The organism is Acinetobacter ursingii DSM 16037 = CIP 107286, from assembly GCF_000368825.1.
Classification (GTDB): Bacteria; Pseudomonadota; Gammaproteobacteria; order Pseudomonadales; family Moraxellaceae; genus Acinetobacter; species Acinetobacter ursingii.
Genome location: NZ_KB849719.1, coordinates 1 through 57671 on the forward strand (window position 1 = coordinate 1; position 57671 = coordinate 57671).

General features: G+C 41.3%; 50 protein-coding genes, 2 rRNA genes and 2 pseudogenes (1 of these 54 running past the window's edge). 23 read left to right on the top strand and 31 right to left on the bottom strand.

What is annotated here, in order from left to right:
* Positions 1–370 precede the first annotated feature (370 nt).
* A 23S ribosomal RNA gene (locus tag F944_RS15035) occupies positions 371–3264 on the top strand.
* A gap of 174 nt (positions 3265–3438) precedes the next feature.
* Positions 3439–3553: ribosomal RNA gene (gene rrf / locus F944_RS15040) — 5S ribosomal RNA — on the top strand.
* 135 nt (positions 3554–3688) lie between these two features.
* Here the strand turns inward: rrf and F944_RS15045 are convergent.
* From F944_RS15045 to rplM, 11 genes and pseudogenes are all read right to left on the bottom strand, one after another.
* Positions 3689–4105, bottom strand: a complete 417-nt coding sequence (locus F944_RS15045; RefSeq protein WP_004992382.1) for a roadblock/LC7 domain-containing protein — start codon at positions 4103–4105, stop codon at positions 3689–3691.
* 22 nt (positions 4106–4127) lie between these two features.
* Positions 4128–4334: pseudogene (locus F944_RS17340) on the bottom strand (GTP-binding protein); the annotation flags it as partial.
* A 35-nt stretch (positions 4335–4369) separates the two neighbouring features.
* Positions 4370–5578 carry an IS256-like element ISAba26 family transposase gene (locus F944_RS15050; RefSeq protein WP_004987597.1) on the bottom strand — a complete coding sequence of 403 codons (1209 nt, stop codon included), beginning with the start codon at positions 5576–5578 and terminating at the stop codon, positions 4370–4372.
* A gap of 76 nt (positions 5579–5654) precedes the next feature.
* Positions 5655–5996: pseudogene (locus F944_RS15055) on the bottom strand (GTP-binding protein); the annotation flags it as partial.
* A 9-nt stretch (positions 5997–6005) separates the two neighbouring features.
* On the bottom strand, positions 6006–6968 hold the full coding sequence (locus F944_RS15060) for a hypothetical protein (RefSeq protein ID WP_004992385.1): 963 nt from the start codon (positions 6966–6968) through the stop codon (positions 6006–6008).
* Between the two features lie 82 nt (positions 6969–7050).
* Positions 7051–7410, bottom strand: a complete 360-nt coding sequence (locus tag F944_RS15065; protein WP_004992387.1) for a roadblock/LC7 domain-containing protein — start codon at positions 7408–7410, stop codon at positions 7051–7053.
* 390 nt (positions 7411–7800) lie between these two features.
* Positions 7801–8463, bottom strand: coding sequence for a hypothetical protein (locus F944_RS15070; RefSeq protein WP_004992389.1), 663 nt, complete (start codon positions 8461–8463; stop codon positions 7801–7803).
* A 16-nt stretch (positions 8464–8479) separates the two neighbouring features.
* Positions 8480–8914 (bottom strand): ClpXP protease specificity-enhancing factor, encoded by a 435-nt coding sequence (locus tag F944_RS15075; RefSeq protein WP_004992391.1) that lies wholly within the window; start codon positions 8912–8914, stop codon positions 8480–8482.
* Between the two features lie 11 nt (positions 8915–8925).
* Positions 8926–9576 (bottom strand): glutathione S-transferase N-terminal domain-containing protein, encoded by a 651-nt coding sequence (locus F944_RS15080; protein WP_004992392.1) that lies wholly within the window; start codon positions 9574–9576, stop codon positions 8926–8928.
* Between the two features lie 187 nt (positions 9577–9763).
* The gene (gene rpsI, locus F944_RS15085; RefSeq protein ID WP_004992397.1) at positions 9764–10150 is read right to left on the bottom strand and encodes a 30S ribosomal protein S9; all 387 of its coding nucleotides are present in this window, start codon (positions 10148–10150) and stop codon (positions 9764–9766) included.
* Positions 10151–10162: 12 nt separating this feature from the next.
* Entirely contained in the window at positions 10163–10591 is a 429-nt protein-coding gene (rplM, locus tag F944_RS15090) for a 50S ribosomal protein L13 (protein ID WP_004992400.1), read from the bottom strand.
* Positions 10592–10773: 182 nt separating this feature from the next.
* Here rplM and pdxA point away from each other — a divergent pair, with 182 nt between their 5' ends.
* From pdxA to F944_RS15105, 3 genes are read left to right on the top strand one after another with little or no spacing between them, the layout of a single operon-like run.
* Entirely contained in the window at positions 10774–11745 is a 972-nt protein-coding gene (gene pdxA, locus F944_RS15095) for a 4-hydroxythreonine-4-phosphate dehydrogenase PdxA (protein WP_004992404.1), read from the top strand.
* A 23-nt stretch (positions 11746–11768) separates the two neighbouring features.
* Positions 11769–12581 (top strand): 16S rRNA (adenine(1518)-N(6)/adenine(1519)-N(6))-dimethyltransferase RsmA, encoded by an 813-nt coding sequence (gene rsmA / locus F944_RS15100; protein WP_004992406.1) that lies wholly within the window; start codon positions 11769–11771, stop codon positions 12579–12581.
* Between the two features lie 5 nt (positions 12582–12586).
* Positions 12587–13429 carry a symmetrical bis(5'-nucleosyl)-tetraphosphatase gene (locus F944_RS15105; RefSeq protein WP_004992407.1) on the top strand — a complete coding sequence of 281 codons (843 nt, stop codon included), beginning with the start codon at positions 12587–12589 and terminating at the stop codon, positions 13427–13429.
* A gap of 53 nt (positions 13430–13482) precedes the next feature.
* On the opposite strand, the gene F944_RS15110 is transcribed toward F944_RS15105, so the two are convergent.
* From F944_RS15110 to F944_RS17345, 5 genes are all read right to left on the bottom strand, one after another.
* Positions 13483–13929: a DUF2147 domain-containing protein gene (locus F944_RS15110; RefSeq protein ID WP_004992409.1), complete on the bottom strand. Its 447-nt coding sequence runs from the start codon at positions 13927–13929 to the stop codon at positions 13483–13485.
* A 112-nt stretch (positions 13930–14041) separates the two neighbouring features.
* Complete coding sequence (locus tag F944_RS15115; protein WP_004992412.1) at positions 14042–14716, bottom strand: LrgB family protein; 675 nt, start codon at positions 14714–14716, stop codon at positions 14042–14044.
* A gap of 11 nt (positions 14717–14727) precedes the next feature.
* A complete protein-coding gene (locus F944_RS15120) occupies positions 14728–15099 on the bottom strand; it encodes a hypothetical protein (RefSeq protein WP_004992414.1) in 372 nt (123 codons plus the stop codon).
* 44 nt (positions 15100–15143) lie between these two features.
* On the bottom strand, positions 15144–16469 hold the full coding sequence (gene hflX, locus F944_RS15125; RefSeq protein ID WP_004992416.1) for a ribosome rescue GTPase HflX: 1326 nt from the start codon (positions 16467–16469) through the stop codon (positions 15144–15146).
* Positions 16470–16563: 94 nt separating this feature from the next.
* Positions 16564–16701 carry a hypothetical protein gene (locus tag F944_RS17345; protein WP_227546612.1) on the bottom strand — a complete coding sequence of 46 codons (138 nt, stop codon included), beginning with the start codon at positions 16699–16701 and terminating at the stop codon, positions 16564–16566.
* A 170-nt stretch (positions 16702–16871) separates the two neighbouring features.
* Between F944_RS17345 and F944_RS15135 the strand changes: the two genes are divergently transcribed.
* Complete coding sequence (locus tag F944_RS15135; RefSeq protein WP_004992421.1) at positions 16872–17675, top strand: lysophospholipid acyltransferase family protein; 804 nt, start codon at positions 16872–16874, stop codon at positions 17673–17675.
* Positions 17676–17716: 41 nt separating this feature from the next.
* Here F944_RS15135 and F944_RS15140 read toward each other — a convergent pair whose 3' ends face one another.
* The gene (locus F944_RS15140) at positions 17717–19258 is read right to left on the bottom strand and encodes a phospholipase D family protein (protein WP_010588604.1); all 1542 of its coding nucleotides are present in this window, start codon (positions 19256–19258) and stop codon (positions 17717–17719) included.
* 222 nt (positions 19259–19480) lie between these two features.
* Between F944_RS15140 and F944_RS15145 the strand changes: the two genes are divergently transcribed.
* Positions 19481–20491: a metallophosphoesterase gene (locus F944_RS15145; protein WP_004992431.1), complete on the top strand. Its 1011-nt coding sequence runs from the start codon at positions 19481–19483 to the stop codon at positions 20489–20491.
* Positions 20492–20557: 66 nt separating this feature from the next.
* Here F944_RS15145 and F944_RS15150 read toward each other — a convergent pair whose 3' ends face one another.
* Both F944_RS15150 and trhA read right to left on the bottom strand, forming a co-directional pair.
* Positions 20558–21874: an MFS transporter gene (locus F944_RS15150; RefSeq protein WP_004992432.1), complete on the bottom strand. Its 1317-nt coding sequence runs from the start codon at positions 21872–21874 to the stop codon at positions 20558–20560.
* Positions 21875–22114: 240 nt separating this feature from the next.
* Positions 22115–22756, bottom strand: coding sequence for a PAQR family membrane homeostasis protein TrhA (gene trhA / locus F944_RS15155; RefSeq protein ID WP_004992433.1), 642 nt, complete (start codon positions 22754–22756; stop codon positions 22115–22117).
* 101 nt (positions 22757–22857) lie between these two features.
* Between trhA and F944_RS15160 the strand changes: the two genes are divergently transcribed.
* From F944_RS15160 to F944_RS15170, 3 genes are all read left to right on the top strand, one after another.
* Positions 22858–24084, top strand: coding sequence for a class I SAM-dependent methyltransferase (locus F944_RS15160; protein ID WP_004992436.1), 1227 nt, complete (start codon positions 22858–22860; stop codon positions 24082–24084).
* A complete protein-coding gene (locus F944_RS15165) occupies positions 24085–24534 on the top strand; it encodes a GNAT family N-acetyltransferase (protein WP_004992437.1) in 450 nt (149 codons plus the stop codon).
* Positions 24535–24840: 306 nt separating this feature from the next.
* Positions 24841–25215 carry a glyoxalase superfamily protein gene (locus F944_RS15170; protein ID WP_004992439.1) on the top strand — a complete coding sequence of 125 codons (375 nt, stop codon included), beginning with the start codon at positions 24841–24843 and terminating at the stop codon, positions 25213–25215.
* A 12-nt stretch (positions 25216–25227) separates the two neighbouring features.
* Here F944_RS15170 and F944_RS15175 read toward each other — a convergent pair whose 3' ends face one another.
* The 4 genes from F944_RS15175 to F944_RS15190 all read right to left on the bottom strand — a co-directional run bounded on the left by F944_RS15175 (position 25228) and on the right by F944_RS15190 (position 29889).
* Positions 25228–26097 carry a patatin-like phospholipase family protein gene (locus F944_RS15175; protein WP_004992440.1) on the bottom strand — a complete coding sequence of 290 codons (870 nt, stop codon included), beginning with the start codon at positions 26095–26097 and terminating at the stop codon, positions 25228–25230.
* Between the two features lie 14 nt (positions 26098–26111).
* Complete coding sequence (locus F944_RS15180) at positions 26112–26375, bottom strand: hypothetical protein (RefSeq protein WP_004992442.1); 264 nt, start codon at positions 26373–26375, stop codon at positions 26112–26114.
* Between the two features lie 162 nt (positions 26376–26537).
* Complete coding sequence (locus F944_RS15185; protein WP_004992444.1) at positions 26538–28673, bottom strand: 3-hydroxyacyl-CoA dehydrogenase NAD-binding domain-containing protein; 2136 nt, start codon at positions 28671–28673, stop codon at positions 26538–26540.
* Positions 28674–28683: 10 nt separating this feature from the next.
* Positions 28684–29889, bottom strand: a complete 1206-nt coding sequence (locus F944_RS15190; protein ID WP_004992447.1) for an acetyl-CoA C-acetyltransferase — start codon at positions 29887–29889, stop codon at positions 28684–28686.
* A 146-nt stretch (positions 29890–30035) separates the two neighbouring features.
* Here F944_RS15190 and F944_RS15195 point away from each other — a divergent pair, with 146 nt between their 5' ends.
* Entirely contained in the window at positions 30036–30614 is a 579-nt protein-coding gene (locus F944_RS15195; protein WP_004992450.1) for an AAA family ATPase, read from the top strand.
* Positions 30614–31060 carry an NUDIX hydrolase gene (locus F944_RS15200; protein WP_004992454.1) on the top strand — a complete coding sequence of 149 codons (447 nt, stop codon included), beginning with the start codon at positions 30614–30616 and terminating at the stop codon, positions 31058–31060. Before F944_RS15195 ends, F944_RS15200 begins: the two co-directional genes overlap by 1 nt.
* 31 nt (positions 31061–31091) lie before the next feature.
* Here F944_RS15200 and F944_RS15205 read toward each other — a convergent pair whose 3' ends face one another.
* Complete coding sequence (locus F944_RS15205; protein WP_004992456.1) at positions 31092–32102, bottom strand: AraC family transcriptional regulator; 1011 nt, start codon at positions 32100–32102, stop codon at positions 31092–31094.
* Between the two features lie 211 nt (positions 32103–32313).
* Here F944_RS15205 and F944_RS15210 point away from each other — a divergent pair, with 211 nt between their 5' ends.
* From F944_RS15210 to F944_RS15230, 5 genes are all read left to right on the top strand, one after another.
* Complete coding sequence (locus F944_RS15210; RefSeq protein WP_004992458.1) at positions 32314–33432, top strand: CaiB/BaiF CoA transferase family protein; 1119 nt, start codon at positions 32314–32316, stop codon at positions 33430–33432.
* Positions 33433–33555: 123 nt separating this feature from the next.
* Complete coding sequence (locus tag F944_RS15215; protein WP_004992459.1) at positions 33556–34794, top strand: carbohydrate porin; 1239 nt, start codon at positions 33556–33558, stop codon at positions 34792–34794.
* Between the two features lie 37 nt (positions 34795–34831).
* Complete coding sequence (locus tag F944_RS15220; RefSeq protein WP_004992460.1) at positions 34832–37237, top strand: glucose/quinate/shikimate family membrane-bound PQQ-dependent dehydrogenase; 2406 nt, start codon at positions 34832–34834, stop codon at positions 37235–37237.
* Positions 37238–37417: 180 nt separating this feature from the next.
* A complete protein-coding gene (locus tag F944_RS15225) occupies positions 37418–39061 on the top strand; it encodes a nitrite/sulfite reductase (protein WP_004992461.1) in 1644 nt (547 codons plus the stop codon).
* Complete coding sequence (locus F944_RS15230) at positions 39054–39539, top strand: DUF934 domain-containing protein (RefSeq protein WP_004992463.1); 486 nt, start codon at positions 39054–39056, stop codon at positions 39537–39539. The genes F944_RS15225 and F944_RS15230 overlap by 8 nt, the downstream gene beginning before the upstream one ends.
* A gap of 124 nt (positions 39540–39663) precedes the next feature.
* Here the strand turns inward: F944_RS15230 and F944_RS15235 are convergent, their stop codons facing one another.
* The 4 genes from F944_RS15235 to F944_RS15250 form a co-directional block, all read right to left on the bottom strand.
* Positions 39664–41379, bottom strand: coding sequence for a proline--tRNA ligase (locus F944_RS15235; protein WP_004992465.1), 1716 nt, complete (start codon positions 41377–41379; stop codon positions 39664–39666).
* Between the two features lie 104 nt (positions 41380–41483).
* A complete protein-coding gene (locus F944_RS15240; protein WP_004992467.1) occupies positions 41484–44585 on the bottom strand; it encodes an efflux RND transporter permease subunit in 3102 nt (1033 codons plus the stop codon).
* 28 nt (positions 44586–44613) lie between these two features.
* Complete coding sequence (locus tag F944_RS15245; RefSeq protein ID WP_004992470.1) at positions 44614–45744, bottom strand: efflux RND transporter periplasmic adaptor subunit; 1131 nt, start codon at positions 45742–45744, stop codon at positions 44614–44616.
* 60 nt (positions 45745–45804) lie between these two features.
* A complete protein-coding gene (locus F944_RS15250; RefSeq protein ID WP_004992472.1) occupies positions 45805–46452 on the bottom strand; it encodes a hypothetical protein in 648 nt (215 codons plus the stop codon).
* Positions 46453–46757: 305 nt separating this feature from the next.
* Here F944_RS15250 and pilG point away from each other — a divergent pair, with 305 nt between their 5' ends.
* From pilG to F944_RS15280, 6 genes are all read left to right on the top strand, one after another.
* Positions 46758–47141, top strand: coding sequence for a twitching motility response regulator PilG (pilG, locus tag F944_RS15255; protein WP_004992473.1), 384 nt, complete (start codon positions 46758–46760; stop codon positions 47139–47141).
* A 27-nt stretch (positions 47142–47168) separates the two neighbouring features.
* Positions 47169–47537, top strand: a complete 369-nt coding sequence (locus F944_RS15260) for a response regulator (protein ID WP_004992474.1) — start codon at positions 47169–47171, stop codon at positions 47535–47537.
* Between the two features lie 5 nt (positions 47538–47542).
* Positions 47543–48079, top strand: coding sequence for a chemotaxis protein CheW (locus F944_RS15265; RefSeq protein WP_004992475.1), 537 nt, complete (start codon positions 47543–47545; stop codon positions 48077–48079).
* Between the two features lie 47 nt (positions 48080–48126).
* Positions 48127–50208 (top strand): methyl-accepting chemotaxis protein, encoded by a 2082-nt coding sequence (locus F944_RS15270; protein ID WP_004992476.1) that lies wholly within the window; start codon positions 48127–48129, stop codon positions 50206–50208.
* Between the two features lie 148 nt (positions 50209–50356).
* Positions 50357–54982 carry a hybrid sensor histidine kinase/response regulator gene (locus F944_RS15275; protein WP_004992478.1) on the top strand — a complete coding sequence of 1542 codons (4626 nt, stop codon included), beginning with the start codon at positions 50357–50359 and terminating at the stop codon, positions 54980–54982.
* Positions 54982–55434 (top strand): hypothetical protein, encoded by a 453-nt coding sequence (locus F944_RS15280; protein WP_004992479.1) that lies wholly within the window; start codon positions 54982–54984, stop codon positions 55432–55434. The genes F944_RS15275 and F944_RS15280 overlap by 1 nt, the downstream gene beginning before the upstream one ends.
* A 134-nt stretch (positions 55435–55568) precedes the next feature.
* Here the strand turns inward: F944_RS15280 and F944_RS17140 are convergent, their stop codons facing one another.
* The 3 genes from F944_RS17140 to F944_RS15290 all read right to left on the bottom strand — a co-directional run.
* Positions 55569–55733 (bottom strand): hypothetical protein, encoded by a 165-nt coding sequence (locus F944_RS17140; protein ID WP_004992481.1) that lies wholly within the window; start codon positions 55731–55733, stop codon positions 55569–55571.
* A gap of 19 nt (positions 55734–55752) precedes the next feature.
* A complete protein-coding gene (locus tag F944_RS15285; protein ID WP_004992482.1) occupies positions 55753–56958 on the bottom strand; it encodes an RtcB family protein in 1206 nt (401 codons plus the stop codon).
* 304 nt (positions 56959–57262) lie between these two features.
* On the bottom strand, positions 57263–57671 hold the final stretch of the coding sequence (locus F944_RS15290) for an amino acid permease (RefSeq protein ID WP_004992483.1). Its footprint extends 1052 nt past the window's final position; the window shows 409 of its 1461 coding nt (coding positions 1053–1461); the start codon falls outside the window, past its right edge; the stop codon is at positions 57263–57265.

Consider the following 57671-nt stretch of genomic DNA (forward strand, 5'->3'; position numbering starts at 1 on the left):
ATGCTTCGCGCAGTATCTGATCGAACACGAAAGTGAAAGAAAAGATGGTTATAGAGATTAATAAATAAGAAGATTGCAGGATCTTGGTTTATTAACCTCTGTGATTAATCACAGTTTAATGTAGCTGACGAGGTTACATTAATTCATTAACAGATTGAGAATTGAGTCTGAAATAAATTGTTCACTCAATAACAAAGAGAGAAGAAGTCATTCTGATCTTAGAGTTAATTGAGAACTAGCAAATTAACTGAATCAAGCGTTTTGGTATATGAATTTAGATTGAAGCTGTACGGTGCTTAAGTGCACAGTACTTCAAACTGTAATGTTGGTAATACTACTTGTAGGTATTAACGACTGTTTGGGGTTGTATAGTCAAGTAATTAAGTGCATGTGGTGGATGCCTTGGCAGTCAGAGGCGAAGAAAGACGTGATAGCCTGCGAAAAGCTCCGGGGAGGCGGCAAATATCCATTGATCCGGAGATGTCTGAATGGGGGAACCCACCTACTATAAGGTAGGTATCAATAACTGAATACATAGGTTATTGAAGCGAACGAGGGGAAGTGAAACATCTCAGTACCCTTAGGAAAAGAAATCAATTGAGATTCCCTTAGTAGCGGCGAGCGAACGGGGATCAGCCCATTAAGTGATGTGTGTTTTAGCGGAACGCTCTGGGAAGTGCGACCGTAGAGGGTGATAGTCCCGTACACGAAAGGGCACACATCATGATGACGAGTAGGGCGAGGCACGTGAAACCTTGTCTGAATATGGGGGGACCATCCTCCAAGGCTAAATACTCCTGACTGACCGATAGTGAACCAGTACCGTGAGGGAAAGGCGAAAAGAACCCCTGTGAGGGGAGTGAAATAGATCCTGAAACCGCATGCATACAAGCAGTGGGAGCCGACTTGTTCGGTGACTGCGTACCTTTTGTATAATGGGTCAGCGACTTATATTCAGTAGCAAGGTTAACCGCATAGGGGAGCCGTAGAGAAATCGAGTCTTAATAGGGCGTTTAGTTGCTGGGTATAGACCCGAAACCAGGCGATCTATCCATGAGCAGGTTGAAGGTTGGGTAACACTAACTGGAGGACCGAACCCACTGTCGTTGAAAAGCCAGGGGATGACTTGTGGATAGGGGTGAAAGGCTAATCAAGCCTGGTGATAGCTGGTTCTCCCCGAAAGCTATTTAGGTAGCGCCTCGGACGAATACCATAGGGGGTAGAGCACTGTTTCGGCTAGGGGGTCATCCCGACTTACCAAACCGATGCAAACTCCGAATACCTATGAGTACTATCCGGGAGACAGACTGCGGGTGCTAACGTCCGTAGTCAAGAGGAAAACAATCCAGACCGCCAGCTAAGGCCCCAAAATCATAGTTAAGTGGGAAACGATGTGGGAAGGCATAGACAGCTAGGAGGTTGGCTTAGAAGCAGCCACCCTTTAAAGAAAGCGTAATAGCTCACTAGTCGAGTCGGCCTGCGCGGAAGATGTAACGGGGCTAAAACTATGTGCCGAAGCTGCGGATGTAACTTTAGAGTTACGTGGTAGGGGAGCGTTCTGTAAGCCGATGAAGGTGTGTTGAGAAGCATGCTGGAGGTATCAGAAGTGCGAATGCTGACGTGAGTAACGACAAAACGGGTGAAAAACCCGTTCGCCGAAAGACCAAGGGTTCCAGTCCAACGTTAATCGGGGCTGGGTGAGTCGACCCCTAAGGCGAGGCCGAAAGGCGTAGTCGATGGGAAATTGGTTAATATTCCAATACTTCTGTGTAATGCGATGAGAGGACGGAGAAGGTTAAGTCAGCCTGGCGTTGGTTGTCCAGGTGGAAGACAGTAGGCATGCATCTTAGGCAAATCCGGGGTGCTCTATGCTGAGAGTCGATATCAAGCTGTACTTGTACAGTGAAGTGGCTGATACCATACTTCCAAGAAAAGTCTCTAAGCTTCAGTTACACAGGAATCGTACCCGAAACCGACACAGGTGGTCAGGTCGAGTAGACCAAGGCGCTTGAGAGAACTCTGCTGAAGGAACTAGGCAAAATGGTACCGTAACTTCGGGAGAAGGTACGCTGCTGAGGGTGATGGGACTTGCTCCCTGAGCGCTTGGCAGCCGCAGAAACCAGGCCGCTGCAACTGTTTATTAAAAACATAGCACTCTGCAAACACGAAAGTGGACGTATAGGGTGTGATGCCTGCCCGGTGCTGGAAGGTTAATTGATGGGGTTAGCGTAAGCGAAGCTCTTGATCGAAGCCCCAGTAAACGGCGGCCGTAACTATAACGGTCCTAAGGTAGCGAAATTCCTTGTCGGGTAAGTTCCGACCTGCACGAATGGCATAATGATGGCGGCGCTGTCTCCAGCAGAGGCTCAGTGAAATCGAAATCGCTGTGAAGATGCAGTGTACCCGCGGCTAGACGGAAAGACCCCGTGAACCTTTACTGCAGCTTGACATTGAACTTTGACCTTACTTGTGTAGGATAGGTGGGAGGCTATGAAGATGTGACGCCAGTTACATTGGAGCCATCCTTGAAATACCACCCTGGTAATGTTGAGGTTCTAACTCTGCCCCGTAATCCGGGGCGAGGACCATGTCTGGTGGGTAGTTTGACTGGGGCGGTCTCCTCCTAAAGAGTAACGGAGGAGTACGAAGGTGCGCTCAGCGTGGTCGGAAATCACGCGTAGAGTATAAAGGCAAAAGCGCGCTTAACTGCGAGACCCACAAGTCGAGCAGGTACGAAAGTAGGTCTTAGTGATCCGGTGGTTCTGTATGGAAGGGCCATCGCTCAACGGATAAAAGGTACTCTGGGGATAACAGGCTGATACCGCCCAAGAGTTCATATCGACGGCGGTGTTTGGCACCTCGATGTCGGCTCATCTCATCCTGGGGCTGAAGCAGGTCCCAAGGGTATGGCTGTTCGCCATTTAAAGAGGTACGCGAGCTGGGTTTAGAACGTCGTGAGACAGTTCGGTCCCTATCTACCGTGGGCGCTGGAAATTTGAGAGGATCTGCTCCTAGTACGAGAGGACCAGAGTGGACGAACCTCTGGTGTACCGGTTGTGACGCCAGTCGCATCGCCGGGTAGCTATGTTCGGAAGGGATAACCGCTGAAAGCATCTAAGCGGGAAGCCTACCTCAAGATAAGATTTCCCTGTGACTATATGTCACCTAAAGAGCCGTTCAAGACTAGGACGTTGATAGGTTGGATGTGGAAGCATAGTGATATGTGAAGCTGACCAATACTAATTGCTCGTGAGGCTTGACTATACAACACCCAAACAGTTGTTGTATTCAAGATAAATTCAATACAAAACTTGATTTAGTCAATAAACTAGTTACAATACCGACTCAATTTCCAATCCGTTAATAACTCTTTGGTTTGTAAGTAAGGCATACATTATTAAGTAATGTGAATAAGACCCCAAAGCACCACAACAGTTTGCTGGCGACAATAGCAAGAGTGAACCACCTGATCCCTTCCCGAACTCAGAAGTGAAACCTCTTCGCGCTGATGGTAGTGTGGCGTTAGCCATGTGAGAGTAAGTCATCGCCAGCTTTTAAATCTAAGGCACCCCCTGATCAAAAGATCAGGGGGTGCTTTTTATAAATAGAATAAATGCAATATATAGAAAATCAAGAACTTAAGTAGTATTAAAAAGCTGATAAATAAAGTTATATATTCGGAAATTAATTAACTTTCTTGCTTAATAATATTTTGACTTGCTTTTTTTAAGCTAAAAAGGAGTTGTCCAAGGAGTACGTCTTTACTACTCAGCGTCACGATAATCATTGGATGTTGGGCTGAAGGTACTGAGGTTAAGACAGCTTTACCATTTTCTGCATCTAAAGTAATACTTTGACATCCAATGAGCTGTATTTCTTTAAGAAAAGCACACACCATTGCTAAAATAGAGCTACTAACAGCGGCTAGTTTGCTTGCATTGTAATGATTTTTTTTAGTGATCGTTGTGAGTTCAAAGCCATCAGTAGAGCAGAGCATAATAAAATCGATTCCGCGCACGTTATTAATAATATCTTGAACTTCATTCTTTGCGTATTGAATAAGCTCAGGAGGAGCAATTCTTCGTTGTTCTTTTAAAGTAAACATGGCTATTACCTCAAATTTAGTTTCAGCTTGTTAGGTTGTAATTGACTTCTAATGATGCGATAAGTGATTCGACTATCAATAATATGTGATCAGTTTTACGTGCATCAATAAAAAATAGTGGATAAGAATATTGGTTTTGTTTTAGCCAGTCACGATAGATAGAAAGTGGTGTTTCTTTGTTTTGATCGACATGGGTAATGCCAATAGCAATATTATTGTTTTGGGACTTGGAGCCTGTAAATTATTTTGTGTAAGTTCTATTTTTTATAAATGATCTTTTAATCGATCATCGAACTGAATCGTAAACCAATTCATTGCTAAACGCCAATTTTGAATTGGCATTGTCCATTTCTTAGCAGCATTGGTTGTTGCTAAGTAAATGACTTTTTTGACTGAATCATCTGACGAGAAGATCTTTCGCTTCTTGGTTGAATGGCGAATTACGCTATTCAACGATTCAATTGCATTGGTTGTATAAATCGCATGACGTATTTCAGCTGGATAGCTAAATATTGTACGGATATTTTCCCAATTGGCTCTCCAGGATTCTCCAATTTTCGGATATTGATGATTCCATTGATCACAGAAGATATCTAGAGATTTTAAGGCATTTTCTTCTGTACTTGCTTGATAGATCGCTTTTAGACCAGCTGTAACAGCCTTGTAGTCTTTCCAGCTTACAAATCTCAGGCTATTGCGTACAACATGCACGATACACAGCTGAATGTCCGTATGAGGATAAACAGAGGCAATGGCATCAGGAAAGCCTTTTAACCCATCTACACAGGCAACAAGAATGTCCTGTACCCCTCGATTTTTGAGTTCTGTCATGACGGATAGCCAGAATTTGGCACCCTCTGTCTGAGCAATCCACATACCGAGTAATTCTTTTTGCCCATCCATATTGATGCCCAAAGCAAGGTATACAGACTTGTTAATCACATTGGAGTGTTGACGGACTTTTACAACAATACAGTCGAGATAGACGACTGGATACAGACTATCTAATGCTCTATTTTGCCACTCAGTCACTTGCTCAATCACAGCATCGGTCACTTTGCTTATAAGTGATGCTGAGACATCTGCATCGTACATTTCTTTGAAAAATGCGACAATTTCTCTATTGGTCATTCCTTTGGCATACAGGGAAAGAATTTGGTCATCCATACTGGTAATGCGTGTTTGATGTTTTTTGATAATTTGTGGCTCAAATGAACCTTCCCGATCACGTGGAATATCTAAAGCCAATTGCCCATCTTGAGTTGAAACAGTTTTTGAGCTAAAACCATTTCGGCTATTTGAGCCTTTTTTCGGCTGATGCTTTTCATAACCAAGATGATCTGAAAGCTCTGTATTGAGTGCAGTTTCGATCATGAACTTTTTAAATATGGCGGTCATTTGGTTTAAGTCTTCTGGTGTTTTTAGACCCTTAGCCAATTCAGCAGCCATACTTTTGATTGTTGCTTCATCCATGTGAAGTACCTTTTGTAATTATCCTCTGAAGGATAAATGAAAATTAAGTACTTACACAAAATTTAGAACAGTCCCGGGACTTGAAGCTTTCTAAATAAGCTTCGAGTTCTTCTAAAGGTGCTTCAACTGAGTGATCAATGAGTAAAATGACTCCAATCGCGCCCTCACAAATAACAGTCCAGATGAAATCAAAACGGGTTTGACCTGGTGTTCCGTATAGCCCAATTTTTACGCCATCTTCGAGTGTAATCTCGCCATAATCAATACCTACGGTTGTTTGTTGTTTTTCATGTGCTGCTTGATCAGTGTTGAAAGCTTCTGTAGCTAATACAGGAATTTCCGACAGTGATTTTATAGCTTCGGTTTTACCTGCTCCCATGCTCCCTGCAAAAACAATTTTATATTGCTGTAAGATCATATATCTTCCTTATATTCCAAAGCTGCGGCGCAATTTACCGAAAAATTTGTTTAAAAAACTGTGGTTTTCATCATCTTGAGTACTCAAATGCTGTGAAAATTTACTTTGTGTTGCCGCAATTTCATTTCCATTATCAGATGCAATACAAGCCGCTATAAATTGTTTCACGGTGTGAAGTGGTAGGCTAAGTTGTTTTGCGATTTCAGTGAGTTCAGCGCCTTGAATAAAGCATGCACTCAGTCGTAATATATTTTTTTGATTTTTTGTGCTGAAAGGCTGTGGCCAGTAATCTAATTGATAAAATTGGATATCATCTGCCAAAGTGTGTAGTTCGTGAGAATTCCAAACGAGGTTCCATAACCAATTTTCTAACAGATATTCAGACTTGCGTGAAACTTTGACAAAATCAGCGGTCATTGCAAAATCATATTGGAAGCTATGATTAGTCCGGGTGGTGGTTCGAGTCGGCTCTAACCAAGCAATTTGACTTCGTGTATCAATGATTGCCAATGTTCCATGATCATCAAATAAATGTAAACGCGCATTTTGAGGATTGAGCATGTGTTTAAAAGTTGACGGTTTTAATATTGAAGTGCTTTGCTCAGTTAGGTTTGTCTTAAATCCTTCATCATCTGATAAATAATTTAATAATCTTAAATGTATCCACTGTTTGAGTGGTTCAATTTTATGATTAAAAGGTAAATACAAAGTATTATTATTGATATCACCCGATAAATTATGGTTTTTTACGATTTTTAAAAATGGAAATATTTTACTTTTTAGAATTTTTTGAATGCTATCAGTTTCAAAAAAAGATTCATTAATGAGAAGTAAATCAATATTAGGATCGGCCGCATTTATCCAGTTAATACCATATTGGTCTGGAATAGCATTTCTTAATTCTATTTTTAATTCATCTGAACTTTTTAATCCTAAGCCAGAAATTGCAATATTAATGCAGTGTCCATTCATAATATCTTTTTGTATCTCAACGTTGGACAGTACAAAATTAATAGCCCTTAAGTCATTTGATTGATTAAAGGGCTAATGATCATTAAGCAAAATCGAGTTCTTTCTCAAACGTTTTTAGTTCATGGCGGGCCATCGCTAAATTAGATTTTGAGCGATCCAAAACTAGATATAAGAAGATATTGCTATTGCTCTCTAAAGGGCGAATAAGATGATATTGCTTACCTAGTGTGATTAATATATCTTCAATTTCATCATTGAGCTTGAGTGCATTTGCAACGCGTCGCTTAGCACGGACAACTTCAGTGTTGCCTGCTGCTGCAAGTTCTAAATCAATATTACCCCCACCTTGAGTCGCTAGCGCTAAACCGCTTTCAGTATCAACTAATGCCGCAGCATTGAAACCATCAATACTGGTTAATCCATCAAGTGATAATTTCGCCATATTTTTACCTATTTATTAAGATATGATTATTTATAATTTCTACTACTCCTGATTTTTATTCAGAGTGAAATAGTAGGAGTTTTTTATTATTCAAAAGTGCCTTGGCTAAATCAATAGTACATATACTAGAACCTGTAATGATGAGTCTTTTAATTGATTAGAATAGCCAAGTTAAATTGTGAAAAATGTATTTTTAAATGCATATTGATCATTTAAACGTGATTTTTATCGCATTAAATTTGATCAAAAAAGCTAAAATTACAAGTGTAACAAATTATATTTTTTAGAAATAATAAATGTGATGAAGTGACATTATTTGTTAACTATAAGGTAAATAAAAAATAAGAGAGTATATACTCTCTTATTTTTAAATAGTCTTTTTAATCTGTCTTAATGAATCAAGTTGGAATATTGGCAATATAAAAAAACCAAAATTGCCAAAGCCACTATTGGCGCCACTATTTTAGACCATGCAGGAATAGGTAATTCCTGAATTTCAATCGTGGTATGGTGATTTGTTTCAATGGGTTGTTGTGCGGTATGGACCATTTGATTAAACTCCTTCATGGTTTCATCTAATGATAGCTCTTCTGAAACTTGAGGTTTAGTTCCAATGAGTTCTGTGAGTTGATTTGTTGACCAAACCCAATCATCAGCCTGTCCAGATAAATGCTCAATTTGACCTGCCAATAGTTCTTTTAACCCAGTGGGACCAAAATTTCCTGTATCATCGAGTTGTTTAATCTCAGAAAATTGTAGTTCCAAAATCTCCATCAACGCCTGTTCTTGCTCTTTAGGGGTTAATTCTGATTGATTGTTTGAGGAGGTAACAAGATGACGAGCAATCTCTTGTAGGTACAAGGGATCAATTCTATGAATTTCTTGGTAAAGTTTATTTTCATCTTCACGCCAGAGTTGAATCAATTTTCCCAAAACCAAGGCATTGAGTTCAAAAATATAATGGCTACGCTTTTCACGTGAATATTGTGAAAATAGCTGAGGCTTTTGAATTTCAGTCTGCTCAGCAAAATAATGTACTAAATCAAAAGCCATCGGATACTCCGTAAATTTAATCTAATAATCGTAAACTTGGTTTTTTCTTAGGTGTTTCAGATTCAACTTGGGCTTGAGTATTTGATTTTAAAGTATCTTCTGTCGTTTGCACATTGGCATATTCGTCAGGGTCGAAGAATAATCCTTGTCCATTTTCACGTGCATAAATTCCCAATAAAGCAGAAATAGGGACATAAATATCACGAGCAACACCGCCAAAACGAGCAGAGAAGCTAACTGCATCGTTACTCATTTGAAATTGATGAACTGCATGAGGGGCAATATTCAAAACAATCTGTCCATCTTTAACAAATTGTTCTGGAACGGAAGTATACGGCTGAGTCGCATCAACCAATAAATAAGGCGTGAGTTGGTTATCACAAATCCATTCATAAATTGCGCGTGCCATATATGGGCGGGTAGGGCTTAAATTTATTTCCTGATTTGACATGATAAACTCACTTAACGATTTACTAAGGCACTATAGCGCGTTTTTTCCTGCTGTGTCATGGATTTAACAAAAGCAGGACGACTAAACACACGATTACAATAGAGTAATAAAGGACGAGATTGTTGAGGCGATAATGCAATTCCCATACTTTGCAGCCTGAGAAACATGGGAGCAATCATGCAGTCCAAAATTCCAAAGTTTTCCGACATAAAGTAAGGAAAATGTTGAAACAATGGAGCAAGTGAAATTAAAGTATCTTTAAATTCTTTTTGAGTTTTGGCTTTTTGTGTAAGATCCAGAGTATCCGCATGTTTGAGCATGATATCAGCTTGCTTAAACCAGTCCTGCTCAAAACGCCAGATATATTGGCGTTGTTCTGCCCGAGTACTTGGCGCATCGGCATACAGCTTATTTTGTCGATAACGATCGTCAATATATTCTGAAATAATTGCAGTCGAAAATAGTTTTAAATCATTTTCTAGTAGCATCGGCAGTTGATTATAGGGATTTAAGCTCGCGAGGTCTTCATCTTCATGATCTACTAAAATTAAGTGATGTTTGATTTGTTTTTCTGCGAGTAAAAATCGTATCCAGTGTGAGCGAAAATCATCTGCATGACTATAAAGCGTAATTCCTTGAAGCGATGCATTTTCGACAGACATATCTCAAAAAACTAAAAAACTGGATGGTGTAGGATACTAAAAATACATCTAAAAAGATAATACCCCGTTAAATAAGTTTGAGCATTCGCTTGGCATCTAGCGAGTATTGTAAAGGGCAATAAGTAAAAAATTTTAGATAAAGAAAAACCCCAGAATATCTGGGGTTTTGTCCAACTCGAAAAACGTATTAACGTTTAGAGAATTGAGGACGTTTACGTGCTTTACGTAAACCAAGTTTTTTACGTTCAACTTCACGTGCATCACGAGTAACGAAGCCCGCTTGACGAAGAACTGGTTTTAAAGTTTCGTCAGATGCGATCAAGGCACGAGTAATACCGTGACGGATAGCACCAGCTTGACCACCGATACCACCACCTTTAACAGTGATGTAAAGGTCGTACTTTTCAGTTGCTTCTAACAACTCAAGTGGTTGACGAACAACCATTTGAGCAGTTTCACGACCGAAATATTGCTCTAAAGTACGGTTGTTAATCACGAGTTTACCAGTACCAGCTGATAAGAAAACACGTGCAGTTGCGGTCTTACGGCGACCTGTACCATAATTAGTTGCCATGTGCTTTATCCCTTAGATGTCCAAAACTTGTGGCTGTTGAGCAGTATGAGGATGCTCGCTACCAGCATACACTTTCATCTTCTTGATCATTGCATAACCAAGAGGACCTTTTGGCAACATGCCTTTCACAGCGCGTTGGAAGATTTCTTCAGGTTTGTGAGCAACTAATTTTTCGAAATTAGTTTCTTTTAAACCGCCTGGGAATTCAGTGTGGCGATAGTATTTTTTATCAAGTGCTTTGTTACCAGTCACTTGAACTTGTTCAGCATTGATCACAACGATGTAGTCACCGGTGTCAACGTGAGGTGTATAAGAAGTCTTGTGCTTACCGCGTAAACGACGAGCGATTTCAGTCGCAAGACGACCTAAAGTTTTGCCAGAAGCATCAACAACGTACCAGTCGTGTTGTACTTCAGCAGGCTTAGCGCTGAGAGTTTTCATTACTACTACCTATTATAGTTGGTTTGGACGGTGGAATCTGCCCAAACAAAAGGAGACGAGATTCTAAACGAATCCATCAGCTTTCACAAGAAATAATCGATTTTAAACCACATTATTTTACCCGACGAAACGCTAAAATTGAATATACTGCAATGGATGAAAATTGATACGAGCGCGATTTGATGGCACGTCCTTTATATATTACCAGTGGTGAACCTGCGGGAATTGGTCCAGACATTTGTTTAAGCCTTGCTGAACGTTTGGATCAACGACCGCTTGTGGTTCTGGTCGATCAGGATTTAATGCGTCAACGTGCCCAGCAATTAGGAATTGAGGTTGAACTGATTGAGTATCATGGCCAACCTAACTCTTGTGAAAAAGGTCAGCTTTATATCGAACATGTTGCTTTACATGTTCCCGTTATTGCAGGGGAATTAAATTTCCAAAATGCAGCTTATGTGATTGAGCAATTAAGGCGTTCTGCTGAATATGCCATGACGGGGAAAAGTGTAGGAGTAGCAACTGCACCTGTACAAAAATCAGTGATCAATGATGCAGGCATTGCTTTTAGCGGACATACTGAGTTTTATCAGGAATTTGCAGGCGTTGCCCGTGTGGTGATGATGCTAGCAACCAAAACACTTCGAGTGGCTTTAGCCACTACACACTTGCCCTTACGTGCTGTTGCAGATGCGATTACAGCTGAACGGTTACATCAGGTGATTGATATTTTAGTGCATGATCTGAAAACTAAATTTAAGATTGCGCAGCCACGAATTTTAGTCTGTGGTTTGAATCCGCATGCGGGTGAAGATGGTTATTTAGGTCGGGAAGAAATTGAAGTGATTAATCCTGTCCTTGAATGCTATCGTCACAACGGAGTAAACATGAGTTTGTGTCTGCCTGCGGACACTTTATTTACCCCTGAACATTTAAAAGATGCCGATGCGGTCTTGGCGATGTATCACGATCAGGGCTTACCTGTGTTAAAATCACAGGGCTTTGGTGAAGCCATTAACATTACGCTAGGTTTACCATTTATTCGCACCTCAGTCGATCATGGTACGGCACTGTCCTTGGCTGGTACAGGTTTAGCCAAAAGCTCAAGTTTGCAAGTTGCGGTTGATCTGGCGCTAGATCTGGCGCGTCAATAATTGATTTCTGTTGGAACGTTTTTATGTATCAAATTAATGCCCTAAACCCTAAAGAAGAAGGGCATAAAGCTCGTAAACGGTTTGGTCAAAACTTCTTGCATGATCAGCGTGTGATTGCCAAAATTGTACGCTCAGTGAACCCTCGACCAGGTGAGAATATTGTCGAAATTGGGCCAGGTCTGGCTGCTCTTACCTCGCCATTGATTGGCGAGTGTGATGCACTGACTGTGGTCGAACTAGACCGAGATTTGGCAGCAGGTTTACCCGAGCGTGTACCGCATCCAGAACGTTTAACGATTGTTGAAGCAGACGCACTCAAGTACGATTTTAGCCAATTAGCACAGGATGGTCGTCCGCTACGCGTGGTTGGTAACTTGCCTTATAATATTTCAACACCTTTATTATTCCACCTCTTAGAATTTGGCGATAAAGTCAAAGATATGCACTTTATGCTGCAAAAAGAAGTGGTAGAACGAATCACAGCAGCTCCTAATAGCAAAGAGTATGGTCGTTTGTCGGTGATGATTCAGTATTATTGTCAGCCAACATTTTTATTTGAAGTCCCTGCCGGGGCATTTAATCCGCCACCAAAAGTCACCAGCGCTGTATTTCGCTTAGTCCCTTATCTTGAGAAACCGATTGTGGCTCAAGATGAAAAAGCCTTATCGCGGTTGGTTGCACACGTATTTACCCAACGCCGTAAAACCTTACGCAACAGTTTGAAAGGAATGCTGAGTGAAGATGGTTTTGAGCAAGCGGGTGTTGATCCGATGGCACGCCCTGAAACTTTAACGCTGGCGCAGTTTGTGGCGTTATCTGATCATATGGTTGGCTAATTAAGATGTCGAAACGTTATAACTATGTGATTGGTGATGTACAAGGCTGTTTTGAAGCATTAAAAGCCTTGCTCAAGGAAATACGTTTTGATCCTGATCAAGATGTGATCTGGTTTGCAGGCGACTTAGTCGCACGTGGAGAAAACTCGGTCGGCACTTTACGCTTTGTCAAAAAATTAGCAGAGCGTGGTGCAGCTTATACCGTGCTAGGAAATCATGATTTAACTTTAATTGCGACTGCGCGTGGCTTTAAAAAAAACAAAGCGAAGGATAACACGCAGCAAGTTTTCGATGCGATTGATGGAGATGAACTAATTGATTGGTTACGTCGTCAGCCGTTGTGTTTATTTCCAAATGATCAAACGATTTTGACGCATGCTGGCATTCCCTGTATTTGGACGGCTGAAAAAACTGATCAATTGGCCAAAGAAGTACAAGCGCAGGTTGCAAGTGATGATTTACACCAACTGGATGCATTTTTGGCAGAGATGTACGGTGAAGAGCCAACTTTGTGGTCAGATGATTTGATGGGTATGTCGCGTCTGCGTGCGATTACTAATTATTTGACTCGGATGCGTCTAAGCAATGCCGAAGGTCGTTTGGAATTTAGTTTTAAGGATGAGCTTTCTGCCCCCATGCCTGAAGGCTTTCGTCCGTGGTTTGAGTTTGATAGTTTAGCTGCACAGACACATCAAATTGTATTTGGCCATTGGGCAGCGCTACAAGGACGAAGAGTGAATTCTCAAATCCAGAATGTTGATGGGGGCGCGGTGTGGGGTAATCAGTTGATGGCTTATCGACTTGAAGATCAACAGCTTTTTCAGGTGGATAATCCATTCATTCACTAAAAATAGAAAAGTCACCATTTGGTGACTTTTTTATAATTGCAACTACGCTTTTTTTATTCCTGACGAATCCAAATTTGGGTACGACCCAATGCTGAAACGCCCACGTAACCGCGGAGTTGTAAGCGTTTGCCATTAGGACTTAATTTGGCTTTCATACTATAAATTTTACCGCTTAAAGGATCGATAATTTTACCGCCTTTGTAATCTAAATCTTTATCATGCTGAAGGCCAGTTAAAACATCCAGACCTAAAATTGGTTTATTGGTGTAAGGCGGCGGGCAGTTGACGCAAGTTTCTTTAGGCGTATAACCCGGACGCGGTGTAACCTTAATAATTTTACCAATATAAGCCCCATTTGAGTCTTTGCGAATTTCAATCAGGGCTTTGGATGAACCTGTTTTATCATCAATATTTTGCCAGATACCAGAAATGTCTTGTGCAAAAACCAGACTGCTCAACCCCGACAATAATACCGCTGCTGCTAATTTTAGCTTTCGCATCTTTTAAATTCCTTTTTTGCGTAACCAGATAACTTTTTATGTCATAAATGACAACTACTCCAATCTTAGGTGGAATTTGGCTGCTATTCAATGCCTATTTTTGTTTGACAAGTCACAGATTTTGCAGAGAAAGTATAAAGGTTGGCAACCAGATTGCTGTGAATACACCATTAATGGCCATGCCAAAAGCTGCATAACGACCAGCCACTGCACCCCGTTGCCATGCCTGCGCAGTTCCAATGGCATGTGCAGCTAAACCTAAAGCCAGACCCGACGCGCGTTCATCATTAATATGTCGCAAAATAAGCGGAGAAAATGCAGCACCAATCACCCCCGATAAAATCACAATTAATGTCACTAGAGTCAATGGAGCATGTAATAAAGTCGCGATATTTAAAGCAATTGGAGTGGTAACCGCACGTGTGGCAAAAGCTAAAATGGTGGGTTCGGACATGTGAAGTAAGTATGCAAGTCCCATCGGTAGAGCAACTGCGCTGGTGCTGGCAAAAATTAGAATACCAATCATGGATTTAAGCGGTAGATCATCGTAGCGCATAGCTGCTAATGGAATCGCAAGCGCGACCGTGACATAGCCCAATAAATGACTAAATAAATTATTCACATGGCTCATGTATTGCTCATAGGGCATACCGATAACAGCCAAAATCGCGACGACAATACACATACCAAACACCAAAAGTGGTACTTGAGGTAAACGTTTGTTCAAGGGTTTAGCACAGAGATAAGCCACCAGCGTGATTAAAAAACCATAAAGAACGGTTAACATGTCTTATCTCCCTAAAGCCAACGTTTTGCCATTTTGGCGTAAATCCAGAGTGGAATCAGGGTGCTGATGACCAGTACCAATAAAAATAAGGGAATTTCTTTGCCCATATGTACTAGCATCATCAATGAGCCTGCACAAATGGGTAAAAAAGCAAATCCACTTTCTTTCATGATTTTATTGTTGGTATCGACCAGACGATTTGGAACCTTTTTAAACTTACGCCAGATAAACAATACAATCAAAAGGCTAATCAGTCCGACCAAGTTGCCTAATTCGGGATGATGAAATGCGCCCATAATCAGCACAGCGCCCTCTCGAAATACAATGATTAGCGCAATGGTGGCCAGCCATGCCAACCAGTCGATTTGTTTTAACCTGTCCATGTTGCTCATCTATTTATCATTTGAATATTCACGTTTTAACCGATCTAGGATTTGATTTCAAATTCTTCGAGTGGTCTTTTGAATTGATTGGCACGTTCACCCAGAATATCTTGAAGCGGTAAATGCGCTTGTCGAATCAGTTGCTCAAGTTTATGTGGAGCAATCGAAACCTTTAAATGTAGATTTCCCTCATCATCATAATGTTCGCTTTGGGTGACATTTAGTGCATAAAGTTGAGTCCGCAATTTGCCATACGCAGGTTTTAGGATGAGTTCAAAATTTTGTAATTGCCCCATTAAGCATTCTTGTACGGCTTGTTTGAGGAGGTCTAGTCCTTGTCCTGAATGTGCAGATACATAAACTCGATCAGGTAAATGCGGTTCAGCATATATAATTTTGGCTTCATCACCGCTTAAATCAATTTTGTTATATACCCTCAAAACAGGTTCATCTGCGCCAATTTCTTTAAGTACACCTTCTACCGCTTCAATCTGTTCATGCATATCAGGGCTGTGACTATCAATTACATGCAGTAAAAGTGTGGCTTCAAGGGTTTCTTCCAAGGTGGCTTTAAATGACTCTACCAAGTCGTGTTGCAGGTCACGAACGAAACCGACCGTATCGGCAAGGACAACGGTGCCAATGCCATCCCAGTCTAAACGCCGCAATGTTGGATCAAGCGTGGCAAACAACTGGTCGGCAGCATAAACATCGCTATTGGCTAAGATGTTGAACAGGGTTGATTTGCCCGCGTTGGTATAACCGACCAAAGATACCGTGGGAATTGCCGCTTTTTGCCTTGCTGCACGACCCTGCATACGGGTGTGTTGGACTTTGACCAGTTTATCTTTGAGTTGACTAATACGCACTTTGATCAAGCGGCGATCCGTTTCAAGTTGCGTTTCACCCGGACCTTTGAGTCCAATTCCGCCTTTTTGTTGCTCAAAGCCTGCTGCCCAACCGCGAATCAACCGTGTCGATAAATACTTCAGCTGTGCCAGTTCGACTTGTAATTTTCCTTCATGCGTGCGGGCACGTTGTGCAAAGATATCCAGAATCAATCCTGTGCGGTCAATGACGCGACACTTCATGATTTTTTCCAGATTGCGCTCTTGAGCAGGAGAAAGTGAATGATCGAAGATCACGAGTTCAGCATCTACATGCTCTACAAGCTGGGCAATTTCCTCAGCTTTACCTGAGCCAACAAAAAACTTGGGATCGGGCTTATTGCGCTGAACGGTCAGATGTTCAAGTATTGTCGCGCCTGCGGATTGGGCAAGTAGACGAAACTCTTCAACATCCAGATCATCAAGCATATTGACAGCTACACTGACCAGAATGACGCGTTCCCTTTGTTGTACTTGTCCCAAACCGTCTTCCACAGATCACCAAATTCGTTTAACTAAAATGTCCTGCTAAGATAACCCGAGCAGGCATTTGAATCTAGTTTTATAGCCAAAAGGACTAGATTAAACTGTTAAATGCTTGGGCAGTGAGAATCATGGCCCCTGCATATAAAACTGACCAACCCAGAATCTGACGTAACATGGTGGTCATTGAACCTGTAGAATATTGATGTTGTTTCACGGGAGTAGTATGCATAACATGGCTCCTTTGATCTTTAATTTCGATAGTTAAATAATAATCAATCGCAATAATAAATAAAAATTGAATTTTTAAATGTTCATGTTCGGTTTTTATCATCAATACAAGCCCATCAAGTTCAGTATAAAATAGGTCGAAATTGCAATTTAAACAAAAATGATATTTTTATGGCTCAAACGAAATCAGCGACTTCAAAGAACTTAACTCCAGTAGAAAAAGTTTTTTTATATAGTAAAAAATTGGCCACAGGTCTGGGAGTGATTGGTGAAGGCTTTTATTTGGTCTATCGTCATCGACTCTATAAAAATCCAAATAATCCAATGAATACCCGTTATGTGCAGTACTTTTGTCGTCAATTGTGCAAAGTTTTTAATATTGAGGTTGAAGTACACGGCACAATTCCACGGAATCCATCATTGTGGGTGAGTAACCATATTTCTTGGCTGGATGTTGCAGTATTAGGTTCTGGTGCGAGAGTCTTCTTTTTGGCGAAAGCTGAAATTGAAAAATGGCCAGTACTCGGACAACTCGCGAAGGGCGGTGGCACCTTATTTATTAAACGTGGTTCAGGAGATTCGATTCGGATTCGTGAACAAATCGCAGATTTTTTACGAAAAGACATTCCCGTTTTATTCTTTCCAGAAGCCACAACGACAGATGGAAAAAGTATTAAACGAGTGCATGGCCGTATTTTGGGAGCCGCAATAGAAGCACAGCGTCCAGTACAAGTCTGTTTGATTTGTTATGTGAATCAACAAGGTGAGTTAGATACGGTGGCACCATTTATTGGCGAAATGACTTTTGCAGAACATGTACAACAAGTTTTGGAAATGCCGAAAGTCACCGCACATTTATTAACTTTGCCTGAAATTGAGGTACAAGGTCATACGGTGAGCAGTTTAACCGCCGAAGTTCAGCAAAAAATGGAACAAGGTTTAAAAGAGCTACATGCGAAAGTGTTAAATCATTGATCAAGTAATGCAAGCTTGGAGGATTTATAAGCGATTTAACATCACATAAATCCTTCAATCGGAAGCCATGACAACATTTTGACGCCTGCACGTTGCCACCATTTCATACGAGGTTCTTTTTTATAAATTTTAGTGCTATTCGGCATTTGGCGATACCAATTGATATTATGATTGGCATCCAGCACCAGTTTATACGCATAATGAGTCAATTGTTGATCCATGGTTTGGTGAATACTTTTCGCTAAACTCGGACTATTTAAAATGACGCCGATTTCGGTATTTAAATAGGCTGAACGTGGATCGAAATTAAAAGAACCGATAAACACTTGTTTTTGATCGAGTGTCATCATTTTGGCATGTAGGCTTGAATTGCTCAGACCTTTTAGACTAATTTTAGCTTCTTTGGCTAATTCGCGAGTATCTTTATTCAACTCCTCTTCATCCAGCGTGGGCAAAAACTCATAAAGCTGGACGCCATTTTCCAGTAATTCCTTACGATATTTACCATAAAAGGCATGTACGATCGAGACGTCATTGGCTTTAAAAGAATTGGTTAATACCCGAACCTGTACGCCATTTTGTGCCAATTCACTTAAATGTTTGGCGCCCTGTTTTTCAGGTACGAAATAGGCAGAAACTAAATCAACATTTTCTTCTGGTTTTTGCAGATTCTTAATCAGTTGAAAGTTTAAATGCTGTTCCTTTTTGGCTTTACCACGAATTTTATCAGGTGAGTCTTTAACCACTTTCGCCTGAACCCAATCAAACTGGATATTACTATTAAACCATTGGTCAAAGGCATGTGATCGTGCAGCCAAGTTCAGATAGTTTTGTACATTTGCCAGTTCGTAATGTTCATCAAGCTGACGTTTTAGTTCCGGATAGCGTAAATAATGCGTTTTAGCATTGACGATATTAATCACAGAGTAGGCATATTTATCATTCCAGTAATCATCAAAAGAATGAACAATATCATCTACAGCCGAGCCAACCAACATGACATCGACATCGGAAAATTGATAATTATCACTGCTGTTATAGTATTGATTGGTCATGTTGCGGCCCCCAATCAGCGCAATCTGATCATCAGCAATAAAGCTTTTATTATGCATGCGCCGATTAATGCGCTTTAAGTCGAGTACCATATCGATGGCACGAAACTTACGGAAGCGATAGGGGTTAAACAGTTTGACTTCTATATTCTGATGCTGTGACAATGCCAGTAAAACCGCTTCCATTTGTTTGGCATTGTTATCATCTATCAATAAACGTACTTTGACGCCACGATCCGCAGCCCGAATAATGGCATGTAAGGCTAAAGCGCCAACACGGTCGTTGTCCCAGATATAGTATTGTAGATCCAGACTTTTTTCGGCTTTATCTATCAACTTTAGACGTGCAGTAAGCGCTTCAAGTGGATCATAAAGCAGGTGATAACCTGTCAGCCCTGGATTTTGCTGGCGTAGAGGTTCTACGACTTTGGCAAGCGTGGTGTGTGAGGTATCGACTTGGCTTGCTAACTGAATGACCTCATGACCAGGTTTGGGCAGCGTATTGCATCCGCTTAAACTCAATACCAGCATACAACTGACGCCAAGCAAAAAGTGCCTACTTATTTGCTTTTTTGCAGTAAAATTAGGGTATTGTGTAGCTAAGCGGAATGTTTTTGCCATAGTGTATGCATCAATAATGTGGCCTAGAGTATAATTCTTGATTAGCCAAAGATAAATAACTGAAACAAAATCACTCATCCTGATGAGTCTTTCAGTGTTTAAGATGCTATTTAAGATCATTTGAGAATAGCTATGTGGGATTTTAATTCGATTATTTTTTATTTCTATCTGATTTTTGTTGTTCTCGCAATCTGGGCTGTTTCTCAGGCTTGGCGCAGTCAAGCTTGTACCGAAACCATTCACCCATTTAAGGCCTTTGTACATTTATTGGTTTTTTATTTATCTTACTTACTGTTTCCCTTAATTGTTTTTAGTGTTTATGCGGGATGGTCAGGTTATTTTTCATTACATCAAAGCATTTTCATTTTTCTGTTGAGCTTATTTCTGACTTATGCACGTTTTATCGAGCCGCATTTGGTGCATGTGCGTCAGCATCAGTATCGTTTAAACCCCGATCAACCGTTTACAAAATCGGTTAAAGTGGCTTTGATTGCCGATTTACATGTGGGTTTATATTCGGGTCATGAGCGTCAATTACGCATTATTGTCGAAAAATTGAATCAGGCACAGCCTGATATTGTGGTGGTGGCAGGGGACTGGACTTATGAACCTGAACATAAATTGGCTGAAGAATTACAGGTATTACGCCAGATACAAGCGCCCGTGTACTCTGTACCCGGTAATCATGATGAACAATATCCCGGCCCGCCGATTCAGGAATTGCTCAAACATGCCTTGGATGTAAATGAGGTGATCGATATCGAAGGGCAAATTGTGGAGTTTGATGAATTTCGTCTGATTGGTATTGGCGACTTATGGGCAGGTAAAACGGATATGCGTTTTATGCCTGAATTACCGCAGGATAAACCGTGGCTGATTTTATCGCACAATCCTGATACGGTGGATATGGTGCCTGAGCTTCCTTTACGCCCTTTAATGCTTTCGGGACACACGCATGGCGGGCAAGTTGAGCTGCCGTGGTTGACCAATTACATCATGAAAAAAGTGTCGATTTTGGGACATAAAAAAGGCTTTTATGAGCATGAACATGCCGATGTTTTTGTCACCGTAGGTACAGGCATGGTCGGTGTGCCTTTTCGATTTCGTGTGCCACCCACGATTGATATTATTGAGTTGATTTAAGAAATTTTTCTTCAATGCGTTAAATTAAAAAAAACCAGCAAGTGCTGGTTTTTTCATCAAATTGGTTTAAATCTGATTATTCACATCTTCGTTTTTAGTTTCACGGATGAGCAAAAACGCAATCAATGATAAAATAGACGCTGCTGTTAAATAATAACCGACTGCCTGTAAACCATAAGTTTCAGCTAACTTGGTGGCAATCAAGGGTGCAAAAGATGCGCCTAGAATACCTGCAAGGTTAAAAGTCAAAGCTGAGCCTGTATAACGGACTGAGGTTGGGAATAACTCTGAAAGTACGGTTCCAATTGGACCATAAGTGAGTCCCATAATCGACAAGCCAATGCATAGGAACAAAAATACGACTAGGGTATTGCCTGATGCAAGCAGATCAGAAAAGAACAAACCAAAGATAGCAGCAGCGATACAAACCCCAATCGATGTGGCTTTACGACCAAATTTTTCAGCAAAAATTGCAGAAAGTGGAATAAAAGCAGCAAAACACAAGGTTGCAAATAATTGCATTTCTAGAAACTGTCCACGTGCATAACCAAGATGAGTGGTTCCCCAGTTCAAGGCAAATACAGTGGTTAAGTAGAAAACAACAAAGGTACATACCGCACCAATCGTTCCCAGTACCAGTTGTTTGGTATGCTTGGTGACGACTTCGGTAAATGGTATATTCACTTCTTTTTGCTTATCCAACACTTTTTGGAAAGCAGGGGTTTCGTGTAGTTTTAAACGAATATATAAACCCACCAGTACCAAGATTGCACTGGCAATAAATGGAATACGCCATCCCCACTGCATAAACGCTTCATCTGGCATTAATGCGCCAAGCGTTAGAAATGAACCCGCCGCTAAAATAAAACCAATCGGCGCGCCAAGTTGCGGGAACATACCATACCATGCACGTTTACCTTCTGGCGCATTTTCAGTTGCGAGGAGTACAGCACCGCTCCATTCACCACCTAAACCTAAGCCCTGACCCAAACGGCAAAGCGCAAGCAATAATGGCGCAACAATACCAATTTGAGCATACGTAGGTAATAACCCAATACAGACGGTCGAGATTCCCATCGTGAGCAAGGCAGCAACCAATGTGGCTTTACGACCAATACGATCCCCTAAATGTCCAAAGAGTGCAGCACCAATCGGGCGAGCAATAAAGGCAATCGCAAAAGTGGCTAGGGACTGTAACATCGCAGCACTGCCACTGCTTGCAGGGAAAAACAAATGCGGAAAAATCAGGACTGCCGCTGTGGCATAAATATAAAAGTCAAAAAACTCGATCGTTGTTCCAACGAGACTCGCAGTTAAGACACGGAATTTTGAGTTACTGGCAACAGCAGGTGCTGTGGTTGCAGAGGTAGAGGATGACGCCATAAAGGAACCTTACACTTCGTAAAAATAAAAAAATTTGTTTTTAAAAGCGTAATCTTTTTAAAAAAGGCGTAATTTCTTAAAAAAATAACGAGTAGTAGATTTCTTTCATAACTATATAACTATTTAGTTAGACGCTCTTTATTTTTCTCCCTCAAGGAGAATAAAAAAGGACTGATGAAAGAAATCGAATCTAAATATTCAATACCAATCAGGGTCGCTGAACATAGTATTCAAAATAGACTAGATGACGTACCAATAGATCGCAAGGAATTGTAATCCCGCGCCCATCAATACAAAAACATGCCAGATTGCATGGGTATATCTTACCTTTTTTAGCGCATAAAACAATGCTCCGATCGTATAAGCTAACCCGCCAGTCACTAAAAAAATCAGTGCGTCTTTACTCAAATATCTTTGCATATCATCAATAAGTAACACAGCTGTCCAACCCATCAGCAAATAGGCAATCAGGGAAATTTTTTGAAAACGATGAATGAAAATTAATTTGAAAAGTGTCCCAATGAAGGCGATCACCCAGAGTGCAATCAGGAGATAGTGTGCTTTGGCCGTTGGAATAGCAATACTTAAAAAAGGGGTGTATGTCCCTGCGATGAGATAATAAATCGCAGTATGATCCAGTTTTTTATACCAATGTCGTTTTTCTTTGGTTTTGGCAAAATGATACAGCGCAGAACTACTAAACACTAAAATTAGGCTGAAACAATACGCCCATAAGCCCACCAATTGACCTGTACTGAGATCATGTGCCTTGATCAATAAAAAAAACGAAGCCATAATTGCCAGTACAGCACCAGCAGCATGGCTCCATGCATTGAGCTGTTCTTCCAGAGGATCATAATCAAGTACAGGAAACTGAGACATTTTTAGATCATTTTATTAAAAGTACAAGTGTATAGTAATTCAATTTTGTTTTTAAAGTAAGACGTTTTAAACTAGAGCGGCAAATAAATAAGGTTTTTACTATGTCCGCTTTGGCAACCCATTCTCCTCAAGAGCAGCAGTTCCTTGAATTGATACAACAAACGATTCAAAGTCAGCAGTTTGAACGACTGATTATGAGTCAATATCAAGGTACAGAGACAGAGCTTGAGAAAATTACCTTCCGAATGGTTGAGTTACAGCAAAAAACGAAATTAAGTGCGCTATATCATTATAAAACTAAAGACGTGACAAAAAATTATGAGTTAAAAGAATCACTTGATGTGATTGAGAAACTTGTACATTTATGCAAGCAAGCCAATTTGTTTGCGCACAATGTTGAAGCTCAATTGAAAAAAAATAAGAAAAAAGCATTGCTGAATATTCAACAACACACGAAACCGAGTCTGGAGAATTCGAAACCGACTCAGCAACATAATCGTGAAAAAGAGCGATATGTTGATCAGGCCAGTCCATTTTTACAGTATTTAGGAATTACAGAGGCCAATGGAAAAATTATTCCTGCGATGGCGCGTAAATGGAAACAAATTAATAAATTTATTGAAATTTTTTCACATGCTTACGAGCAAATTGATATAAAAAAAGATCAGATTAATATTGTCGATTTTGGTTCAGGCAAGGGCTATCTGACCTTTGCTTTATACGATTATTTGCAGCAGCAAACAGCGACTCAGCCTGTCGTTACAGGCGTTGAATTGCGCTCTAATCTGGTCGAGTTTTGTGAGGATATTGCTAAACGGTCAGGTTTTCATCATCTTGATTTTTTTGAAGGGGATGTCAGAACTTATCAGACCGAGCAGCTTGATGTCATGATTGCTTTACATGCCTGTGATATTGCAACAGATTTTGCGATTCATACCGGCATTCGTTTAAATGCTTCGATGATCATGTGCGCGCCGTGTTGTCATAAAGAATTAAGACCACAGTTGCACAGTCCATCAGTGTTAAAACCGATGTTACAGTTTGGTATTCATGCAGGTCAACAAGCTGAAATGCTGACCGATACTTTACGTGCTTTATTGCTCAAAGCCTATGGATATGACGTAAAAGTGTTTGAGTTTGTATCTTTAGAGCATACCAGTAAAAATAAAATGATTCTGGCGACTAAGCGTAAAGAGATTGACCAACCAGATGTTCAGGTTTTGCAGCAGATTCAGGCATTAAAACAGATGTATGGCATTGAAAAACAGACATTGGAATTGCTCTTAAATGACCAGATCGCAATTGAGAATGTTGGGTGTAAATGTTAAATGATGGATAAAACTACGCTGGATCTGCAACTTGATATTCAAATAGGTGATTGGAATAGCTTGCAACCCGATGCCAAACTGATTCGGAGCTCGGTGTTTGTTGAAGAACAACACATTCCCGAGGCGGAAGAATGGGACGCTCATGATGCAATCTCGCAGCATTTCGTCGTGTATCATGATGCTCAAGCGATTGCGACAGCACGATTACTGCAAAATCGGAGTATTGGGCGAGTGGCCGTTCTAAAGCCTTATCGGGGCTTTAATATTGGATATAAGCTGATGCAAGCCATCATTGTTCATGCGCAAAAACAAAATTTGCCTGATTTAAAACTCTCTGCACAGGTATATGCAACGGGTTTTTATGAGCGTTTAGGTTTTTGTCAACGCGGTGATATTTATGATGATTGTGGTATTCCTCATATTGAAATGTTTTTATCTTTAGATGATTAACCCTTAATATTCAGGTTTTGGTAGCATTTCGTGCAAAAATAAGATTTGATATGAATCTAAAAATCAGTCGTTTTCAATTACTATGAGAACTGTGGTTGAGGTGTTAAAAAGACTTCTTTCATCATTGCTTAAACCCTGTTTGTTTTTCTCCCATAGGGAGAAATAAAGGGAATTTACGAAAGAAGTCTAAAGTTTAAATGTTTTCGAATAGGCAGTAGGCTTGTCGCCAAAAGACTACGGTATTTACAGCAGCGTAAATCCAAAGATAAAGAAATACTTCAAAATACAAACTGAATTGAGAAAAAAATGAATCAAAACCAGAATATTATTCCTGTGTTACGCATTTTTGATGTGGAAAAGGCCAAAGCTTTTTATCTTGATTTTTTGGGTTTCCAACTAGATTGGACGCATCAATTTGAGGAGAACTTTCCGCTTTATATGCAAATTTCTAAAGATCAATATTGCTTACATTTAACTGAACATTATGGTGATTGTAGTCCAGGTGCATTGGTACGGTTGCACTTAGTGGAATTAGAACAATTTGCTCAACAACTCTTAGATCAAAATGCCCGATTTGCCAAACCCCAGCTTGAAACCATGCCGTGGGGAAATTTAGAATTATCGATTCGTGATCCCTTTTCAAATCGTTTAGTGTTTTGGAAAGATCAGGCAGAAACCTGATCTTTTAACTGTTTAGGGCAGGGTTTTCCATTGCTCAATCGCCGCAAATCCTGTTTCCAGACCGACTTGATAGGTATATTGCAACTTGTTGCGATCTTTACAAAGACGATTTGCCAATCCTTTTTTATCGGGAACGCAAACTTCAAGAATGTGTTGTGGTTGCTGAGTTGAAAGGGGCTGACGCAGAAAATCGACAGAATCATTATAACGATGGCAGCGTTGTTTTAGACTTAATGCAAAGCCTTGATGATTCCTGACGATATATTTTGCTAAAAATTGATCGCCTTTACTACTGGCTTTAAAATAATGCTGCGGACGTGTGCGAATCACCATCAGCTTGCTCACATCTGCTTGTTGCGCTGCCCACTGTACAGGCAACGCATCTGCGACACCACCGTCAAAATAAGGCTCACCCATAATGTCGACAGGTTGACGAGTTAATACAGGAATCGTGCTCGATGCGCGTAAAGCATCCAATAGATTATCTCGCCCTGCTCGTAAATACTCAGCCCGACCACTTTGTGCGTGAGTCAGTACCATATAAAAATCAGGATTTTGTGCAAATAGTGCTTGTTGATCAAGCGGATGTTCTGCTTCGCCAACTTGCCACATCCATTCTAAATCAAGTAAATCACCGCCTTTCAAGAAACGTTTATAACTGATAAATTCTGGACGTAAAGAATGATCAATATAAAAATTAAGTGTACGACCTTTTTGACCTGCCAGATAATTGGCAAGATTGGTGGAACCCGAAGACACACCGACATACAGATCAAACGGATTAAATTGTTGTTCTAAAAAGGCATCGAGTACGCCCGCAGTAAAAGCACCGCGCATACCACCGCCTTCAACGATAAGTGCCTGACGTTGTATTGCTGACATGATATTTTCCAGTGTTAATGTTGCGAATGTGCATCCGTAGGCGTGGACTGTTGAGTTGGCGCTTCATCATTTTGCTGATTTTCAGATGCGGGTTGCGATGTCGTTTTGAGTTGGTAATGACCTTTTTTCGCTTCCTGATTGGGCATATAGTCAGGTTCGCTGGACATGGCCAAGTATAAAAAAGTGAAAAATATAGTGGTAATCGCCGCCACAATGATAATAAATTTCCAGCCTAAAGCCGTTGATTCAGCATCATTGCCAGAAGATGATTTACTCATAAATGAGTCCAACCGTCAAAATAAACAAAGAAAAATAAGTGGTTGTTATAGCATAAAATTGAAAAAAAGAGAGAATTTAAATATAAAGTCTATTCAATACAATGATATAAAAACGCACACCAGATTTAAATTTGGTGTGCGTTGTGATGAGTATGTATATGTTTAGCGAATGATGTCACTCTTTTGTGCTTGGTCTCTCAATAATTGCGGAGGAGTGAAGCGTTCTCCATATTTTGCAGTGAGTTGTTCGGCACGTTGTAGTGACTTTTCAACTCCGTTTTGATTGAGGAATTGAATCGCGCCACCTGTCCACGGGGCAAAACCAATGCCAAAAATTGAACCGACATTGGCATCAACAACAGATTCTAAGACGCCTTCTTCATAACAACGCAAAGTATCCAATGCTTGAACAAATAGGAAGCGATCAATCATCTCCTGTTCCGAAACATCATTCTCTTTTGTCCAGCGGCTGAGTCCATCCCATAAATGTTTTTTTCCATTTTCAGGATATTCATAAAAACCTGCACCTGCCGCTTTACCTTTACGATTGAGTTCATGAATCATGGTATGAACCACTTCATCCACAGGGGTTTTTGGCAGATATTTACTTTCTGCTTGTAATGCTTTGCGTGTTTCACTGGCAACATGTTCAGACAAGGTCAAAGAGACTTCATCTTGAATCGCCAATGGGCCAACGGGCATACCTGCTTTCAATGCCGCCATTTCAATTTTGGCTGGATGCACACCTTCAGCAAGTAAACGCATACCTTCCTGAACGAATGTACCAAATACACGACTGGTAAAGAAGCCGCGACTATCATTCACTACGATTGGCGTCTTGGCAATTTGCTGCACAAAGTCGTAAGCTTTAGCCAGTGTTTCAGCAGAGGTCTGTTTACCTTTGATAATTTCAACCAACTGCATTTTATCCACTGGACTAAAGAAATGCAGTCCAATGAACTTTTGCGCATCTTTACTCGCCGTCGCCAAACCTGTGATTGGCAGCGTAGAAGTATTCGATGCAAAGATGCCACCTTCAGCCAAATATTGTTCAGCTTCTTGTGTCACTTTGGCTTTTAACTCTTGGTTCTCGAATACAGCCTCAATGATCAAATCACAGCCTTGCAGATCTGCTGCATTTGCCGTTGCAGTAATCAGTGCTAAAACCTGATCTCGTTTTTCTGCCGTCATACGCCCTTGAGAAACGCGTTTATCCAGTAGTTTTTGCGAATATGCTTTGCCTTTCTCCGCATTTTCAACGGAGACATCTTTCAAAACTACAGGAATGCCTTTGATTGCAGTTGAGTAGGCAATGCCTGCACCCATCATGCCTGCACCTAAGACACCGACTTTGGTCGCTTGCCATTTGGCAACATCAGCAGGGCGGCTTGCACCAGATTTGATTGCATTTAAGCCATGCCAGAAGGTACCGATCATATTTTTAGAAATCTGACCGATTGTCAGTTGAGTAAAGTAACGTGATTCGATACGTAACGCAGTATCAACATCAACCTGTGCACCTTCTACTGCTGCCGCCATGATCGCTTCAGGTGCAGGGTAACAGCCTTTGGTTTTATCACGTAACATCGCAGGGGCAATTGCAAGCACTTGTGCCACCGCAGGCGTTTTTGGATCACCGCCCGGAATCTTGTAGCCTTTGACATCAAAGGGCTGTTGTGACTTGGGATTAGCTTTGACCCAAGCAATTGCCTTATCTAACAGTTCTTGTTCATTCTCAGCGGTATCATGAACCAAACCCAGCGATTTTGCTTTATCAACACCAAACTGTTTACCTTCCATCAAGAATGGAAACGCATTTTGTAAGCCAAGAAAGCGAACCATACGTACAATACCACCACCACCTGGCAGCAAGCCTAAGGTCACTTCAGGCAAACCAAATTTGGTTTTCGGGTCATTAATAGCAATACGATAATGACAACCTAAGGCAATTTCCCAACCGCCACCAAGCGCCGTTCCATTTAATGCTGCGACGACAGGCACACCTAGAGTTTCAATGCTGCGTAAGTCACCTTTGAGCTCTTCAATCATTTTGAAGAATTCAGTAGCATGTTCAGGTTGCACTTGAATAAGTTCATCCAAGTCACCGCCTGCAAAGAAGGTTTTTTTGGCAGAACGGAAAATAATACCTTTCAAATCTGTTTCAGCTTTGAGCTTTTCACTGACTTCATTGAGTGAATCACGGAATTCTGCATTCATGGTGTTGGCAGATTGACCCGATGAATCAAGGGTAAGAATTACAATATTGTCAGCGTTTTTTTCGTATTTAATCGCGCTCATGTTGTTCTCCTCACACCAACTCAATAATGGTGGCAATGCCCATGCCACCGCCAACGCATAGTGTGGCTAAGCCACGTTTTTTCCCTTGACGCTCTAACTCGTCCAGCAAGGTTCCTAAAATCATTGCGCCTGTTGCACCCAAGGGATGCCCCATTGCAATTGCACCGCCATTGACGTTGACTTTTTCGGCTGGAACCTTGAGTTCATTGATAAAACGCATCACTACGGCAGCAAAGGCTTCATTCACTTCAAACAGATCAATATCATCAATGGTTAAGCCCGCTTTGGCTAAGGCTTTACGTGCTGCAGGGGCAGGGCCTGTCAGCATAATGGTTGGGTCTGTACCGACCAATGCGGTTGCCAATACTTTGGCACGTGGTTTTAAGCCTTGTTCTTTAACGGCTTTTTCAGAAGCCAATAACACGACCGCAGCCCCATCAACGATACCTGATGAGTTGCCTGCATGATGGACATGGTTGATTTTTTGTGCTTCTGGATACTTTTGTAGGGCAACGGCATCGAAGCCCATTTGTCCCATCATTTCAAAGCTGGCATTTAATTTTGCCAAGCCTTCAACGGTGGTGTTTCCTCGAATGAATTCATCTTTTTCTAAGATCAATACGCCTGAATGATCTTTAACAGGCACGACAGATTTATCGAAATAACCTTTAGCCTGTGCCGCTGCCGCTTTTTGTTGTGAGCCGACGGCAAAAGCATCAACATCTTCACGGCTATAACCATCTAAGGTTGCAATCAAGTCTGCGCCAACACCTTGTGGCACAAAAGAAGATTTTAAGTTGGTTTCAGGATCAAGTGCCCACGGGCCGCCATCAGAACCCATCGGGATACGTGACATGGATTCCACACCACCAGCAACCACCACATCTTCCCAACCCGAGCGGACTTTTTGTGCTGCCAAATTGACTGCTTCCAAACCAGATGCACAGAAACGGTTGATTTGCACACCAGCAACATCATCATTCCAGCCAGCTGCAATGGCAGCAGTTTTAGCAATATCACCGCCTTGGTCTGCAATCGGGGTAACACAACCTAAAACGATATCATCAACTTTTGAGGTATCAAATTGATGACGCTGTTGTAGCTCATGAAGCAAGGTCGTGACCAAAGTAATGGGTTTGACTTCGTAGAGTGAGCCATCTTTTTTTCCTTTCCCGCGTGGCGTGCGGATGGCATCGATGATATAAGCCTCGCTCATCATTCTTCCTTTTATAACCTTAAATATTTTTATGCTTTTGAGTGTAATGGATTTTAGACCCAACACAATGACGATAAGGTCATCTGGTGGATGATGATTTTTGCCAATGCTTTGTCTGATATAGAAACTTGATCAAGCATCGCTTGATGAGTAAACTATGCAGCCATAAAAAACAATCTATTTATATGAAATTTATTAATATTATTGGCACAACAGGTTCAGGGAAAAGCACACTCGCCAAACAACTTTCTAAGCAATTAAATCTTGTTTATATCGAATTGGATGATTTACTTTGGTTGGATGACTGGCAGGAATCTTCAAATGAGGCTTTGTTTTTAAAGCTGAAAATAGCAACCGAGAATGCTGATACAGGATGGGTATTAGATGGCCTTTATACACGCACCATTCCAATGATTATGCAACAAGCAGATATGGTAATTTGGCTGGATTATCCATTTGGGGTGAATCTGTATCGTCTTACTCGACGAACATTAAAAGGTTTAGTGAATCAAAAACCATTGTGGAAACATTCAAATAATCGGGAAAATTTAAAATTGATTCTGTCTAAACAATCAATTTTTGTTTGGTTAATCAAATCCTATCCTAAAAATCGAAAAAAATATTTAAACTTAATGAAAAACCCTGATTATCAACATATCCAATTTATTCGACTCACTTCGCCTCAGCAGACAAAAGAATTCTTAAATCGGCTAGGGGTAATGTAATGACTAGTATTAAAGCAAAAGCCCTGTGTATTTTCCGATATGAGAATAAATCTTTGCTTTCTTTTGGGTATGATCCCAGCAAAAATGAGCATTATCTAAGACCGATAGGCGGTGGTATTGAATTTGGAGAAACCTCCTTACAAGCAATAGAAAGAGAAGTGCTTGAAGAAATTAATCAACAAATTACCCATTCAAAACTTATAGGCGTATTGGAAAATTTATTTAGTTTTGATGGTCAGCAAGGGCACGAAGTTGTTTTTGTGTATGAAGCAGAATTTGTTGATCCCACATTATATAGCCAGACTAAAATAAACGGCTATGAATCCGATGGTTCAACTTATATTGCGCAATGGATGACGTTACAGCAGCTTGTTTCAGAACAATATCCTGTCTATCCAAAAGGAATAGAGCAGTGGCTTTTCGCTAATAGACAGCCTAATCTTTAGACTGTCTATCTACAAACTACAAAGCTAAACCTTAATGATAACCGTGTAATTGACGATATAAACCTGGCGTAACCCCAGTCCATTTTTTAAAGGCACGGTGGAAGGTGCTGGTTTCACTAAATCCAACCTGTTGCGCAACATCTTCAAGGGTCAAATCTGGATTTAGCAACAAGTGAATGGCGGCATCTCGACGCAAAGCATCTTTGACACCTTGATAACTTTTACCTTCCGCAGCCAGACGGCGGCGCAGTGTTTGCGGAGAAAGATAAAGCATAGATGCCACATCATTGAGCGTTGGCATTTCTTCACCAATCTGACTTTTAAGGACATCACGGATGCGTGAAGTCAGAGAATTGGTATTTTTAAATTTGACCAAAAGCTGTGCAGGTGCAGCTTTTAAAAATTCTTCTAGTGTTTTCTCATTTTGGCGAATCGGTAAATCCAGATAATCTGCCGCAAACGTAATTTCGGTGCGTGGCATGTCAAATTGCATCACAGGGGCAAAAAATAATGCATCGTATTCATCAGCATGTGCAGGACGAGGATAACCAAAATGAACCCGTTCAAGTGGCAAACGACGTTCAATCAACCACGAAGCCAAACCATGCCAGATCATCAGCATACTTTCGGTAATAAAATGATCAGGATCCAGACTTTTAGGAATCATCGGTACCAGACGCGCTTCATGTTTATCGCGCTCTAAAGTGACCGACCACTCGTCACCAAAAAGTTTATAAAATTGAGAAGATAAATCGAGCGCTTCACCTAATGTCTTTGCATGAATAATCAACTGACACATAATGGCAAAAGTGCCTAAACGGCGGGGTTGAACATCAAAGCCAACATGCTCATCCTGAGTGACCATCCAGAGCATTTTGATAAAACGAGTGTACTGTTCTGGCGAAATACGCGCTTTGGGTTGACGTAATAATTCTGCTTCAATCCCAACATGCGAAAGCAGGGTTTCGACATCCATGCCTAGGCGTTTAACACCAGTCAAAGCCGCATTCACGAAATGGATACTAATGGTATCGCGACTCATGTTAAATCCTTCAGTCTCTTTTATGTTCACTTTTGATTGACCTAAATGACTCTAAAAAATGTTCAATTGGCGATTTACAACAACAGCAAATCACTTTTTACATGTTAAATTGCCGAAATGATCAAGGTAAATGGCTGAACATGACATTGTTTTGATTCTTTTATATCCCTAAGATGACTAAAAAGACAATAGTTTTAGGATGAAAATAACCATGACAACGGCATTAAACGGACTGAAAATACTGGATTTTTCAACATTGTTACCGGGGCCTTTTGCCACGATGTATCTGGCGGATATGGGGGCAGAAGTGATTCATATTGAGTCACCAAGTCGGCCTGATCTGGTTCGAATTATGCCGCCTTATGCCAATGGTCAAGCCACATCGCATAGCTATCTCAACCGTAACAAACAATCGATTGCACTCGATTTAAAAGATCCTGCCAGTATTGATTTGATTAAATCGAAAATTTCAGAATTTGATATTGTAGTTGAACAATTTCGTCCTGATGTCATGCAACGACTTGGGCTGGACTACGCCACATTGTCGGCGATCAACCCTCGCCTGATTTATTGTTCCATCACGGGGTATGGGCAAACAGGTAGTTATAAAGATCGGGCAGGGCATGACATTAATTATTTAGCCTTGTCTGGCATTATGGGACATAGTGGGCGGGTACAGAGCGGGCCACCGCCTTTGGGCATTCAGATTGCCGATGTGGCAGGCGGTTCGTTACATGCGGTGATTGGTATTTTGGCGGCTGTGGTGGAGCGGAGTCAAAGTGGACAAGGGCAATATATTGATATTTCCATGGCCGATTGTGTGGCGGGTCTTAATAGTATGGCAGCTTCGGCAAGTCTGGCAGCAGATGTTGTGCAGCAACCTGAGCAGGCGATATTAAATGGCGGTAGTTTTTATGACTATTATCTAACCAAAGATGGGCGCTATATCTCAGTAGGTAGTCTTGAGCCACAATTTATGACAGGACTTGCAGCGGCACTGGATTTACCCATTTTATTAGAAAAAGGGGCATCATTTCATCCAGAAGATCGACAATTGGTTAAACAGGCATTGGCAGATCAATTTAAAACTCAGGATTATGCGCATTGGCATCATGTATTTGCTGGGCTAGATGTCTGTGTTGAACCTGTTTTAAGTTTAGAAGAAGCATTGCATACCCCTCTTGCTGTTGAGCGAGGTTGGGTGGTCGATGTGCCGTTATCTGAACAAACTGATCAAACCGAACCTCAGTTGGCTTGCCCGATTAAATTTTCAAGATCACAACCACGCTATGATTTTATTGGGCAGGGCTTAGGGGATGGGAAATGGTGACAAATTAAACGAATAGCTGCAATAAAAGTGATTTTAATCAAACAATTAACATTTTGAATAAATTGTTATGCTTTGAATTGTCGTAATCTTTATCGCATAAATATATAAAAAGGTTACGTAAACATGACAATTAATTCATCTTTAGTTGTTTCTTGTTTATCTGTCTTAACATTAAGTATTTTCCAAACCTCGCATGCTGCATCCGCATTTGATTCATCAAGTCCGTGGATGTTTGGTGATTGGAATGGAAAACGTACTGAGTTACAGCAACAAGGATATGACTTTAGTTTTGGTTATACGGGCGAATTGGCAAATGTTCTGGATTCAAAAAAAACTTCGAATCATGGTACAGAATATGCAGATCAATTCTCATTGGGTGCGCATCTTGATCTCAGCAAAATCGCAGGTTGGGAGGATACTGAAGCACAAATCACCATAACTGAACGTAATGGACATTCACTGTCTCAAACTTCACCTGCGCTAGATGGACATTTAAGTTCAACACAGGAAATCTGGGGACGTGGACAAACTTGGCGTTTAACCGACCTCTGGATTAAAAAGAAATTTTTCGATCAGGCGCTGGATATTAAAGTCGGTCGTTTTGGTGAGGGCGAAGACTTTAATAGTTTCGACTGCGATTTTCAAAACCTTGCTTTATGTGGTTCGCAAGTGGGTAACTGGGTCGGCGATCAATGGTATAACTGGCCAGTAAGTCAGTGGGCATTACGCGTTAAATACAATTGGCAGCCCGATTTATATACTCAAATTGGGGTATATGAATACAACCCAGAAAATTTGGAGCGCGGTAAAGGTTTTAACCTGAGTACCGACGGTTCACATGGCGCGATTATTCCTGCTGAGGTGGTTTGGTCACCTAAATTGGGTACACAAGCACTCAATGGCGAATACCGTCTGGGCTATTATTACAGTACTGCGGATGCCGCAGAAATTAATCATCCACAACAAACGTCACATAAACAGGGTGGCTGGTTGGTTGCCAAACAACAGCTTACTCGAGTGAATGATCAATCAGATCGCGGTCTGAGTGGATTTATTAACCTCACGCTGCATGATTCGGATACCAATACGGTTAAAAATATGCAAAATATCGGCCTCGTTTATAAAGGGCCATTTGAGCAACGTCCACAAGATGATGTCGCGATTGGTTTTGCGCGTATTGAGGTGAACGGTGATTTAGATACCGATCAGGATGAAGAATATAATACTGAGCTTTATTACGGTATTCATGCCAATAATTGGTTAACCATTCGTCCAAATATTCAATACGTACGTCATGTAGGTGCCTATAAAAATGGCGATAACACATGGGTTGGCGGCATTAAATTGCAAACAGCGTTTTAATTTCTATATAAAAAACACAAATGAATAGGGTGGTATTATGACTCAACCATCTTCACACTCAGGGCTCAGAACCTTTACCGTGATTATTGCCATGGTATTTGGGCTGGTCCTGCTCGCTGGAGGTCTCTGGCTTACCTTTTTAGGTGGGTCTTTCTATTATGTAGTAATAGGACTATTGTTTATTGCCTTTGCAATTTTGCTGGGCAAGCGTTCTGTTTCAGCAATCTGGCTCTATGCAGCACTGATGCTGGGTACAACTATCTGGGCGATATGGGAAGTCGGAACAGACTTCTGGGCACTGGCACCACGTTTGGATATTTTAGGATTATTCGGTTTATGGTTGCTGATTCCAGCTATTACCCGCGGTATGGTCAATGTTGCACCCAGCAAGATTGTATTGTCTTCAACACTGGTCATTGCCATTGCGGTAATGGTGTATTCGATTTTTAATGATCCACAGGAAATTAATGGGGTTATTCAAAATCAACAACCTGCAACTGCTCAAAAAGTGGATGGTGTGGCTGAACAAGACTGGCCAGCTTATGGGCGTACCCAAGCAGGTGTTCGTTACTCCCCCCTCAATCAAATTAATGAACAAAATGTCAAAGATTTAAAAGTTGCTTGGACATTCCGTACTGGCGATTTAAAAAGTGGCAATGACTCTGGAGAAACGACCAATCAGGTCACGCCAATCAAAATTGGCAATGACATGTATATGTGTACCACACATCAATGGTTGATTGCTTTAGATCCTGCAACAGGTAAAGAAAAATGGCGCTTTGATCCAAAACTTAAAGCAGATAAAAGCTACCAACATTTAACTTGTCGTGGCGTTTCTTATTTTGATGCAGCAAATACCGATGGTTTTGCGACCAGTTTGCAAAACAAAACATCGAGTTCAACTGAATGTCCACGTAAGATCATTTTACCCGTCAATGACGGACGTTTGGTTGCTGTCAATGCAGACACGGGTAAAGCATGTTCTGACTTCGGTACGAATGGTCAGGTTGATCTTCAAAAAGATATGCCTTATGCCTACCCAGGGGGTTATAACCCAACTTCTCCACCAGTTGTCACAGGAACAACAATTGTGATTGCAGGTTCTGTCACCGATAACTACTCAAGCAAAGAGCCGTCTGGCGTAATTCGTGGTTATGATGTCAATACAGGCAAACTGCTTTGGGTATTTGATACAGGTGCAGAAGATCCAAATGCAATTCCTGCACCGGGTCAGACTTTTGTACATAACTCTCCAAATGCATGGGCACCGCTTGCTTATGATGCCAAAGCAGATGTGGTTTTTGTGCCAACAGGTGTGGGTACGCCTGATATCTGGGGCGGTGATCGTACTGCACTGAAAGAACGTTATGCCAACTCTGTATTGGCCATAAATGCTTCGACTGGGAAATTAATTTGGCATTTCCAAACCACACATCATGATTTGTGGGATATGGACGTACCATCACAACCGACATTGGCTGATGTAAAAGATAAATCAGGTCAAATGGTGCCTGCGGTCTATGTCACCACCAAAACAGGTAATGTCTTTGTACTGGATCGCCGTGATGGTAAGGCGATTGTGCCGATTACTGAACGTCCTGTACCACAAACCGTAAAACGTGGCCCTCAAACCAAAGGCGAACATTATTCGGCTACACAGCCTTTCTCTGATCTAGATTTAGCACCACAAAACAAGCTCACAGATAAAGATATGTGGGGTGGTACCATGTTTGATCAACTGGTCTGCCGTATTCAATTTAAACGCTTAAATTATGATGGTATTTATACACCACCCTCTGAAAATGGTACGTTGGTTTTCCCGGGTAATCTTGGCGTGTTTGAATGGGGCGGTATTTCGGTGAACCCTGACCGTCAGGTTGCGGTCATGAATCCAATTGGCTTGCCATTTGTGAGTCGTCTAATCCCAGAAGATCCAAGCCGTGCAGAAACAGCCAAAGGTGCGGGAACGGAGCAAGGTGTTCAACCAATGTATGGTGTTCCATATGGTGTTGAAATTAGTGCGTTCCTTTCTCCAATTGGTTTGCCGTGTAAGCAACCTGCTTGGGGCTATGTGGCGGGTGTGGATTTAAACACCCATCAAGTCGTATGGAAAAAACGGATTGGAACGATTCGTGACAGCTTGCCAAATCTGTTCCAGTTACCAGCAGTTAAAATTGGTGTACCGGGTCTAGGTGGTTCTATTTCCACAGCAGGAAATGTCATGTTTGTGGGCGCAACTCAGGATAACTATTTACGTGCATTTAATGTGAGTAATGGTAAGAAACTCTGGGAAGCACGTTTGCCAGCAGGCGGACAGGCAACACCCATGACTTATGAGATCAATGGTAAACAATATGTGGTGATTATGGCGGGTGGTCATGGTTCATTTGGCACCAAGATGGGCGACTATCTAGTGGCCTATGCTTTACCTGATGCCAAATAACGATCAACATGGTTAAATAAATGAAAAAGCTCAGATTGAATCTGGGCTTTTTCATTGAAATCAACTCATAAAATGTCTTATCAATAAAATCGTTATTAAATATCCAAAAAAAGCATTTTGTTGATGAATCAAAGCTCGTTATGCTATCCGCCTTTACCATGAATCTACTAGCCATACGCCATGTATTTATATACTGATTTCGATCAACAACTGGTCAATGAACGTGTTGCTCAGTTCCGCGATCAAACAGAACGCTATCTTGCTGGAAAGCTTACTGAAGATGAATACCGTCCATTGCGTCTGCAAAACGGTCTTTATGTACAACGTTACGCGCCAATGCTCCGTATTGCTGTGCCGTATGGCTTAATGAACTCAAAACAATTACGTAAAATTGCCGAGATTTCGACGGAATATGACCGTGGTTACGCGCACGTTTCAACACGTCAGAATATTCAATTGAACTGGCCTGCGCTAGAAGATGTACCTGCTATTCTGGCTGAACTGGCTACTGTACAAATGCATGCCATTCAAACCAGTGGGAACTGTATTCGTAACACCACTACTGACCAATATGCAGGTGTGGTCGCGGGAGAAATTGCTGATCCACGTCCGACTTGTGAATTGATCCGTCAGTGGAGTACTTTCCATCCTGAGTTTGCATTCTTGCCACGTAAATTCAAAATTGCAGTGTCTGCATTGGAAGAAAAAGACCGCGCGGCAACCTCGTTTCATGATATTGGTGTCTATATCGTTAAAAATGATTCAGGCGAAATTGGTTATAAAATCAAAGTTGGTGGTGGTTTAGGTCGTACCCCAGTAATCGGCAGCTTTATTCGTGAATTTTTACCACGTGAAGATCTCATTGCGTATTTGGAAGCGGTATTGCGTGTGTATAACTTGCATGGTCGCCGTGATAATAAATATAAAGCACGCATCAAGATTTTGGTGAAGGCTTTAACTCCAGAAGTGTTTGCTGAAAAAGTTGAAGCAGAATTTGCACATACGCGTGAGCCTCTAAAAATCCAGCCAGAAACCTTGAAAAAACTGGATGAGGTATTCACACCGTTTGACTATCAAAACTTTGAAGATCAGGATTTTACAGCCTTATTTGCTGAGCATCCTAAATTTAAACAATGGTTTAATGTCAATACCAATGCCCATAAGGTTAAAGGTTATCGTATTGTCACCATTAATCTAAAACGTGCTGGGGTTGCGCCGGGTGATATGACCACCGCAGAGATGAATTTGATTGCCGATTTGGCAGACAAATACACCTTTGGTGAACTGCGCACCACACATGAACAAAACATTTCTTTGGCCGATGTGCCACAAAAAGACTTGTTTGAATTGTGGCAAACGCTTGAGCAGAATGACATGGCGCGCGCGCATATTGGTTTCTTGACTGATATTATTTGCTGCCCGGGTGGTGATTTCTGTTCATTGGCAAATGCGAAATCGATTCCAATTTCAGAAGCGATTACCCGCCGTTTTGAAGATTTAGATACCATTTATAATCTGGGTCAACTGGATTTAAATATCTCGGGTTGTATGAATGCCTGCGGTCATCATCACGTGGGGAATATCGGCATTTTGGGTGTCGATAAAAAAGGTGCTGAATTCTATCAAATCACGTTAGGTGGAAACTCAGATCATGATGCTTCAATTGGTGACATTTTAGGGCCATCATTTGCTGCGGATGTTATTCCTGATGTAATCGAAGAAATTTTGAATACCTATCTCGATTTACGTACTGGCGAAGAACGATTTATTGATACGTATCGTCGTGTCGGCATTCAACCATTTAAGGAGCGTGCATATGCTTAATCCAGCCTTACAGGTGCTGCTTAAAGATGGCACGATCGTAGATAATACCTATCAACTGATCGCTGAAGATGGGATTGTTCCTCAAGGTGATGTCGTTGTGACCACAGCGCAACTCGATCAACTGGCGAATATTCAGGGCAAAAAAGCGCTGTATATCACTGTAGATGATTCTCCTGAAACACACGAATTTCCGCTCAATGATTTTGATACCATTTTTATCGAGTTTGCCGGTTTTAATGACGGTCGTGGTTATTCCTTTGCTGCGCTGTTACGCCGTCAAGGTTATCAAGGCGAATTGCGTGCGGTAGGTGACATTTTTAAAGATGTCCTGAATTATTTAAAGCGCTCTGGCTTTGATAGTTTTGTGGTGAAAGAAGGTAAGGATATTCATGAGGCTGCGGCAGGTTTAAATGATTTTAAACATCCGTATCAGGCTTCAACTGCGGTGGTACAAGCGGAATATCAAACTGGCGCATAATTAAATCGGTAGGATTTGATGGAAAAGCTAAACTTCGGTTTGGCTTTTTTTGTTTGGGCTATTTTTGAGGTAATAAAAAAACCGTATTCTCAAAAGAATACGGTTAGTTTTTTACTGGTGAAGATTACGCTTTTAACTTCGCCAGTAATTCTTCTTTACTGAGGTTGATCGATTCTGCATCGGTACGTCCTTTATATTCAAAGGTTCCAGCGTCCAAACCTTTTTCACCAATCACAATACGATGCGGAATACCTGTTAATTCAAGGTCAGAGAATTTCACGCCCGGGCGTTCATTACGATCGTCCAGAAGGACATCATAGCCTTGAGCCTGTAATTCGGCATAAAGTGCTTCTGCGGCTTCCAGTGTTTTGGGTGATTTATGTGCATTCATCGGAACAATTGCGATTTCAAACGGTGCAATCGCAGAAGGCCAGATGATGCCTTTGTCATCATAGTTTTGTTCAATGGCAGATGCGACAACACGTGTCACCCCAATGCCATAACAGCCCATAGTGACAGTAAGTGGTTTTCCATCATCACCCAAAACGGTACAGTTCAGCGCTTCAGAATACTTTTGTCCAAGTTGGAAAATATGTCCAACTTCGATACCACGTTTAATCTGCAATACACCTTTACCATCTGGAGATGGATCACCATCGACCACATTACGCAGATCATAAACTTCGCTGAACTGTGCATCGCGTTGCCAGTTCACACCTGTGGCATGTTTATCAGTTTCATTTGCGCCTGCAATAAAGTCTGATAATACAGATGCAGCGCGATCTACAATCACAGTCACGCCTTTTTCAACTAAGCCTTGAGGGCCAACGTAGCCCGCAGTTAAGCCGAGCTCTTGGAGTTGCGTTTCAGTGGCAAAAGTTAAAGGTGCTGCAATTAAAGGATGGTGCTCTGCCTTAATCTCATTCAGCTCATGATCACCACGCAAAAATAGCGCAATCACAGGGATGCTGCCTTTTTCATCAGCATTGCCTTGTACCAGTAAGGCTTTAACCGACTGTTTAGCATCTGCCTTTAAAAATACGCAGACATCAGCAATGGTTTTCTGATTTGGCGTGTCAACAATCGTTAAGGCTTGTGTTGGTGCAGCACGCTCACCGACTAAAACGGCTTCAGCTTTTTCAACGTTGGCGGCGTAATCGGATTCAGTCGAAAATACGATATCGTCTTCACCACTGTCTGCCAGAACATGAAACTCGTGCGAACCTGAACCACCAATTGAACCTGTGTCGGCTTGTACAGGACGGAAATTAAGTCCCAAACGTGTGAAAATACGGCAATAGGTGTCATACATATTGTCATAAGTTTCTTGTAGCGATGCCTGATCCACATGAAAAGAGTAGGCATCTTTCATAATAAATTCACGTGAGCGCATCACCCCAAAACGTGGGCGGATTTCATCACGGAATTTGGTTTGAATCTGATAGAAATTAACAGGTAATTGCTTATAACTTTTCAGTTCGTTACGTGCCAGATCGGTAATCACTTCTTCATGTGTAGGACCAAGTACGAACGGATTGTCATGACGATCTTTAAAGCGTAACAACTCTGGGCCATATTGCACATAACGGCCTGATTCTTCCCAAAGACTCGCAGGCTGGGTCACAGGCATAAAGACTTCAAGTGCACCTGAGCGGTTCATTTCTTCGCGTACAATCGCTTCAACTTTATTTAACACACGTACACCCATCGGCAGCCAAGTGTATAAACCTGAAGCCAATTTACGAATCATCCCAGCTCGTAACATGAGCTGATGCGAAATCACTTCTGCATCATTTGGGGTTTCTCTTAACGTTGCAAATAAAAAGCGGCTTGCGCGCATGGAAACTGTCCTAAAAGTGGGCTCTGAAATAGAGCACGATAAAAACACAAGATTATACGATAAAAAATGAGATGAATATTTCACCTCATTCAACAAAGCCCAGATTATGACATTAATTTACGGGTTTGGCGCAACAAGAAATTTTTCAAATCGTCCAAATAGGTAAAAATCACAGGCACCACCACTAAAGTCAGTAGGGTAGACGTGATCACGCCACCAATCACGGCATGTGCCATCGGCGCACTTTGCTCACCGCCTTCGCCTAGCCCTAAAGCTAATGGAATCATGCCCATCACCATTGCACTGGTGGTCATCAAAATAGGGCGCAAACGGGTTTTTCCTGCCTGAATTATCGCATCATAACGGGTTTCACCGCGATCCATCGCCTTTTTAATAAAATCAATCAACAGAATGGCATTTTTGGTGACCAGTCCCATCAGCATGATGATGCCAATAATCGAAAACAAATTCATGGTACTTTGAAATAAAAATAACGCCAGAAATACCCCAATTAAAGACAAAGGCAAGGATGCCATAATCGCGGCAGGGTGGATAAAGCTATTAAATTGTGATCCTAAAACAATATAAATAAACACAATCGACAGCGTGATTGCTGTGAGTGCATAACCCGCCGATTCAGCCATATCGGCATTGGCACCTTGAGTATCAAAACTATATCCAGCAGGCAGTTTAAAGTTCTTCTGCAATTGATCAATGTCCTTGCCAATATCACCCGCTGGACGACCAGAAGTATTGGCTTCCACCAACACTTCGCGTGCCAGATCACGACGATTGATTTGCGATGCGCCTAAGGTCTGCTCAAATTTTGCGACGGTTGCAAAAGGCACCAAAATCGGTTGTCCATTGGCATCGGTTTTAGACGAGGTGAGATAAAGATTTTCCAAATCGCCTGGTAAGGCACGACTATGTTCAGCCAGACGCAAATTGACATCGTAGGTTTCACCACGTTCATCTTGCCATGTGGTGACATCATCTCCTGCGATCAATGGTCGAATTGTATTGGCGATTTGATTGACAGAAAGCCCAAGATCACTGGCCAATACTCGATGAATCTGAATTGATAAAGTTGGTTTTGGTTCTTTGAGTGAGCTTTCAAGATCGACTACACCTTTTATTTTTCCCATTTCAGCCATAAAACGATCTGAAATATGTTGTAGCTCATCTAAATCAGGGCCTTTGATGGAGATCATAATGGGCTTTTGTCCACCAGATACGGTTTCATCTGCCGATGCGACAGAGGTAACCGTGATTCCAGCGACCCGTTTTAAACGTTCACGAAATTCATTATTTAATTCGGTCAGCGTCTGGCTACGTTCATTTCTAGGAGTTACCGTGACCCTCAGGCTGGCATGGTTTTTACCACGATCTGTAATGCCGTTGACCACGCCATAAGTCGATTTGACCTGAGGGTGCTGACGAATGATTTGATTGACCTGATTCAGTTTAGCCTGAGTGTATTGCAAGGAGGCATCCACTGGAGTTTCAAATTTAATGCGAATCTCGCCTTTATCGGGTGTGGGTACAAATTCAGTTCCAATAAGTTTGGATAAGCCTAATGCCCCAATTAACGATGCAATTGCAATTAAAATCGTGATAAAACGAAATCGTAAGGCAAGTTTGAGCAAATGCTCATAGACATGACTTAAGTTGTCGAGCTTTTGAGAAATCCATTGGAAAAAACGTTTCATTCGACTGGGTGGCTTATTGGTTTTTTTCTCCTGCCAATGGGCTGATAGCATTGGGTCAAGGGTAAAACTAACAAACATCGAAATGAGAACAGCCGTACTGACTGTCACCCCAAATTGATAGAAAAAACGCCCAATAATGCCCCCCATAAAGGCCACAGGTAAAAACACCGCGACAATGGTCAGTGTGGTTGCCAAAACAGCCAACCCAATTTCCTTCGTTCCATCTAAGGCGGCAGTCACATGATCTTTGCCCATTTCTGCATGACGCACGATGTTCTCACGTACCACGATGGCATCGTCAATGAGTAAACCAATACATAATGACAACGCTAGTAATGTCATCATGTTAATGCTAAAACCAAATGCCCAGATAAAAGTGAGGGTTCCAAGTAGGGCAATCGGGAGAGTTAAACCGGTAATGATGGTGGAGCGGAAAGAGCCTAAAAACAGTAAAACAATCAGCACAGCCAGTAATGCACCTTCAATAATGGTACGCGCGACATCTTTAATCGAGGCGCGAATCCCTTTGGAGCTATCAACCACGACATTTAAACTGGCGCCTTGAGGAAGTTGAGTTTTAATTTTCTCCAGCACTTTATAAGTGTTATCCACCACCTGAATCACATTGGCATCGGAGCTCCGCAAAATATCAACAGCAACAGCAGCCTTACCATTTAAATAAGCCCCTGTTTCTAGGTCAGCTTGAGTATCTTTAACTTTGGCGATTTGTTTTAAATAAATCGGCGTACCATTCTTATTGGCAACAACCAAATCACCAAAGCCATGTGGATAGATCACTTTGGATTGGATCTCGATCACGAGCTCAGAGTCTGGTTGTTTGAGTGTGCCGCCTGGAATTTCAACATTTTCATTTTTTAAAGTGTTAATGACCTGATCAATCCCAATGCCATAGCTTTGTAGTTGTTGGGGATTGATTTCGATACGGATCTGACGCTGTGCATCTCCCAGTAGATTGACTGTGCCTACGCCGGGAACCGTTCTAAGTTGCGGTAAAATTCGCTGATCCAGATAAGAACTAAAATCACGCAAAGACATCGAACCTGATTCAAAGACCACTGACATAATCGCATTACTGGCGGGGTCATAGCGTTCAACGACTGGGTCTTCGATTTCATCACGAAAGTTGGATTTAACGACAGCAATTTTATCGCGAACGTCTTGCGCAGCGACACTGGAAGGGACATCAAGATTAAATTCGGCAATAATCATCGACAGTCCTTCACTGGACTGCGAAGTAATCTGTTTTAAACCTGAAATTGTATTGATCTGATCTTCCAGTTTTTTTGTAATCTCGGATTCAACCGCTTCAGGGGACGCACCCGGATAATTGGTATAGACCACGACAAATGGAAAGTCGACATCAGGAAATTCTTCTACCCCCATACGTTGCCATGATGCCAATCCCAATACCATCAGACAGAACATCATCATGATGGTAAACACAGGATATTTGACACTAATTCGGGTAAACCACATCGCTATTGAGTCCTAAAAAATCGTTCTTTTATTTGTTGTTTACTGCGGGTTGATCTGGGCTAGAAAATACCACTGATTTATTTTCATCGGCATTATCAAATTGAATTCGGCTGACAGCGTCATGATTTTGCAAACCTGTAACCACCGCTTTGTTTTCGGCAAAACGTTTTTCCACAACCTGAATATTGATTTTATGCAGTTTTTGTTGACGAACAACCCACACATAAGGTGAGTGATCCAGACTTTGGATACTGTCCAATGGGATAATCTGTCCCTGCACTTGATCTTGATTTAAAATAACACCTTCGACAAAAGCACCAATACTGAGTGAGTTGATGCTTTCAATCGGTCGAGCAAAGAACTCGATTTGACGGCTGACTTGATCTGCTACAGGTGAAATACGAGTCAGAACGGCATTAAATTGTGTTGGATTACCCTGAATCGTGTATTGAATTTTTTGGCCAATACGCAGTGCAGATTGTTGTTCAATCGGTAATTTGGCCTGAATTTCCAATTGTTCAGGATTCACAATTTCAAATAATGTTTGTCCTGAAGTTACCGTTTGACCAGGCTCAACCTCTCGTTTGGTTATTACACCAGTCAGCGGACTGCGAATAATGCCATCCAGATCAGCTTTGTGCGCAATGTCTAAATTGGCTTTTTGAGCGTTTACTGTTTCAAGTTGGGCTTTATAGTCAACTTGACTTTGCTCATATTCCACTCGTGAAATAAAACCCTGATCCAAAAGTCTTTTTTTACGTTGCATCAGATTGCGTGATAGCTCAGCTTGAGCCTGAGCAGATGCCAGATTGGCCTGCGCTTGCGCTAAACGAGCAGCATTATCCTGATTATTTAAACGCACTAAAATCTGATTTTTTGTCACTTGCTGTCCGACATCGGCATTGACCTGCGTGGCCGTTGCGGAAACTTGTGACTGAATGGAGCTATGTTGAATAGCACGAATCGTACCCGTGAACGCAGTTTTACGTTCCAGCGCGCCTGTAGAGACCTGAACCAGATCTTGCTGGATCATCTCAATGCTCTCAGTTTGATTGGCTTGTGATGATTCTGTGCTAGAACGATGACAGGCAGAGAGAACAAAGCTAGAGCTTAAACACAGTACAGTAATATAAAATGCAGTGCCTGACACTTTGTGCATGCCTAATCATCCTCAAGTTAATGACATTCATGGTTTTATTTAGTGTCAGGATTATAACGATTATTCCAGCGTTTTTAAGCGTTCAATAATGTTGGAATAATGTTCCTGTGTTGTTCGGTAGTTATTTTGCAAACTAGAGATATTTTTTTTAAGACTGGTCATATTCTGGTCGTTTTGATTGAGCTGATCTTTTAGACGTTGCGGGATACTACTCTCGCCCTTGCGTAGATATTCCATTTCCTGACGTTTAAACAAAATACGATCGCTTTGCAATTGTCTCAATTGATCTTGTTGTGATTGGATTTGCTTCTTAATCCCAGACAAAGCCTGATTTTGTTTTTCAGTCGCAATAGCAACATTGCCATAAGCACGTTTAAGTTTTAAATCTTGCTCACGCTGCCGCGCTTGTGCTTCACGTTGAGTGGACTGACGTAAGTCGGCTTCTGCATTATACGGTCGATTACGACGAATCACCTGCATATTACTATCCAAAGCCTCATAACCATAACGGATATGTGCAGGTGTTACAGAACTACTAATATTGGCAATGCCTTTTTGATCGTAATATCGATACCATATAGCATGTGATTGTGGATTGGCTGCATAAAGCAAAGGCATCCATAACAATAGACCACATATAATAATGAAATGACGAGTCATCTGTTTGGATACTTCTAGAAGCTTTCGACGAGTCACTCGACTATTCATGACTTTCCCCAAATAAACTTGACTAAATTACTTATTTTTAAATATTAATAAGGTTATATTAGTTGTAATTTATCCAATTAAAAATAGGAATAACTCAAAAAAAAATCATAAGTCCTTTTAAAATGTGATTGGTTTGGTGATATTTAGAAAAAATGTGTTTTAGCTTGAGAAAACCTTCATTGAAAACGCAAGTAATAATATGTTAAAAAAGGTCATAATCTGTAAAAACAATGAAAGCCCCAATCATCGGCTATAATCAGTTTCAGTTATTGTTAGTAATGAATAAATGGGGAAAGGATCATTAAATGGAAGACAAATTTCAAAATCTTAAAGTCATGGTAATTGATGATTCAAAAACCATTCGCCGAACCGCCGAAACGTTACTACAACGCGAAGGATGTGAGGTGATTACTGCTGTAGATGGCTTTGAGGCGCTCTCAAAAATAGCTGAAGCGAATCCTGATATCGTTTTTGTAGATATCATGATGCCGCGTTTAGATGGTTATCAGACCTGTGCATTGATCAAAAATTCACAGAGTTATCAAAATATTCCGGTGATTATGCTATCGAGTAAAGATGGTTTATTTGATCAGGCCAAAGGTCGTATTGTCGGTTCAGATGAATATTTGACCAAGCCTTTTAGTAAAGATGAATTATTAAACGCTATTCGAAATCACGTAAATACATAAATTAAAGAAAAGTGTTGGGGACATAAAATGGCACGTATTTTAATTGTAGATGATTCACCAACCGAAACATTTCGTTTTAGAGAAATATTAACAAAACACGGTTTTGAGGTGATTGAAGCATCTAATGGCGCTGATGGGGTGACCATGGCACAGGCTGAACAGCCTGATTTGGTGTTGATGGATGTCGTAATGCCAGGGGTCAACGGTTTTCAGGCGACTCGTGAAATTAGTCGTGGTGAAAATACCAAGCATATTCCAGTGGTAATCGTAAGTACTAAAGATCAGGCAACAGATCGTGTCTGGGGAAAACGTCAGGGTGCACGTGACTATCTGACCAAACCGATTGAAGAAAGCCAACTTATAGACGTGATTAAACAACACCTTAATCTGGAATAGTCATCATGGCTGCTAATGGATTTATCGAATTGCTTCGATTGGCAAAACGTGGCAATCGAAGCTACGCTTCTAACCAAAATGAAGTCAACCGGTGGTCAGGTATAGCCTTTGAGATGATGGGGCAATATTTTGTTGCGCCTCTGGGGGAGGTGATGGAAGTCATTTACCCTCCTAAATATACCCCAGTTCCAAATGCCCAAGCTTGGGTGCGCGGGCTGGCGAATATTCGGGGAAGACTACTCTCAGTTTCTGATTTAACACATTTTGTCTCTGGGCAACGTGCTCCATTTTCGCCTAGCCAAAAAGTGTTATGTATTAGTCATAATGACCACTATGTCGGTTTAGTTGTAGATCAGGTTTTGGGTATTCAGCACTTTAATAAGCACAGCTTTTTTTCTAAAAGTGATGAGCTGGATCAAAAATTAAAAGATTATTGTCAAGGTTATTTCTATCAGCATAACCAACGTTGGCATGTCTTTTTATTTAGTCAGCTGCTGAAAAATCCACAATATATGAATGCTTCAGCAAAATTTATAAATTAAATTCGTACGCAATTAAGTAAATCACGCGTATTCAGGGGAGAAGCTGTATGGGCTTTAAACTAAAAAAGAAAAACACAGCTGAAAGTGCGAGTAAGAAAAACGGTTCTGCATTTTTTGCCAAGATTCAAGCTCAAATTGAGCTGATTTCACAAATGTTCGGTGATAGTAAAAAAACGAGACCGATCATTTATTCAGCGATTATTTTTCTTTTTCTATCAACGATAACGTTGATTTACTTATTTTATAGCGTACCGCGGAATAATGAATTAACTCGTAGTCTGGGGCAACTGCGCTTATTGTCTCAAACTATTCCACGACAAGCGACAGAGTCAACTGCATCGGGTTCACCTGAGGCAATTGCGAGCCTGAAAAAATCGCAGGAACAGTTTGCGCAAAATCTGGAAAATGTACAGGACATCTATGGTGCATCTTCTGAGGAATTTAAAAAGGTCGATCAACTCTGGAAGAATGTATCGACCAATGTAGATTTGATTACGTCTCAACAAAAGCTGATCAATCAACTTTATGACACCAATATCGCGATTGGTGAGTCGATTCCAGGGATTCAGGCAGAATATAACCTGATGGTAGATCAGATGGCTCGTCTGAATATGCCAAGTAGTCAGGTGGTGATTGCCAAGAACCAAGTATTTATTGCAGAGCGTATTTTACGTTCTATCAGTTCTGTATTGGTGGGCACAGAAAATGCCCGTGCATCAGCAGATGACTTTAGTGCCGATATTGAAACCTTTGGTGCTTATTTAAATGCACAGTTAAATGGTAGTGCTGACTTGGGTGTTGAACGTATTAGCGATCCAAGTTTACGTGAATCTGTCGATAGTATTAAATCTGAGTATGATGAAGTTTTAAAAACAGCAGCATCAACGGTATTTAAAAATGCCAACCAGATTGTAAAAGTCCGCCAAGCGTCTTCACAGATTTTCTCTCAATCTGATGATATGTTGAAATCTTTGAATAATCTTTCAGATAAAGCAGATTCTGGCTGGTCAAGTGTTATTCCAGCAGTTTTATTACTCCTATTCCTTACAGGTTTTATCTTATCCGTTGCTCGTTTATTGGCGATTCGTAATTTGTTGGAAAAAAATCGTGTAACGCGTTTACAGGATGAATATGACCGTAACCAAAATGCGATTTTACGTTTACTTGATGAAATTGCCGATTTGGCTGATGGTGATTTACGTTCGTATGCAACGGTATCAGAAGATTTTACTGGTGCAATTGCTGACTCGATCAACTTCGCAATTGATCAATTACGTGATCTGGTATCACGTATTACGGATACGTCTCAGGAAGTGGCGCGTTATACACAAAATACGCAGACCATTACCAATCAGTTAGCGGAAGCCTCTGAGCATCAGGCACAAGAAATTGCAGGTGCATCTGCTGCGATTAACGAAATGGCGGTGTCAATCGATCAGGTATCTGCGAACGCTGCTGAGTCAGCAGAGGTTGCGGAACGTTCGGTACAAATTGCATCCAATGGTGCTGACGTTGTAAACCGTTCGATTGTGGGTATGGATACGATTCGTGAACAGATTCAGGAAACATCGAAACGTATTAAACGTTTGGGTGAGTCTTCGCAAGAAATTGGGAACATCGTCTCGCTCATTAATGATATTGCCGACCAAACTAACATTCTCGCATTGAATGCTGCAATTCAGGCATCGATGGCAGGGGAAGCGGGCCGTGGTTTTGCGGTAGTTGCCGATGAGGTTCAGCGTCTTGCAGAACGTTCTGCATCTGCAACCAAGCAGATTGAAGGCTTGGTTAAAACCATTCAGACCGATACCAATGAAGCTGTAATTTCTATGGAACAGACCACTTCTGAGGTGGTTCGTGGGGCGAATTTGGCGAAAGATGCGGGGGTTGCGCTTGATGAAATTCAAAGCGTATCTAACAACTTGGCTAAATTGATTGCAAACATTTCCAATGCTGCAAAACTTCAGTCTGCATCGGCGAGTCATATTGCCAATACCATGAACGTCGTACAGGAAATTACCTCACAAACCACGACTGCAACTTTTGATACGGCACGTTCGGTTTCTGAACTGGCCAATATGGCAGAGTCATTGCGTGAGTCTGTATCTGACTTTAAGTTACCTGAATAAGCGTGAAGTGACTTTTGGGGCAGACTTCGGGATGTCCCAAATTAAAAAATGCATCGTCAAGATGGCTTCTTGAGAAGGAAGTCACTTGCGTGATGGTGGTAGATCAAGTTTCACCATCAAGGGTGGATAAACGAAAGAAGCCTTCGTTATGAAAGAAATATTAAAACATCTTGTTGAAAAAATAAGCTTACCTGAAGACAGTTTTCTTGATCAGGATGAAGAAATTCTTGAAATTTTTATTGAAGAATTAGAAGAAATTTTTCAAGAATTGGGTCAACTTATTCCGCAGTGGGTGGCTGATTCTGATGAGCAGCAGGTTTTAGCGGACGTTCGTCGCCATTTTCATACTCTAAAAGGGTCTGGTCGAATGGTGGGGGCGAAATCTTCCAGTGAACTGGCGTGGACAGTTGAAGAAGCACTCAATCGAATTATTGCCAAAACTTTGCCATTAAGTGCAGATTTACAACGTTTTGTGCAAGTGGTATTTAATGTTTATCGTTTTAAATTTTATCATGATTTTAAAAATACCCAGCCACACTCTATCGATATTCGTCCATTGGTTTTGTTGGGACAGCAGTTACAACACCAACAAGACGTCGAGCCTGCTTTAGAAGAATTACTCGATTTAGCTGAACAGTTAAATACAGAATCTGGAATTACAGGGCTCGAAATTCAGCAACAACAGATCATTGAAGCTGAACAGCCAGTTGAAGTAGAGCCTGCTGCCATAGCTGACACCTGTGTGGACGCAGTTGCTTCATCAGATGATAGTCTGATTGAAGAAACCATGGCGATTTTCCTTGAAGAAGCAGAAGAACATCTACAAACAATTGATACTTTTTTACAGCAAGATGAGCCATCAGATCAAAGTTATAATCAATTGATTCGCGCTTTGCATACTTTGCGCGGTAGTTCATCGATGGCGCATATTCAGCAAGTATTTGAAGCCAGCAGCAAGGTAGAAACGCTGTTTAAAACCTTGATGCAAGATGAGCTTGAGTCGACTTCAAATGAAACAGCGCTCTTAACCCACTACGCTGAATTTGTTCGAGATTATCTACATACACTGCACCAAAAGGGCTCTCAACAACAGCTTGACAAAATTGATCAAAAATTTAATCAAGCATGGGAAAACTATGGCTTTAATATCGAAGAAATCGCACATGAAGCACAGCATCCACAAGGTGTTGTCACTTCACTATTGCAATTAGATATTGAAAATCTACTGAATGCAGACTATGAGTTTGAAAAACGCGTCAAACTGGAATTCCCTGTCTATATTCAAGCATTGATTACCGAGGCAAGTTCTTTAATTGAGCATACGCATAATCGAGCAGCTCAAGGCGTTCATGATTATGTCTTGCAATTAAAGCCTGCTTATGAACAATTACTTGAAAAACCTGAATTACTGCATCTGGATTATGCCTTTGATATTTTTGGACAGGCACACCAGCAAGTCATTCATTTATTTGATACCTTGGCAGCAGGGCAGCGAGTAAGCTTGGGACAAGAGCAACTCAATGTGATTCATGAGTTGCAAGACTTTGTTCAACAAGATATTGAAACAGCGATTACGGATAAGAAAGTATCATCTGAGCTAAGTGCTGATAAAGTAAGTGCTGAACCTGAGACTGTTTCCATTGAGCCTGTTGCGGTATCAGAGCCAAATGTTTCAACATTTGATTTATCGTCAATTTCTGCACGTATTCAACAAGATCATCAGCACCTAGATTCAGAGCAAGCCAATCGTAATTTCGATGCAGACCTTCTCGATATCTTTTTAGAAGAAGCTGATGAGCTGTTGGTCGGTATTGACGCAGACTTAAACACTTGGTCGCAGCAACAAAGTAATACGTCTGCCTTGAATAATTTGATGCGCTATTTACACACCTTAAAAGGTGGCGCAAATATGGTTCAGGCAACCCATATGGGACTGATTGCGCATGAGTTAGAAACCATTTATCAACGCTTGATTCATGGGCAAATACATTCTTCTGAAAATATGATACAGATTATTCGTCTGGTACAAGATGATATTGCTGATCGGATTCAAACGTTGCGTGATGAAGCAGTAGATTATCCAGCGACAGAAGTGATTGAGTTGCTTGGAAATATTGAGCAGGTTCTACAAGGGGTACCACAGCAACAGCCTGAGAGTGCAACGCGGACTACTTCTGTTGATAGTACCTTGGCGCAAGTTGTTGCTGAGCCACCAACTGAAGTTGTTGAGCATGAATTAACGGCAGATCATCTTGAATCAGTTGCTCTTGGTGAACCAACATCAGGCGTGGAGTCTGATGCAGTTGTTGCTGAGGAACAATTACAGGATTCGACTTCCGCTGCGAATGATGCGCTAGAAAGTCAAGCATCGATTTCAAATACCAATGTTGATATCGATAATACCAAACCGTATCAAGATACAGATCCTGATGATGTTCAATCTTTGGTGGAAGCGACTTTCTATGAAGAAGCGGCAGAGTTGCTTGATGCTGGACAGCAACTTCTCAATCGCTGGTTTGATGAACGGACTAACCGAAGTATTTTGCTTCAATTGCAACGTACAGTGCATAGCTTAAAAGGTGGTGCACGAATGGCAGAATTAGAGCCTGTTGCAGTAATTGCCTCACATCTTGAAAATGCCTTTGAGCAATTTGCAGTAAAAGCCTTTAGTTCCAATGCTTATGACCATCTCTTGCTGACGGCATTTACATGGTTAAAGGCAGCTATTTTTGAACGTTCATATAATAACTATGATGGTTTAAAGCATACCTTAGAACGTCTTGAATTTGTCGATACCAATGCGCAAATTCCAACTAAACTGGCTCGCGCGGATCTATTCTCGCAAGAACAAGTGATGGAGTTTGTACAGGGAGATGGTACAGAACCGCCATCTATGCTGGGTGAATGGGACAACACCGTACAGGCTGATGATTCAAATGAGATGATCCGTGTTTCTGCGGATCTGATCGAAAAAATGATTAACTTGTCTGGTGAAAATGCCATTAACCGTTCGCGTATCGAAATGGATTTGGGACAGTTAGGCAATACACTGGTCGAAATGGAATTGGCGATTCAACGTTTGGCAGATCAGTTACGCCGAATGGAAGGCGAATTAGAAAGTCAGATTATCGCCAAGCATGGGGCAGAAAACTTACGTTATATCGACTTTGACCCATTAGAAATGGATCAATATTCATCATTGAATCAACTGTCAAAATCACTTGCTGAATCTGCATCGGATTTGGTTGACTTCAAAACCACATTATCCGACAAAATTCGTGATACAGAAGGTTTGTTATTACAACAATCACGTATTCAGGCTGAAATTCAGGAAAGTCTGATGCGTACCCGATTAGTTCCGTTCTCACGACTTTTACCTCGCTTACAGCGTATTGTGCGTCAGACTGCAAGTAGTTTGAACCGTCCAGCTGAATTGGTGGTCAATAATACCGAAGGCGAACTGGATCGAAATATCTTGGAACGCTTGGTCACGCCACTTGAACACATGCTGCGAAATGCAGTCGATCATGGGGTAGAAGATCGTGAAGAGCGTTTAAAACTGGGTAAACCTGAAATAGGGCGTATTGAGCTAAATATTAGCCGCCAAGGAACAGATGTTCTGGTGAGCTTTAGCGATGATGGTAAAGGTATTGATGTTAATAAAATCAAAGCCAAAGCTTTAGAAAATGGTTTGATGACTGAGGATCAAAAACTCGAAGCACAGGAAATTTTGCAGTACATTTTCCATCCTGGGTTTAGTACAGCGACCTCAGTGACCCAAATTTCAGGACGTGGTGTTGGTCTGGATGTGGTGCAAAGTAGTATTAAGGCGCTTGGTGGTCATGTTAGTGTCGATTCAACATTCGGCTCTGGTACCACTTTTACTATTCGTGTACCAACGACTGTGGCAGTGAGTGATGCACTCATGGTGAAAGTCGGTGATCAGCAATTTGCCTTGCCTTTGGCTCAGATTGACCGAATTGTGCGTATTGCGCCTGCAACTCTTGAACGCTATTTCCATGGTCAGGATGATTATTTTAATATCGATAATACTCCATATCGTTTACGTTATCTGGCGGAGTTTGTCAGCAATCAGCCTATTCCAAAATTATCTGGTATTGCACATTCATTACCTGTGTTATTGGTTAAAGGCGCGCATGGTCAGACCATTGCGTTATTGGTCGATCAATTGGTCGGTTCGCGTGCACAAATTGTAGTGAAACCAATCGGACGACAGTTCGCAAGTATTGGCGCTGTTGCTGGGGCGACAATTTTAGGTGATGGTCATGTTTGTCTCATTCTGGATGGACAAAACATTGCACGTCAGATCCAATCGACACAACGTAATAAACAAGTTGTTGAAGGCAGAGAAAAAACACGTCATACCGATGAACGTCGTCTGATCATGATCGTAGATGACTCGGTGACTGTCCGTAAAGTTACTTCGCGGCTACTGGAACGTCAGGGCTTTGATGTGGTGACGGCCAAAGATGGTGTCGACGCCATGGAACAGCTTGAAAATGTCAAACCTGATTTGATGTTGCTGGATATTGAAATGCCTCGCATGGATGGTTTTGAGGTGACTAATCTGGTACGCCATCATGAGTTACATCAGGATATGCCAATTATCATGATCACATCACGTACTGGTGAAAAACATCGTGAACGTGCATTGTCACTTGGCGTAACGCATTACATGGGTAAACCGTTCCAAGAATCAGAATTGCTTGAGAATATTGAAGCATTACTTGAAACAGCTTCAGGGAGTTACTGATGGCGATTGATAAAAAAGTAACCGCGCAGATTGATCAGCAGGAGCTTCAACACTTAATTAGTGTCTCGACTGGATTTATTGATGCTTATATCATTGAATGTCGTGATCAGGTGCCGATGCTATTACCGCAAAACATTGTATTGTCGGCGCTTGATACCAAGGTTGATGCTGAGTCGATAGAATGGCATGATTTGAAATTGCCTATTTATTCAGTTAATCATCCTAATATTACTCAAGGGGTCGCTTTGGTCATAGAAGGGGATGATGTTGCGCAACGTTTTGCCTTAATCTGTGACAGCATGCCGCAGACGATTCGTTTGCGTATTTCAGAAGTGGTCGATGAAGAGGAAACAACATCTGATCCAATGGTATTTAAGCGAGTTAAAATTGCCGATCAGCATTTCCATGTTCCGCATCTGGAAAATATTCAAAAAAGTTTAGGTGTTTTATAAACTTAACCACCTAAAATGGCAAACCCCAGTTGAAATCACTGGGGTTTGTTTTATCGTGGTGACTTAGATTGAAATATTCACAAAAATATCTACAGTTTTTCATGCGCTGCTCCTTATAGATCGCTAGATTAAAATTATTCACACCATCTTTTAGACTTTAGCAATTGTTTGGTTTGCTGACGTTCACGTCGATGTTGTGCTTTGGGTTTTTCAGTTTCATGCATTCCGCCTTTATGTAACAAAGGCGATAAAGCCACCTGATTTCTCACTTTGACTTTGGATCGTTTGCCTAGTTTCATGGTTAAGCTCCGAGTTAAATTATCCTTTAATACAAAGGACTTGTTTAAGCGTATGTACGACTTCTATCAAATCTGACTGCTGAGCCATGACTTGATCAATGTCTTTATACGCTGAGGGAATTTCGTCAATCACACCAGCATCTTTACGGCATTCAATGCCTTGCGTTTGCTGAATCAAGTCTTGTTGATTAAACAGATGCTTGGCTTTGTTACGGCTCATTTTACGTCCTGCACCATGTGAGCAAGAGCAAAAGGAGTCGGGATGACCTTTGCCACGTACAATATAAGAACGCGCACCCATCGAACCTGGAATGATTCCAAGCTCATCTTTACCAGCTCGGATGGCACCCTTTCGTGTAATTAATAAATTTTCGCCATCATGTTGTTCCTGACTGACATAATTATGGTGGCAATTAATCGCTTCTTTGGTCAACTGAAATGAAGGTAATAGTGGGCGAATCGCCTCTAAAATTAACCGCATCATCTCACGACGGTTTTCATAGGCATACGCCTGCGCCCACTCAACCGCTTCAACATAATCGTCAAAGCTTGTCGAGCCTTCGGCAAAGTAGCTCAAGTCTTTGTCAGGAACATGACCAAAGCGGTGTTGGGCTTCTTTTTTTGCCAGTTCGATAAAATAAGTACCAATGACATTGCCTAAACCACGACTCCCTGAATGTAACATGATCCAGACGTCCTGATTTTCATCCAGACAAAGTTCAATAAAGTGGTTGCCGCCACCTAAAGTCCCGAGTTGTTTTTGCCAAGTCATATCAAACTTTCGCAGCATTCGAACCAAACCAGGATGTTTGCTGATAATCGGTTGGAGCCGTTTATCCAGCGGGGTGAGCGTTGAAGCTTTGGCTTTCACTTGTTTGTGTAAATCAAAACCTACAGGAACTTTTCTTTCAATCGCATGACGTAAGCTTGAAAGATTGTCTGGAAGTTGACTGCTTTTAAGGTTTAAACGTATCGCATTCATTCCACAGCCAATATCTACGCCGACCGCAGCGGGTATAATCGCATGTTTGGTCGGAATGACACTGCCAACGGTGGCTCCTTTCCCGACATGCACATCTGGCATGACTGCTATGTGGGAATGAATAAATTGCAATTGCGCCATTTTAGTGAGTTGTTCAATACTGTCTTGATCGATATCGTTCGTAAAGATCTTTACAGGAACCCCATAAGCGGCATCTGCATTTAAAATTTTTTGTATGCTCATAATAAGCTGTCCGTATCATTATTTTAATAGCTGTCCGAACAGGCATAAAAAAACCTAGCGAATGCTAGATCTTGTGCATTCGGACAAGTGATCTTTGACCCTTGTCCGTGAGATGACAACGTGCCAATGATTAGTAATGTTTATCCTGTAAAGCTGGCATGTTGTTACTCCTATAAATTGGCAGTTTTGATGCTGACTGCGCCAATGGTTGAATCTTGGTCGCAATCATAATCCTTTGTTTTGAAAAGTCAAGCTTTTCAAAACTGAAGAAATTGAATGATGCTACTGTAAGCTAAAACACGCATTAATCTTGATCGGGTTGGATATTCATCTCTTGATAAGACACCAATTTGGTTTTATGTTTCCATTTATAACCCAGCCAGATCACCAAAAACAGGGGAATACTGATATAGGTGGAAAGTAAACCCATCCAGTCAATTTTTCCACCTAAAATCGCTTGATAGTTTTGTCCCAAAATAATGATCGAACACAAAATAAAGGCAAACCACGGGGCAAATGGAAAGAATTTGGCTCGATATGCCAGATCTTCAAGTCTATGACCCTGAGCCAGATAGCCTTTACGGAAGCGATAGTGTGAAATCGCAATCCCGAGCCAGACAATAAAGCCACACATGCCTGACATATTGAGCAGCCAGTTAAAAACAGCCTGTTCCCCAATAAAAGTAGTCAGGAAGCACAGTGCAGCAACGGCT

Coding starts and splice junctions, on each gene's coding strand:
- F944_RS15225 (WP_004992461.1), top strand. CDS start 37,418: ATGTATTTATATACTGATTTCGATCAACAACTGGTCAATGAACGTGTT.
- F944_RS15210 (WP_004992458.1), top strand. CDS start 32,314: ATGACAACGGCATTAAACGGACTGAAAATACTGGATTTTTCAACATTG.
- F944_RS15050 (WP_004987597.1), bottom strand. CDS start 5,578: ATGGATGAAGCAACAATCAAAAGTATGGCTGCTGAATTGGCTAAGGGT.
- F944_RS15245 (WP_004992470.1), bottom strand. CDS start 45,744: ATGCACAAAGTGTCAGGCACTGCATTTTATATTACTGTACTGTGTTTA.
- F944_RS15080 (WP_004992392.1), bottom strand. CDS start 9,576: ATGTCTGTCGAAAATGCATCGCTTCAAGGAATTACGCTTTATAGTCAT.
- F944_RS15165 (WP_004992437.1), top strand. CDS start 24,085: ATGATGGATAAAACTACGCTGGATCTGCAACTTGATATTCAAATAGGT.
- rpsI (WP_004992397.1), bottom strand. CDS start 10,150: ATGGCAACTAATTATGGTACAGGTCGCCGTAAGACCGCAACTGCACGT.
- F944_RS15160 (WP_004992436.1), top strand. CDS start 22,858: ATGTCCGCTTTGGCAACCCATTCTCCTCAAGAGCAGCAGTTCCTTGAA.
- F944_RS15105 (WP_004992407.1), top strand. CDS start 12,587: ATGTCGAAACGTTATAACTATGTGATTGGTGATGTACAAGGCTGTTTT.
- trhA (WP_004992433.1), bottom strand. CDS start 22,756: ATGTCTCAGTTTCCTGTACTTGATTATGATCCTCTGGAAGAACAGCTC.
- F944_RS15265 (WP_004992475.1), top strand. CDS start 47,543: ATGGCTGCTAATGGATTTATCGAATTGCTTCGATTGGCAAAACGTGGC.
- F944_RS15285 (WP_004992482.1), bottom strand. CDS start 56,958: ATGAGCATACAAAAAATTTTAAATGCAGATGCCGCTTATGGGGTTCCT.
- F944_RS15240 (WP_004992467.1), bottom strand. CDS start 44,585: ATGTGGTTTACCCGAATTAGTGTCAAATATCCTGTGTTTACCATCATG.
- F944_RS15280 (WP_004992479.1), top strand. CDS start 54,982: ATGGCGATTGATAAAAAAGTAACCGCGCAGATTGATCAGCAGGAGCTT.
- F944_RS15260 (WP_004992474.1), top strand. CDS start 47,169: ATGGCACGTATTTTAATTGTAGATGATTCACCAACCGAAACATTTCGT.
- F944_RS15065 (WP_004992387.1), bottom strand. CDS start 7,410: ATGGCGAAATTATCACTTGATGGATTAACCAGTATTGATGGTTTCAAT.
- F944_RS15115 (WP_004992412.1), bottom strand. CDS start 14,716: ATGTTAACCGTTCTTTATGGTTTTTTAATCACGCTGGTGGCTTATCTC.
- rplM (WP_004992400.1), bottom strand. CDS start 10,591: ATGAAAACTCTCAGCGCTAAGCCTGCTGAAGTACAACACGACTGGTAC.
- F944_RS15120 (WP_004992414.1), bottom strand. CDS start 15,099: ATGGACAGGTTAAAACAAATCGACTGGTTGGCATGGCTGGCCACCATT.
- F944_RS15185 (WP_004992444.1), bottom strand. CDS start 28,673: ATGAGCGCGATTAAATACGAAAAAAACGCTGACAATATTGTAATTCTT.
- F944_RS15145 (WP_004992431.1), top strand. CDS start 19,481: ATGTGGGATTTTAATTCGATTATTTTTTATTTCTATCTGATTTTTGTT.
- pdxA (WP_004992404.1), top strand. CDS start 10,774: ATGGCACGTCCTTTATATATTACCAGTGGTGAACCTGCGGGAATTGGT.
- F944_RS15070 (WP_004992389.1), bottom strand. CDS start 8,463: ATGGCTTTTGATTTAGTACATTATTTTGCTGAGCAGACTGAAATTCAA.
- pilG (WP_004992473.1), top strand. CDS start 46,758: ATGGAAGACAAATTTCAAAATCTTAAAGTCATGGTAATTGATGATTCA.
- F944_RS17140 (WP_004992481.1), bottom strand. CDS start 55,733: ATGAAACTAGGCAAACGATCCAAAGTCAAAGTGAGAAATCAGGTGGCT.
- F944_RS15250 (WP_004992472.1), bottom strand. CDS start 46,452: ATGAATAGTCGAGTGACTCGTCGAAAGCTTCTAGAAGTATCCAAACAG.
- rsmA (WP_004992406.1), top strand. CDS start 11,769: ATGTATCAAATTAATGCCCTAAACCCTAAAGAAGAAGGGCATAAAGCT.
- F944_RS15075 (WP_004992391.1), bottom strand. CDS start 8,914: ATGTCAAATCAGGAAATAAATTTAAGCCCTACCCGCCCATATATGGCA.
- F944_RS15190 (WP_004992447.1), bottom strand. CDS start 29,889: ATGAGCGAGGCTTATATCATCGATGCCATCCGCACGCCACGCGGGAAA.
- F944_RS17345 (WP_227546612.1), bottom strand. CDS start 16,701: ATGCATACTACTCCCGTGAAACAACATCAATATTCTACAGGTTCAATG.
- F944_RS15110 (WP_004992409.1), bottom strand. CDS start 13,929: ATGCGAAAGCTAAAATTAGCAGCAGCGGTATTATTGTCGGGGTTGAGC.
- F944_RS15235 (WP_004992465.1), bottom strand. CDS start 41,379: ATGCGCGCAAGCCGCTTTTTATTTGCAACGTTAAGAGAAACCCCAAAT.
- F944_RS15275 (WP_004992478.1), top strand. CDS start 50,357: ATGAAAGAAATATTAAAACATCTTGTTGAAAAAATAAGCTTACCTGAA.
- F944_RS15045 (WP_004992382.1), bottom strand. CDS start 4,105: ATGTTTACTTTAAAAGAACAACGAAGAATTGCTCCTCCTGAGCTTATT.
- F944_RS15140 (WP_010588604.1), bottom strand. CDS start 19,258: ATGCTGGTATTGAGTTTAAGCGGATGCAATACGCTGCCCAAACCTGGT.
- F944_RS15180 (WP_004992442.1), bottom strand. CDS start 26,375: ATGAGTAAATCATCTTCTGGCAATGATGCTGAATCAACGGCTTTAGGC.
- F944_RS15200 (WP_004992454.1), top strand. CDS start 30,614: ATGACTAGTATTAAAGCAAAAGCCCTGTGTATTTTCCGATATGAGAAT.
- F944_RS15220 (WP_004992460.1), top strand. CDS start 34,832: ATGACTCAACCATCTTCACACTCAGGGCTCAGAACCTTTACCGTGATT.
- F944_RS15205 (WP_004992456.1), bottom strand. CDS start 32,102: ATGAGTCGCGATACCATTAGTATCCATTTCGTGAATGCGGCTTTGACT.
- F944_RS15170 (WP_004992439.1), top strand. CDS start 24,841: ATGAATCAAAACCAGAATATTATTCCTGTGTTACGCATTTTTGATGTG.
- F944_RS15270 (WP_004992476.1), top strand. CDS start 48,127: ATGGGCTTTAAACTAAAAAAGAAAAACACAGCTGAAAGTGCGAGTAAG.
- F944_RS15150 (WP_004992432.1), bottom strand. CDS start 21,874: ATGGCGTCATCCTCTACCTCTGCAACCACAGCACCTGCTGTTGCCAGT.
- F944_RS15175 (WP_004992440.1), bottom strand. CDS start 26,097: ATGTCAGCAATACAACGTCAGGCACTTATCGTTGAAGGCGGTGGTATG.
- F944_RS15060 (WP_004992385.1), bottom strand. CDS start 6,968: ATGAATGGACACTGCATTAATATTGCAATTTCTGGCTTAGGATTAAAA.
- F944_RS15230 (WP_004992463.1), top strand. CDS start 39,054: ATGCTTAATCCAGCCTTACAGGTGCTGCTTAAAGATGGCACGATCGTA.
- F944_RS15135 (WP_004992421.1), top strand. CDS start 16,872: ATGGCTCAAACGAAATCAGCGACTTCAAAGAACTTAACTCCAGTAGAA.
- F944_RS15215 (WP_004992459.1), top strand. CDS start 33,556: ATGACAATTAATTCATCTTTAGTTGTTTCTTGTTTATCTGTCTTAACA.
- F944_RS15195 (WP_004992450.1), top strand. CDS start 30,036: ATGAGTAAACTATGCAGCCATAAAAAACAATCTATTTATATGAAATTT.